Here is a 50611-nt window from a genome sequence, read left to right on the forward strand (position 1 = left end):
GGCGAGCCTGCCTGCCTTGATGGCCGGGATCGCCTGCAGCTCGGGCTTGTCCGGAACCTCCGCCGCGAGCTCTTCGGTCTGGGAGTAGTTGACGACGACGTCCGACTCGAGCTTGTCCAGCTCCTCGTAGGACAGGGTGTACGTGAACTCCTTGCCATTGGTGGTGTCGAGCTCGTCGACAGCCGGCGCGGTGGTGAAACCGAGGCGCTCCAGGAAGCCGGCGCGAGCGTCGGACGAGTTGTAGACGTACACCGCGTCGAGGTCCGGTGCGTCCCAGATCGCGGCGATCGTCTTGCCCTCGAACTCGGGGTGTTCCTCCGCGAGACCGGCGAGGTACTCGTCGATGCCTGCGAGCACGTCTTCACCCGCGGCGCTGCGGCCGAGCGCATTCGCAGTCAGCGTGATCGTGTCGTCCCACGACGTCTGCCACGGTCCCTCCGGGTAGGCGACGACCGGGGCGATCTCGCTGAGCAGGTCGTACTGCTCCTGCGTCATGCCCGAATAGGGAGCGACGATGAGGTCGGGCTCGGCGGCCGCGAACTCCTCGTAGGGCACGGACGCGCCGGCCTCGGCGTCGGTCAGCACCGTGGGCTTGTCGATGCCCGCCTCGTCGTAGGCCTCCTCGACCCACGGCAGGAGGTTGCCCTCGCCGACGGTCCAGGTCTGCTCGGCGACTGCGACCGGGTAGACGCCAGCGGCGATCGCGGCCTCGGTCGAACCCCAGCCCCACGTGGCGACACGCTCGGGTGCCGCGTCGATGGTGGTCTCGCCGAGGGCGTGCTCGATGGTCAGGGGGAACTCGTCGGTCGCGCCGGAAGCATCGGCCGACGGCGTCGCGCCGTCCGCGGCCGGGGCTTCGGACGAGCAGCCCGACAGGGCGAGGGCGGACGCGGCGACAATGCCGACGGCCGCCGCGAGGGAACGGCGAGGGCGCACGGTTACTCCTGGGGGTTCAGGCGAACGACCGGCGGATGCCGGTCGAGATGAGGTAACCCTAACCACATTAGGTAACGACGATGTTGCGAAATTGGGGAGCCCTGAGTGAGGTGCGTTACGCGCCGGAGTGGAAGCGGCCCACCGGGACGACGAGCGGCGAGCCCGCCACCGGGTCGAGCACGACCTGGGCGCGCAGCCCGAACGCCTCGCTCACGACCTCCTGGGTCAGCACGTCCGACGGCGCGCCCTCGGCGACGATCCGCCCTGCCGACATCACGACCAGGTGGTCGGCGTAGCGCGCGGCGAGGTTGAGCTCGTGCAGCACCATCGCGACGGTGGTGCCGCGGTCCCGGTTCAGCTCCGTGAGCAGGTCCAGCAGGTCGAGCTGGTGGCGCACGTCGAGGAACGTCGTCGGCTCGTCGAGCAGCACGATGTCGGTCTGCTGGGCCAGGACCATCGCGATCCACACGCGCTGACGCTGGCCGCCCGACAGCTCGGCGACGGGCCGGTCCGCGAGCTCCGCGACGCCGGTGGACTCCAGCGCGGTGGTGACCACTGCGTCGTCGTCGGACGAGTGCCTCCCGAACCAGCCCTGGTGCGGGTAGCGGCCGCGGCTGACGAGCTCGGCGACGCGGACGCCGTCGGGCGCGATGGACGACTGCGGCAGCATGCCGATCTTGCGGGCCAGCTCCTTGCGGGGCATCGCCGTGATGTCGGTGCCGTCGAGCGTGATCCGGCCGCCGTCGAGCGGGTGCAGCCGCGCGAGGCCGCGCAGCAGCGTGGACTTGCCGCAGGCGTTCGGCCCGACGACGGCGGTGATCTTGCCGTCGGGCAGTGTCAGGTCGAGGTCCTCGATGACACGCAGGCCCTCGTAGCCCAGGCTGACGCCTTCGGCGCGCAGGTTGGTCATCGGCTCCTCTTCTCGTTCGTGGCGAGCAGCCACAGCAGGTAGGGGGCGCCCACGAGCCCCGTGACGATGCCAACGGGGGCGGCCACGCCGAGCAGCGCGTGCTGCCCGACGACGTCCGCCACCAGGGTCAGTGCCGCTCCGGTGGCGGTGGACGCGACGAGCGCGGCGCCGCCGTCGTTCACCAGGCGGCGGGCAATGGCGGGGGCGACCAGGGCGACGAAGGCGATCGGGCCGGCCGCGCTGGTCGCGAGCGCGACGAGCGCCACAGCGAGCAGCAGCGTGCCGATCCGGGCGGCGTCCACGTGCACGCCGAGGGCGCGCGCGTTGTCGTCCCCGAGCGAGAGCGGCCCCTGCGTCCGGGCGACCAGCGCGACGACGACGGCGAGCACGACCGTGCCGGAGGCGACGAGCGCGAGCTGTTCGCCGCGGATGTCGGACACGGAGCCGACGGTCCAGATGAGCACACCCGCTGCCTCGTTCTCCTCCGCGCGGGCCATCGCCCAGGCGACCAGGGACGAGCACAGGTACGCGAACCCGACGCCGACCAGCACGAACCGGATCGAGTGCAGACCCTTGCGCCAGGCCAGCAGCCAGATCGCGAGGGCGACGAGGCCGGCGCCCGCGAAGGCCAGGCCGGACAGCGCCACCCCGCTCATGCCCAGCGCCAGCAGGCCGGTCACTGCCCCGAGGCTCGCCCCGCTGGAGATCCCGAGGATGTCGGGCGAGGCCAGCGGGTTGCGCAGGGTCGACTGGAACAGGGCGCCCGCCAGCCCGAAGGCGGCGCCGACCACGACTGCGGCCTCGATGCGGGGCAGGCGCAGCTTCTGGATGATGAAGACGTCGCCCTTGTCGCCAAGCCCGAGGGCCCCGGCGATCGCCTGGCCCGGGGTCAGCCCGGCGGCGCCGATCAGCAGGGCTCCGGTCCCGGCGACGAGCACCAGGAGGGCCATCCCGGAGACGACGAGGACCTGACGGCGGCGCCGGACGGCCCGCAGGCCGGCGACGACGGTGTCGACGGTGTTGCTGGTGTCGGCGGTCATCAGGCTCCCACCACGTTCCTGCTCCGGGCGACGGCGATCAGCACCGGCGCACCAAGGAGCGCGGCGACGACGCCGGCCTCGAGCTCCGACCGGGGCAGGATCAGCCGTCCGAGGACGTCGGCGGCCAGCAGCATCACGGGGCCCAGGAGCGCACCGATCCCCATGACCCAGCGGTAGTCGGTGCCGACGAGGCGGCGCGCTGCGTGCGGTACCACGAGGCCGACCAGCGCGATCGGACCGGCGAGCGACGTCGCCGTACCGGCGAGCAGCACGATGGCGATCGCGGAGAGGGTGCGCGTGGTGCCCACCCGCTGGCCGAGCGCCGTCGCGACGTCGTCGCCGAGGGCCAGCATGTTGAGCCGGTGCGAGAGCACGGCGGCGAGGATCACGCCGACCAGGATGAACGGCCACAGCCAGGCGACGGTGTCCAGGCCGCGGCCGGTCAGGGAGCCGACCGACCAGAACCGGTACAGGTTGAACGCCTGCTGGTCCTGCAGGAGGACGAGCGTGATGAGCGGCGTGATGAGCGCCGTCACGGCGGCGCCGACCAGCACGAGCCGCACGGGCTGGCCGCGCCCCACCGAGAACACGATCGCCGCAGCGGCGGCTGCGCCGAGGAACGCGAACCAGACGTAGCCGATCGGCGAGGTGATGCCGAAGATCCAGACCGCACAGACCACGGCGAGCGACGCGCCCGAGTTCAGGCCCAGCAGGCCGGGATCGGCGATCGGGTTCCGCGTGACCCCCTGGATCAGGGTGCCCGCGGTGCCGAGCGCGATCCCGGCCGCGAGGCCGACGATGGTGCGGGGTAGCCGCTGGTCCAGGACCACGTCGTGGTCCACGAACCCGGCGACCGGTGCGGTGAGGGCGCGCCAGACCTCCGCCGGGTTGATGTCGCGGACGCCGAGCGCGAGGCTCGCGAGGACGACGAGAAGCAGGGCGACGAGCGCCGTCGCCAGCGCGAGCGTCCTGCGGCGGGCACGGTGGGCTACGGCTTCCGCACCCTCACGGCGTCCCGCGGGCGCAGCCGCAGGTGAGGTAAGCATTGCCTAAGTGTTCCATAAGCCGCGGAATGGTCAGGACGCTCACCGGCGGGGGTGGTCAGGAGTAGGAGTCGCAGCCCCAGCCGTCGTTGTCGGCGTCGAGGCGGTGGTAGTCGTTGTTGCCCACCCAGACGGTCCGGCCGATCTGCGAGCAGTCGACGTCGGGGTTGGTCGGCGAGACGGGGCACTCCCAGCGACCGCCGCCGTAGGTGCAGACCTCGTCGCCCGCGGTCGCTGCCTGCAGGGAGGACGTGCGGGCCCAGGAGATGATCCAGGTCCCGGTACGCGTCGGCTTCCACGTGGTGCGGTACTCGCCGTTCGAGTTGGTGCGGACGTTCTTGACCGCGCGGCTGCCGTCGGGGCCCGCCGGGTCGAACCGGACCGTCAGCGTCTTGCCGGCCGGCGCGCGGTGCCACGTGCCCGACCGCTTGTAGCTCATGGTGCCCTCGATCGTGAGCGTGCTGCCCGCCTTGATCGGCTCGGGTGCCGCGTTGATCTTCACGATGGTCGGATCGGGGGTCGCCGCGTGAGCTGGCGCGGACGCCGTGAGGGCGAGCGCGAGAACGCTCACGAGGGCAACGATGGTTCGGCGGATCATGGGGGCCAACCTCTTCCGGTACTTGTGTGGTGCCGGGATTGCGGCACGCTACGACTACCAGAGCCTCCGGCCTGCACATTCTGATCAGGTTTGACCTGTTCTCACCCGGGTGAGAGCGCCGGCCAAGGTGCCGAATCGGCGGGCGTGAAAACCCTGGTGAGTTCACCCTCGGATTCGTAGCGGGGACGAGTGCGGGCTCCGTAGCATCCGTCGAGCAAGGGCAGCGTCGGGTCCGGAACTGGCCGGTCACAGATGATCGGAGCAGTGGCACGGGTGCGAACCGAGGTGGTCGGCGCGGTGGGAGCCATGTTGATGCTGGTCGGCTGCGCTGCGGGCGGGGTGAGTGAGCACCGGGACGACGGTCCGGGCGGCGACTCTCATCCATTGTCGATATACGGAGGGGGCGGCGGAATGTCCGTGCTGCCTCCCGAGGGTCGCCATCCCGGCGAGCCCTGGTCTGCGACATTCGGAAGCTTCATACCGTGCCTCGACGACGACCGTCCGATGACCATCAGTGGTTTCGACTGGACCAGCCCTGCGGGCCTCGAGCCGCGAAGCGTTGTGGCGTACCTGCGCACCTTCGATCGGTCTGAGACCGACCCGTACTTGTCGATGCTGGGCACTCCGGCTGACCCGCTCGACAAGTACTTCGAGGAATCTCCGGGGACAATCACCGAGGGCATTCAAGGCCATGGGGTGACTGTTCAGTGTGCGGATGCATTCAATGGGCGCGTCGAAGAGATCATGCTGGCCGTAGAGGTCGACGATGCAGGCGCCCTCTTGGAAGATGTCTCATTCGACTACGAGTCCGAGTCCGGCCGGAAGTATCGCGTCGTGACGGACTGGAAGCTCTACGTCTGTGGGGACAAGGTTCCGGAGGCAGGTGTCAGTTGTGGAGCCGGCGGTCCGCCAGAATAAATGAGTCGTCCGCGGCTGCTCCTAAGGCTGGGTCTCGTACCCGGCCCGTAGAAACGGCCACGGACGGCTCATGTCGACAGCTGCGTTACCCCTCAGGCCCCGACGAGGTGACCGGCCAGGTAACCGACTACCTTGTCCAGCGCCACGCGCTCCTGCTCCATGGAGTCACGGTGCCGGATCGTCACTGCCTGGTCGTCGAGCGTGTCGAAGTCGACAGTGATGCAGAACGGCGTACCGATCTCGTCCTGGCGGCGGTAGCGCTTGCCGATGGCCTGCGTCACGTCGTAGTCGACGTTCCAGAACTTCCGCAGCTCGGCGGCCAGGGCCTCCGACGTCGGGAGCAGGTCCGCCGTCTTGGACAGCGGCAGCACCGCTGCCTTGACGGGCGCCAGGCGCGGGTCAAGACGCAGCACGGTGCGCTTGTCGACGCCGCCCTTGGTGTTGGGCGCCTCGTCCTCCGCGTACGCCTCGACGAGGAAGGCCATGAGGGACCGGGTGAGGCCCGCGGCCGGCTCGATGACGTACGGGTAGTACTTCTCGTTCGTCACCGGGTCGCGGTACGCGAGGTCCTTGCCGGAGCTCTCCGTGTGGGTCTTCAGGTCGAAGTCCGTACGGTTCGCGATGCCCTCGAGCTCACCCCACTCGCTGCCCTGGAAGCCGAAGCGGTACTCGATGTCCACCGTGCGGGTCGAGTAGTGCGACAGCTTGTCCTTGGGGTGCTCGAAGTGGCGCAGGTTGTCGGCCGAGATGCCCAGGTCGGTGTACCAGCTGGTGCGCTGGTCGATCCAGTACTGGTGCCACTCCTCGTCCTCGCCCGGCTTGACGAAGAACTCCATCTCCATCTGCTCGAACTCGCGCGTGCGGAAGATGAAGTTGCCCGGCGTGATCTCGTTGCGGAACGACTTGCCGATCTGGCCGATGCCGAACGGCGGCTTCTTGCGCGCCGCCGCTGCGACGTTGGCGAAGTTCACGAAGATGCCCTGCGCGGTCTCGGGGCGCAGGTAGTGCAGGCCGGACTCGTCCTCGACCGGGCCGAGGTGCGTCTTCAGCATCATGTTGAAGTCGCGCGGTTCGGTCCACTGGCCGCGGGTACCGCAGTTCACGCACACCAGGTCCGTCAGCGGCACGGAGTCCGGGTCGTCGATGCCCTTCTTCTCCGCGTGCGCCTCCTGCATCTGGTCCACGCGGTAGCGCTTGTGGCACGAGAGGCACTCGGTGAGCGGGTCGGTGAACACGCCGACGTGGCCGGAGGCGACCCACACCTGGCGGGGCAGGATGACCGACGAGTCGAGGCCGACGATGTCGTCACGGCTCGTGACGGTCGAACGCCACCACTGACGCTTGATGTTCTCCTTGAGCTCCACACCGAGGGGGCCGTAGTCCCACGCAGAGCGCGTTCCACCGTAGATCTCACCCGACGGGAAGACGAAACCTCGTCGCTTCGCGAGCGAGACGACGGCGTCGAGCTTGGCGGTCTGCGCAGAGCGCACTGACTTGTCGGACACGAGGGTCTCTCCAGGGGAACAGGCGGTAAACAATGTCCGCCCAGCCTACCGTCCGGGCAGGTTGAGGCCTGCGCGAATAAGCCAGTGACCGACCTCTCGGTGTCGATCTTTGACAACGGTTCTCAACAGGCGTGAGAATCGTTCTCATGATAAAGACTCGCGCCACCAGCGCTGCTCTCGCCGGCCTCGCTCTCGTCGCCACGGCGACCCTCGCAGGCTGTTCGACGCAGAACGCGGTCGGCTCCTCCGGCGAGTCCGACGGCGTCACCGTGCTCGCCTCGTTCTACCCCCTCCAGTACGTGGCGCAGCAGATCGGCGGCGACCTGGTCACTGTCGACAACCTCACGCCCCCGGCCGCCGAGCCGCACGACCTCGAGCTCTCCCCGGCGCAGGTCCGCGAGATCGGCACCGCCGACCTGGTGGTCTACCTGTCCGGCTTCCAGAACGCCGTCGACGAGGGCGTCGAGGCGCGCGCGCCCAAGCATGTGGTCGACGCGGCCGACGCCGCAGGCCTCGTCGAGCACGCCGAGGAGACCGAGGAGGAGCACGCGGGCGAGACCGAGGAGGAGCACGCGGAGCACGACCACGGCGCCACCGACCCGCACTTCTGGCTGGACCCGAGCCGGCTCGCCGCCGTCGGGAAGGTAGTCGCCGACGAGCTGGCCGCAGTGGACCCGGAGCACGCCGACGAGTACGCCGCGGGAGCCCAGCGCCTCGGCCAGCAGCTCGACGAGCTGGACCAGGAGTTCGCGGACGGCCTCGCCGCCTGCCAGGGCGCCACGCTCGTGACGAGCCACGCCGCGTTCGGCTACCTCGCCGACCGGTACGCGCTGGAGCAGGTGGGTATCTCCGAGCTCGACCCCGAGGTGGAGCCGTCCCCGGCCCGCCTGCGCGAGATCGGCGACATCGTCGAGGAGCGCGGCATCAAGACCCTGTACTCCGAGACGCTCGTGAGCCCCAAGGTCACCGAGACCCTCGCCGCCGACCTGGGTGTGAACACCGCCGTGCTGGACCCGCTGGAGGGCCTGTCCGAGGACGCCACGGCCGCGGGCGACGACTACGTCTCGGTCATGCAGGCCAACCTCGCCGCACTGGAGGAGGGCCTGGTCTGCGAATGACGGACACTAGGCAGGTGACCGAGACGAGCGAACCCGTCATCGAGGCCCGTGGCCTGCACTTCCGTGCGGGCGCGAGCCACATCCTGCGCGGCATCGACCTGACGGTGGATCGCGGCGAGGTCGTCGCGCTGCTGGGCGCGAACGGCTCCGGCAAGTCGACCCTCGTGCGTGCGCTCGTCGGCATCAACTCGCCGTCCGATGGCACCGTCCGTCTGCTCGGCAAGCCCCTCGGGGCCGGCCGGCGCGGGGCCGCCGTCGACTGGAGCCGCATCGGCTACGTGCCACAGCGCGCGACGGCCGGCGGCGGCATCCCGTCGACCGCGCAGGAGGTCGTCGCGTCCGGCCTGCTGCACGGCCGCCGGCTGTGGCCGCCGCGCGGCTGGCGCGACCAGGTCGACACGGCCCTCGAACAGGTTGGCCTCGCCGACCGGGTGCGCGACCCCGTGCACCTCCTGTCGGGCGGCCAGCAGCAGCGCATCCTCATCGCGCGCGCCCTGGTCCGGGAACCCGACGTTCTTGTACTGGACGAGCCCGTCGCGGGTGTGGACGTCGCCAGCCAGGAGGCGTTCGCCGCCACCATGAAGCGGCTGGTCGACGGCGGCCTCACCGTGCTCGTCGTCCTGCACGAGCTCGGTGAGCTCGAGCCGCTCGTCACCCGCGCCGTCGTGCTGCGGCACGGCAAGGTGGTGCACGACGGCGCCCCGCCGCGCGCCCGGCACGACCACGACCGCGTCGGACACCGGCACCAGCACCCGCACGCCGACGACAACGACAGCCGGACGGCTCGGGACACCGAAGCCAGGGCACTCGACCTGGAGGTGCGCCCGTGATCATGCTCATGCTGACCGACCCGTTCATGCAGCGGGCCCTCATCGCCGCGCTCCTCGTCGGCATCACCGCCCCCGTCGTCGGCACCTACCTGGTGCAGCGCAAGCTGTCCCTGCTCGGCGACGGGATCGGCCACGTCGCCCTGACGGGCGTCGCCCTCGGCTGGCTCGTCGGCGCGGGCATGGGGCTGACGCCGAACGACGCCCTCGCCATCCCCGGCGCCGTGATCGCCGCGGTGATCGGCGCAGTCCTCATCGAGGTGGTCCGGCGCCGCGGCCGCACCTCCGGCGACCTCGCGCTCGCCATCATGTTCTACGGCGGCATCGCAGGCGGCGTCTTCCTCATCGGGGTCGCCGGCGGCTCCTCCGGGAACCTCATGCAGTACCTGTTCGGCTCGATCTCCACGGTGACCGACGGCGACCTCTGGCTCACCGTCGTGCTCTCCCTCGTGGTGCTGGCCGTCGGGGTGGGCCTGCGGCACGCGCTGTTCTCGGTCAGCCACGACGAGGAGTTCGCCGTCGCGTCCGGCCTGCCCGTCTGGGCGCTGAACATCATCGTCGCCGTCGTCTCCGCCCTCACGGTGACGGTCGCCATGCGCGTCGTCGGCCTGCTCCTCGTCAGCGCGCTCATGATCGTGCCCGTCGCCGTGGCGCAGCAGGTCACGCACGCCTTCGGGCGCACCATGCTCACCGCGTGCGTCGTCGGCGTCGTGGTCTGCGTGTCCGGCCTGACCATCACCTACTGGTACAACGTCTCGCCGGGCGCGACTATCGTGGTCCTTGCCATCGCGGTCTACGCGGTGGTCTCACTGGTGGCACCGTTCCTGACCCGGCGGCGTCCCGCGCACGACCCGCATCCAGACCTGCCCGACGACGTCGACCTGCCTGCTGCCGCATCGGAACGTGCGGTGGCCGCCGCGAAGGAGTGCCGCTGATGGCCGCACGTATGACCCGCCAGCGGACAGCCGTCGTCGAGGCGCTCGACGAGATCGCGGACTTCCGCTCGGCGCAGCAGCTGCACGAGACCCTGCGCGCCCGCGGCGAGTCCGTCGGCCTCGCGACCGTGTACCGGGCGCTGCAGGCGCTCGCGGAAGCGAGCGAGGTGGACGTCCTGCGCGCCGAGGACGGCGAGAGCCTCTACCGCCGGTGCGCGCGCCGCGAGCACCACCACCACCTGGTGTGCCGGATGTGCGGCCGGACCGTCGAGATCGACGGGCCCACGGTCGAGGCCTGGGCCTCGAAGGTCGCAGCGGCCCAGGGCTTCGACGACATCGAGCACACGATCGAGCTCTGGGGCACCTGCGCGGACTGCCGCGCGACCGCCGCGAGCTGACCTGTCAGACCCGCCCCGACCTGTCAGACGTACAGGTCACTCGGGTGACCTGTACGTCTGACACGTGGGCATGCGTCTGACAGGTGCGTTCCCGGGTTCGGGCTGCCACAACAGGAAGAGTTCCGGCGGGTGTCCGCATTCGCAGGAGCACATGGCAGGATGCGTGCATGACCTCAGCACGGCACCCCGCGGACCGGCGGGGCAGGCTCCCCGCGCGGGCTGAGGTGGTAGTCGTCGGCGGCGGTGCGATCGGCGCGTCGGTGGCGTTCCACCTCGCCGAGGACGGCGTCGACGTGCTGCTCCTGGAGGCCGAAGAGCTCGCCTCGGGCAGCTCGGGCAAGCCCATCGGGGGAGTGCGGGCGCAGTTCTCCGACCCCGCGAACGTCGACCTCGGCAGCCGCAGCCTCGAGCTGTACGAGGACTTCGTCAACCGTCCGGGCGCGGACATCGGGCTGCAGCAGCCGGGCTACCTGTTCCTCCTGCCGGACGGCGACGACGTCACGCTCTTCGAGGAGTCGGTGGCCATGCAGAACGAGCGCGGCGTGGCGAGCCGCATGCTCAGCCCCGACGCCGTCCGCCGGCTCAACCCGTACGTCGACGTCGACCGGTACCAGGGCGCCGCCTACGCCGCGAGGGACGGGTTCGCCCACCCCAAGGCCGTCGTCGAGGGGTATGCCGCGGGCGCCGAGCGCCACGGCGCGACCGTCCGCACGCACGTGACGGCCATCGACGTCGAGACGAGGGGCGACGACGTCGTAGCGGTCTGGACGAACCAGGGCCGGGTGCGGACCGGCGCCGTCGTGCTGTGCGCGGGCGCGTGGACGCGCGACGTGGCCACCAAGGCGGGGCTCGACCTGCCCGTCGACCCCTACCGGCGGCAGATCGGCTTCACCCCTGCGCTGGAACCGGCGCCGTCGCGGATCCCGTTCACCATCGACTACGGCACCACCTTCTACTTCCACAACGCGGCACCCGACGGCCTGCTGCTCGGGATCGCCGACCCGGCGACGCCCATCGCCTTCGAGCGCACGTACGACCCGGCCTGGCTGCCGCTGCTGCGCGGCGCGCTGGGGGCCTGCGCCCCGGAGCTGGTCGACGTGCCGGTAGCGCGCGGCTGGGCGGGTCTCTACGAGATGACGCCGGACCACAACGCCCTCATCGGCGAGGCCACCGGCGTGCCGGGGCGCGTGCTGTACGCCGCCGGCTTCTCCGGCCACGGGTTCCTGCAGGCACCCGCGGTCGGCGAGGCGGTGCGTGACCTGTACGCGGGCCGCACGCCCCCGATCGACGTGTCCGGGTTCAGCGCCGACCGGTTCGCTGCGGACCCTTCCGGCACGACCACCACCGGCCCGGGGCGACGAGGCCCCGAGGCCAACATCATCTGACGGACCCATCTGACGGACCCATCTGAAGGACAAGGAGACACCGATGTCGGCACCGACGTTCCTCGAGCCCTGGCAGCTCAGGGCCGCGTTCGCGCGCAGCCTCTCGGACATGTACGGCAAGGAAGTTCCGGCCTACACCACGCTGCTCGACGTGTCGCACGAGGTCAACGCCGACTTCGTGGCGAAGCACGGCGCGGACGCCGAGCGGCTCGGCTCCATCGCGCGCGTCACCGCGGAGCGGCACGGCGCGATCCGCGTGGGAACGCCCACCGAGATGTCGCAGGTCGCCCGGATCTTCGGCGCCATGGGCATGCAGCCGGTCGGGTTCTACGACCTGCGCGACGCGTCGTCGAGCTCCGTCCCGGTGATCTCGACGGCGTTCCGCCCGATCGAACGCGCGGAGCTGGCGCGCAACCCGTTCCGGGTCTTCACGTCGATGCTCGTCACGGCGGACCGCCGGTTCTTCACCGCCGACCTCGAGCGGCGCCTGGAGAACTTCCTCGGCGCCCGCACGCTGTTCGGCCCGGAGCTGCTGGCCCTCGCCGACCGGGCAGAGACCGAGGGCGGCCTGCCCGAGGACCAGGCGGCGGAGTTCCTGCGCCTGGCGACCGAGGCGTTCGAGCTGTCCGGTGAGCCCGTGGACCAGGCCTGGTACCGCGAGCTGGAGGCAGTCAGCGCCGTGGCCGCCGACATCGGCGGCATCGCCTCGACGCACATCAACCACCTCACGCCGCGTGTGCTCGACATCGACGACCTGTACGCGCGCATGGAGGCCCGCGGGATCACGATGATCGACGCGATCCAGGGCCCGCCGCGCTGGGAGGGTCCGGACGTCCTCCTGCGCCAGACGTCGTTCCGCGCGCTCGCGGAGCCGCGCACCTTCCGCACGGCCGACGGCGAGATCGTGAGCGACTCACTGCGCGTGCGGTTCGGCGAGGTCGAGGCGCGCGGCATCGCGCTGACCCGCGAGGGCCGTGCCGCGTACGACGCAGCGGTCATCGCGATCGACGAGGCCGCCGCCGCGGCCCGCGCCGAGGACCCCGGCTTCACGGAGGCGCAGCGGCAGGAGATCGCCCGCGCCGTCTGGCAGAAGACCTTCCCGACGACGGAGGCGGAGCTCGCTGCCCAGGGCCTCGGCTGGTTCACCTACGAGTCCTCCTCGTTGGTCGAGCCTGTCGAGACCCGCTTCCGCCGCGAACCCGTCGTCTACGAGGACTTCCTGCCGCGCTCCGCGGCCGGCATCTTCCAGTCCAACCTGACCTCCGACGGTGCCAAGGACGCGAGCCAGGAGGGCATCAACCGCGACGCGGACTGGATGTCCGGCGCGCTCGGCCGCGAGCTCAACGACCCCTTCGACCTGTACGCCGACCAGGTGGCCAGGTCGCTCGCCGCCGCCGCCGAGACCCTCGGCGTCGAACCGGCCACCCTCACCACGCCCAACCGCACAACGGGAGCATCGCGATGACCAGCACCACCACCCACACCCCGCTGACCACCGAGCTGCGGGACGCCGCCCTCGCCGCCCTGGAGCGGCTGGGTGCCACGGCTCCGGAAGCCTCGACCGACGGTGACCTCGCCGTCGTGTCGCCGCTGTCCGGCCAGCCCCTGCTGTCCGTGCGTCGTGACGGCGCCGCAGAGGCCACCGCCGCCGTCGACCGGGCCGCCGAGGCCTTCACCGCGTGGCGCTCCGTCCCCGCCCCCGTGCGCGGCCAGGTGATCAAGCGCCTGGGCGAGCTGCTGACCGAGCACAAGACCGATCTGGCCGAGCTGGTCACCATCGAGGCGGGCAAGGTCACGAGCGAGGCCCTGGGCGAGGTCCAGGAGATGATCGACATCTGCGACTTCGCCGTCGGGCTGTCGCGGCAGGTCGGCGGACGCACCATGCCGTCGGAGCGCCCGGGTCACCGCCTCATGGAGACGTGGCACCCGATGGGCGTCGTCGGCGTGATCAGCGCGTTCAACTTCCCGGTGGCCGTGTGGTCCTGGAACACGGCCGTGGCGCTCGTCTGCGGCGACACCGTGGTGTGGAAGCCGAGCGAGAAGACGCTGCTCTCGGCAGTTGGCGCCTCCGCGCTGCTCGACCGGGCGCTGGCCGAGGCCGGTTTCCCGGCGGGCGTCTCGCAGCTGCTCCTGGGTGACCGCGAGGCCGGCGAGGCCCTCGTCGCCGACCCGCGCGTGGCGCTCGTCTCGGCGACCGGTTCCGAGCGGATGGGCCAGCAGGTCGCCCCCGTCGTCGCCGCGCGTGGCGGCCGGTACCTCCTGGAGCTGGGCGGCAACAACGCGGCGATCGTCGCGCCGTCGGCGGACCTCGACCTCGCCGTACGCGGCGCGGTGTTCTCGGCGGCCGGCACGGCCGGCCAGCGCTGCACCTCGCTACGCCGCCTGATCGTGCACGAGTCGGTGGCGGACGAGGTCGTCGCGCGGCTCGCCAAGGTCTACGGCGGCCTGCCGGTCGGCGACCCGCGTGCCGAGGGCACCCTGGTCGGCCCGCTGGTCGACGCCGGTGCGCGCGACCGCATGTTCGCCGCGATCGACGAGGCGGTGGCCGCGGGCGGCAGGCTCGTGGTGGGCGGCACCGCGGTGACCGTGCCCGGCGCCGAGGACGCGGCGTACGTGCACCCCGCGATCGTGCGGATGACGGCGCAGGCCGACGTCGTCAAGCGCGAGACGTTCGCGCCGATCCTGTACGTGCTCACCTACTCGGAGCTGTCCGAGGCGATCGCCGTCCACAACGACGTGCCCCAGGGCCTGTCGTCGGCGATCTTCACCATGGACGTGCGCGAGGCCGAGACGTTCATGTCGGAGGCCGGCTCGGACTGCGGCATCGTGAACGTCAACATCGGGACCTCTGGCGCGGAGATCGGCGGCGCGTTCGGCGGCGAGAAGTCGACGGGCGGCGGGCGCGAGTCCGGTTCGGACGCGTGGAAGCAGTACATGCGCCGCGCCACGAACACGGTGAACTACTCGACCGAGCTGCCGCTGGCGCAGGGCGTCAACTTCGGCTGAGTCGCCGGCTTGTCCGCGAAGTAGAGCGCCTGTCCGGTCTCCCTGGCGTTACCAGGGAGACCGGACAGGCGCTCTACTTCGCGGACAAGCCAGCGACCGGGTCAGGAAAGACCTGCGGAGACCTTGGCCATGGAGCCGGTCTCGGTGGTCGGCACGTCGGTGCTGGGGGCGTACTTGTTCACCGCACTCACGGAGACTCCCACCCGCTCCGCGACCTCGTCGAGGCTGAGGTTCTGCTCCCACCGGAGCACACGGATCTGGCTGATCTGGTGCGGGGGGAGCGACGGCGCCGAGCTGGTGACCACGGGCGTCGTCCCGGTGACCGTGGGCATCGTCCCGGTGCTGGGGCGCGTCTCCCAGTCCGTTGCCGGCGTCACGGGCGCGTACTTGCGTTCCAGCTGCACGCGCTCGGTCTCGCCGGTCAGGGCGGGCTCGGACCGGATCCGCTCGGACGCCGCGGCCGGCTCGGGGTCGCTGTTGCCGGTCAGGGCAGGCTCGTCGTGCGCGGACCTGTCGTGCTCGCCGCCGTCGGTCACGGCCAGGCCCATCTGGACGCCGGCGGGAAGGACCAGCTCGGGCAGGTTCACGCGGACCGGTGCGCGGTCGGCCGCGGTCCGCTCGAGCTCGCTCTGATCCGGCATCCACTCGCCGGCCAGCGCCGCGGCCTCCTGGACGACGTCGCGGATCGTGCGCTCCGACTCCAGGTGCGGGCGGGTCACCTCCGCGGTGACGCCGGCGGGTACGTGGCGGTGGACCCGGGTCACCGCGGCGTTCACGTCCGCGATGCGTGCGTCACGCTCGTCCTCGGGGGCGATCTGCGCCAGCCGCACCGCGTCGAGCATGTCCAGCACTGCCGTCTCACGGTCGAGCTCGATCTGCGCCAGCCGGTCGAGGTTGCGCGCACTCGACGCCGACTGGAAGAACAGGTGCACCGCGACGGCCGCGAGGACGGGGGCGACGGCACGGGAGACGGCGAAGATGCCCTCACCGAGCAGCCAGCCGTGCCAGGCGGCGAGCGCGCCGGACAGCACGCCGACGACGATCGCGCCGCCGAGCCAGCGCCCGTGCCCGGCCGGCTCACGGCCGCTCTCGAGCGCGCGGTCGGCCCGACGTCGTCCCTCCCAGGCCAGGCCGATCACCAGCGCCTCGTAGGCGATACCAAGCGCGTAGCCGAGCTCGGGCCCCTCATAGGCGGCGATGGTGTGTGACATGCCGATGTAGGCCCAGGCCGAGAGACCGAAGGCCCCAAGGAAGAACCCTGGGTTTCTGCGTATGTCGGCGATGACCGCAGGAACGCGTCGGGGGCGTTTCTCCGATGCCATGATGGGTGTATCCCTTTCCGTCGGTACGGGTCGGTGAGGCTGTACTGCCGGGACGCGTGGTCGGAACCCGACTGAAGAAGACATGGTGCAAGGCTGATCTTGGACCATGTTGGGCCCTTTGTGCTCTTTACGCTGGAGATCCGCCCGGATCGCTTCGATCAATCACCCAGTGTGCCGGAGTGCGCGGCGGCCGCCGCCTCGTGTTTATCCACAGATGGCTTATTTTGAGGCCCGTCCATAGTGCTTGCCGTTGAATCATAGACGGCATGACGCGGACACCGATCTCGATCTCGGCTGGGCAGGCAGGCTCGGACCCCGGGGCAGGACCCCTCAACCGGCTGACGCTTCGCGAGCGCCTCGACCTCGCGACCCGGCTGGAGCATCGTCTGGTCGGGCACGTGCGTCGGCCGGGCAATGCCGAGCCCGTCCGGCGGCAGGCCGCGTACGTGCGCTCGGAGTCGCTGGTGCCGGACGACGTCGACACCGAGCTGCGCGACGCGATGACGCGTGACTGCGCGGTGGACATGCTGGTGCACGTGGGGCCACGTGGGACGGGCGGCTCGCTGGTCGACAGGCTCCTCGGCGACGCGCCCGCTGCCACGGGTCCGGGCACCGCCCCGCAGGACTCGGGCACCGCCCCGGCCGGCCTCACCGTGGACGACGCCGAGCGTGCGCTGCTCGGGCAGTGGCGCGGCGGGGGCGTGCTGGGCTACTTCATGGTGACCGACCTGGTGGACGAGCACGCGGTGCTGCACAACCTGGAGGACGACCTGGAGTACCGGGTCTACACGGGGCGCTCCGAGATCCGGGCGACCGCGCTCCTCCCGGGCCTACCCCTGTCCGTGCGCCTCCTCCCGGTCGGGGCGGCGTGGATCTTCGCGGACACCCCGCTGGTCTTCTCGCCGGGTTCTGTCGTCGGGGTCGTGCGGGGCGTCGTCGGGCTGCTGGCCTCGACGCCGTGCCCCGCCTACCGCAACCCGCGCACCGTGGCCCGCGCCCGCGAGCTCGTCGCCGACCACCACCGCGCGTTCCGCGACCTCTTCGGGGACGTGCTGGTGCAGGGCACCGCGTCGCACGTCATGGACTGCTACCTACGGTTCAAGGCCCGGATCGGCGCCCCGGCGGAGGAGTTCGCGCTGTTCCCGTCGCTCCGCGACGAGCGCTGGCTGCCCGACGACGCCGCCGACCCCGACGACGAGGCCTTCGCGCTGGTGCACCACCCAGTCAAAGGACTGCGGCTGCTCGACTGGTACGCGCAGCTCCGCGAGGTGCACACCGCGCCCTTCGCGTCGTGGAAGCCGGGGCGGCTCGCGCAGGTGCTCGCCGACCCCGACGTCCCCTCCTGGGTGCTTGCCCTGCTCGCGGAGCGGCACCCGGACCACCTGGACGTGCTGTACGGGCTTGCGCTGGACGAGCCCGGGTTCAGCTGGGCGCGCGACGGCGCAGCGCTGCTGCACGACCGCGAGCCCGCGGTGGTCCGGGACGAGCCGGGGATCATCATGGCGTCGTCGATCATGGGGCGGGTGCGGCCGCCGGAGGACGAGACAGAGGTCCTGCCGGCCTGGTGACACTCCGCGGTGGAACCGGCAGCGGCTCGCCGCCGAGGCGGGTCAGTCGATCGGGGCCGGCTCGTCCGGGAGGGTGAAGGTGGTGGCGAACTCGGCCGAACGGTAGCCCGTCCGCTCCGCCGTCACCGTCACTCGCACGCGGTGACCCTTGTAGGCCCCGCGGAGCCAGACGCGAGAACTGGGCTCGTACTCCGCCCACGTGATGGTCTCGCCGGTCTCGACGTCGACCCACGCCCACGTGTAGGTGACGTTCGGGTCCTGGTCGACCTCGCAGTAGGCGAACCAGCCGAGGTGCGCCTGGCCGTCGACCAGCTCGATCGTGCAGCCCGGCTGCGGCACCGACGGTTGCGGCACCATGCCGGTGGCGTTGGAGAGCGCCGCGGCCTCGGCGTACCCGGACCGGGCGGCGGTGAGCCTGACCTGGACGGACTTGCCCACGTCGGCGAGCGCGACGGTGTAGGTGCACGACCCGAGGTTGTCCCGCTCCTCACCGCCGATGCTCCACAGGCACGCGGTAGTGTCAGGCTGTGGTGTCCAGCCGGTCGCTTCCGCGGTGATCTTCTGGCCTACCTGGACCTTCGCCGGGATCGACACGGCGCCCGGCTGGAACTGAGCCGGGGCAGCGTCCTGCTCACCGGCGGCCTGCTCGTCGACGGGCGCGGCGACCGGAGAGCCCTTGGGCGTCGCCGACGGCGTCGCCTTCGGCTTCTTCGTGGTCGGGGTGGGGCTGGGCTTGTCGGACGGCTCGGCCGAGGGCGAGGCCCCGGCCTGGGGTGCGAGCACGCCGGGCGTGTCGTCGGGAGTCAGGAAGTGCACCACTGCCGCCGCGACACCACCGCCGCCCAGCAGCAGACCCGCCGCGACCACGCCGATCAGGACCCTGCGCCGGGTCTTGCCCGACGACGCGGGCGCCTTCGGGCGGTCCGGCTCGGCAGCGGACGCCGGTACCGCGCCCAGCTCCGTGTCCGCGCCGGGCAGACCGGTTCCGGTGTCGACCGCCTCGACGTACGGCAGATCGGCGGCCGGCAGGTGGGTGGCCGGCCGGCCGGCGGCCGACAGGTGGGTGGCCGGCCGACCGGTGAGCGATGCCTCAGCGGGCGACGGATCCGCAGGCACCGGTTCGGCGAGGAACGCGAGCACCGCCGATGTCGTCGGGCGCGCGGCGGGGTCCTTGGCCAGGCAGGCGCCGACCAGGCGGCGCAGGCCGGACGGCAGGACGGCGAGGTCGGGCTGCTCGTGCACGATCCGGTACGTGACCGTCGCGAGGCTGCCCGTCCCGAACGGCGCGGTCCCGGCCTGCGCGAGGTGGGCGACGGCGCCGAGCGACCACACGTCCGTGGCGGGGGTGACGGCCTCGCCCCGGGCCTGCTCGGGCGACATGAACTGGGGAGTCCCGGGCTGCACGCCCGTGGTGGTCAACGACGTGGCGTCCGTCTCGGAGACGATGCCCATGTCGATCAGCACCGGCCCGTCGGGGCCGAGCAGCACGTTGGCGGGCTTCAGGTCGCGGTGGACGAGCCCTTCGCGATGGATGGCGTCGAGGGCCTCGGCGAGACCGGTGACGAGCTCGCGGACCGCCGGCTCGGGCAGGCTCCCCAGCTCGGCGATGGCCTGCGCCAGGGTGGGTCCGGGAACGTACTCGCTGGCCAGCCAGGGTGTGGCCGCATCCACGTCGAAGTCGACGACGGCCGCCATACGGCGGCTGCGCACCTTCGTCGCCGCCGCTACTTCACGGCGGAAGCGGGCCCGGAACTCGCGCTCGTCGGTGCGTTCCGGGTGGATGACCTTGATCGCGAGCAGGCGACCGCTCCGGGTCGCTCCGAGATACACCATGCCCATGCCGCCCCGGCCCAGCCGGCCGCGGATCTCGTAGCCGCCGAGCTCTGGCGGGTCGTCGGCGGTGGGTGGTGCGATCTCAGGTGCGCGGACACGTCGCGCCACATCGGACAGCACAGAGAACTCCCTCGGTTCGGATGCGCTCGCTCGGGCCGACCGGTCAGCGCGCTCGCGGGGACGAGGGTACCGGAACGGGCCGCGGCGCTCAGCCGCCGCTGACGCTCAGCTCGGCCTCGCGCAGCTTCGCCTCGAACTCCTCGGACAGGTCGCGGGAGTCGAGCCAGCCGTACGGCAGGTGCGGCGTCTTGGGGGAGCCTGCGCGTCCGCGGGGGCCTTCGGCGTCGTCCCCCGGGTACGGGGCGTCCAGGTCGAGGTCGTCGAGCCGCTCGCGCAGCTCGGCGAGCGTGTCGATGAGCGCGAGCGTGTGCCGCTTCTCGCCGCCGACCGCGTAGCCCTTGAGGTACCAGGCCATGTGCTTGCGCAGGTCGCGCATGGCCTTGCCCTCGTCGCCGTCGAAGTACTCGATCATGAGCTCGCCGTGCCGGTAGACCGTCTCGGCGACCTCGCGCAGGCCCGGCCGGACCCGCAGGTCGGAGCCGTTGAAGGCCGCGGAAAGGTCGGCGAACAACCAAGGGCGGCCCTGGCAGCCCCTGCCGACCACGACGCCGTCGGCCCCCGTCTCCTCGACCATGCGCAGGGCGTCCTCGGCGGACCAGATGTCGCCGTTGCCGAGCACCGGGACCGTCCGTACCGCCTCCTTGAGGCGCGCGATGGCCTCCCACTCGGCCTGGCCGGAGTAGTGCTGCGCGGCGGTACGGGCGTGCAGCGCGACAGCGGCGACGCCGAGCGACTCCGCGATCTGACCCGCCTCCAGGTAGGTCAGGTGGTTGTCGTCGATGCCCTTGCGCATCTTGATGGTGACGGGCACGCCGTACGGCTTGGCGGCGTCGACGGCCGCTTTCACGATGTCGGTGAAGAGCTGCCGCTTCCAGGGCAGCGCGGCTCCGCCGCCCTTGCGGGTCACCTTGGGCACCGGGCAGCCGAAGTTCAGGTCGACGTGGTCGGCGCGGTCCTCGCCCGCGATGATCTTCACCGCTGCGCCGACCGTCGCCGGGTCCACGCCGTACACCTGGGCGGAGCGGGGCCGCTCGTCCTCGCCGAACGTCACGATCCGCAGCGCCTCGACGTTGCGCTCCACCAGCGCGCGGCTCGTCACCATCTCCGCGACGTACAGGCCCGGGTCGAACCCCGTCGACTGCCCCGCCTCGCGGCACAGCGTGCGGAAGGCGCGGTTCGTCACCCCCGCCATGGGCGCGAGCACCACCGGCGTGGCGACGGTGATGGGCCCGATCTGCAGGGGCTTGAGCAGGGCGGTGGGCGTGTCGAGGGCGGAGGTCACGGTGCCATTGTTCCACCGGTCGTCGTGGGCATCGCCGGTTGTGGCGGCTCTCACGGTCTTTCCTGGCCAGTGACCGGGTGCGCATGATTCAATGAGTCAACACATTGATTCATTGAATCTGAGGAGCGACATGTTCGGACTCTCCGGGATGATCTTGCCCGCTGCCGTCGTCGTGCTGGTGCTCGTCCCCGGCGCGGTGGCGCTGCTGGTCGCCGTCCTGCTGGCCGGCCGGCCCGAAGGTCACGACGCGACCGTCGCCGCCGCCCGTCGGCACGAGGCGCGGATCTCGGCCGCCGCGGCGGCGCTGAGCATCGGGTTGGCGGTAGGACTCAGCAGCCGGGCGGTCGACCCGTGGGGACCACCCGGCGTGCTGCTCGGTCTGGCTCCGTTCGCCGCGGTGCTGATGATCTGCCTGGCGCGGATCGTCGGGGAGTCGCGCTGGCCCCGCCCGGCCGGCGAGGTGCGCACGGCGCCGCTCGTGCGGCGCAGCGTGCCGGACCAGGGCGGCTGGCGGCTGGTGACGTTCCTCGGCACCACCGGCGCGCTCGGCGTGGCCTTCGTGGTGTTCGGCCTCACCGCTGCCGCCGACGGGCGCAGCGTCGAGGGTGTCGAGCGGCAGGTCACGTACCCCGGTGACCCGGGTACCGAGGTGGTCAGTGCCGCTGGCCCGTACCCCGGGTGGGAGTTCGGCGGGCCGGCACTCGTGCTGCTCGTGCTCGTCGTCGTCGCCGTCCTGGTGGCGTTGCGCGTGGTGACGCGGCGTCCGCCGATCGGGCTGCTCTCCCCGGCGCAGGACGATGCGATCCGGCGCACGTCCGCGTCCCGGGTGCTCGCGGGGGCGCAGCTGTGGGTCGGTCTGGGTGCGGCGGGCCATCTCGCCTTCGCCGGGGGTGCACTGAACAGCACCGGCGGGATGACGGGCGGTCTCGTGTCCCTCGTGCTCGCGCTGGTGCTCGTCATCGGGTCCGTGGTGATCGCCGCGCCGGCGCTCCTGTACCGGCGGGTCGAGGCCGCAGGGACGGCACCGCGGGCGGCGTCGACGGGCTCGCCGGCATGACCGAGCTGCGGGTAGACCTGTCCTCGCCGGTCCCGGTCTACGAGCAGATCCGCAGCCAGGTCGCCGCGCTGGTCGCGGTGGGTGCCCTGGCTCCGGGGGACCGGCTCCCCGCCTCGCGGGACCTGGCCCGGGACCTGGGGATCGCCGTCGGCACCGCGCAGCGGGCGTATCGCGAGCTGGAGACGAGCGGCGTGGTCACCAGCCGGCGACGGGTCGGAACGGTGGTCGCGGAGCCGCCCGCCGGTGGCCTGCGCGGTGGGGCGGAGCCCGTCGGCGAGCCGCAGCGCCCGGCCGACGGGCCGACGTCGGACACCGGCGGGCTGGTGGACGAAGCGCGAGCTTTCGTGGCCCGGGCGCGCGAGCAGGGACTGAGCGACGAGGCAGTACTTGCCTTCGTCCGGGGCGCACTGCTCCCGGAGCGGCGCGGAGGCTGACGCCGTCGTCGCCACGACGTTCGCCGACGTCGACACGGTCACCGTCTACCCGCGCATAGTGGGTTCCATCCACCCGTTCGTGCTGCGACCGGGGGTGGGCGGCGACGTCCACGAGTCCGAGCGGCAGCAGTGGGACAGCGGCAACAACGCGGTGGTGGTCGAGCCGGGCGTGGTGGCGGGCACTGCATGACCTGCCCGATCATCCGCGATCCCGTCGCCTGACGGTGCCGGCCGGCTTCGTGTCCGGCGCGCTGCGTTCGCCCATTTGCTCGATGTCGGGGCAAGATACGGCCTGACCTGGTCTTTGGCCATGGGGACTTCAATCGTGGACGGACTTCACCCACGGGGATACGGTTCGGCTGCGGTGTGTTGCACATTGTTCTGACGGGTTTTGACTAAAGGAGTGCGCATGGCTGGGGCAAAGACACTTCGGGTCGAGGCCGACGCATGGACACGCCTCCAGGAGAGTGCGCGCGGTGGGAGCGATGACGGGTTGGCCGGGATACTCGCGGAGCATCTGATCGCGCCGGTCAAGGCCCTGCTCGTGACAACGCAGGGCGACCGGGGTGTGCGAACGCGGCTGACGATGGTCCGCGGGGAACTCGTGCTGGTGACCCAGCGGATGGCGCTGGTGGACGGCGAGACCCGGATCGAGCCGGGCGCACAGATCACCTTCTCCGACCCCGAGGCGCTGTGGCCCGCGCTGGCGCGGACGCTGCCTGACATGTCGGTGCTGCGCGCACCGGCAGATGCTGTCGCCAACGAGCCTGACCGGCGTCTGACCGACCTCACACCTGAAGGCGTGGCAGAGCTGTTGGGGCGGGAAGAGGCAAATCTCCAGGTGAGCGTGGAGGCGTATCGCGAAGGAGGCGTCCCCGCGGTGCAGTGGGGGCGGCTGTGGTCGGTGGTGGATGGCCGACTGATCGACGTGCGCACCCGGGACGGCGAAGTCCGGCTGGTGGAGCGACCGGCGGGATCTGTGGCGAAGGAGCTGCGGTGGGCGCTGGTGGGTGCGGTGGACGCGACGACGCGGGTGGATGAGCGCGGTGGCGGTCGGCCCCGCGGATCAGGCGACGGAGTCGACGGCTCGGAGGCGGGCGCATGACGCAGGAGATGTGGGGCCAGGACATCGAGCAGGTCCGGGCCTTGGCCGACCTCTTCGAGAAGTCGGCCGAGGAGCTGGAGTCGTCCCGGCAGCTGGTGGACTCCGCGGTGATGGGGTTCGATGGGTGGGGCGCGAACGTAGACCAGATGCGGGATGAGTGGTCCGCCTCGCTGGCGCCCTCGCTGAGCCAGATTGCCGACTCCCTGCGGTCCGCGGGCGAAAAGGCCGGCCAGAACGCCGACGCCCAGGAGGCGACCTCCAACGAGGGCGGCTCGACCGGCGATAGCCCCTTCGCCGGGGTCAGCACCACCGCGCACGGCGAGTCCGACGGGGGCGGCTTCTTCGACTGGGTCAGCGACGGTGTGGACAACGTCGGCGACGCGATCTCCGACGGTGTGGACAACGTCACCGACGCGGTCTCCGACGGCGTCGACGCGGTGGGCGACGGCGTGGACTGGCTGGGCGACCGGCTGTCCGATGGCGCGGACTGGGCAGGCGACCGGGTGTCGGACGGCGTCGACGCGGTCGGCGACGGCGTCGACTGGCTCGGGGACCGCGCCTCGGACCTCGGCGGCTGGCTGTCCGACCGCGGCTCCGCGATCGGGGACAGCTGGGGCAATGTCTCCGATGCCGCCGGGCAGTACTGGGATGCCACCGGCGGTGCCATCCTGGACGGTGAGTGGCCGCGCACCACAGAGATGATCGCCTCGGGCCTGCTCCTGAACGGGGCGGTTCTGGGGGCGTATATGACGACGATCACCGGCGGTACGGTCGAGCCCAGGCTGTTCGACGACGGAGAGCCGTTCGCCGGTGATCCCACGCCCGTGAACCCCGACAACGTGACCGTTCCCAACGGCATCGAGGACCTGGTCGTCGGTGTGGACGACGCATACACCATCGAGGACGGGGGCGTCCGCGTCACCACCGTGGACTCCCCGGAGGGCCCGCGCGTGATTGTCAGCGTCCCGGGCACCGAGGAATGGAACCCGCTGGCCGGGGGAAACGCGATGGACCTCACCGGCAACCTCGTGACCGCCGGCGGCGGCGAGTCGACCATGACGCAAGCGGTCAAGCTCGCGATGGAGAACGCCAACATCCCGCCCGGCGCCGAGGTGATGATGGTGGGGCACTCCCAGGGCGGCATGACGGTCGCGGACCTCGTGTCGGACCCCGGCTTCGTGTCCGAGTACAACGTGACCAACGCGATGACGTACGGGTCGCCGATCGACAGCGTGAACATCGACTCCCGGGTGAACGTGCTGGAGGTGCAGCACCAGGGCGACCTGGTGCCGAAGCTCGACCTGGGGGACGCGCGGGACCCGCTCGTGCCCGGTCTTCCGCTCCTGCCCGGTAGCCCCTACTCGGGTCCGAACCACACCGATGTCACCCTCGACAACTCGTCGCCGTGGTACGACCCGCTGGGCAACCACGCCGGCTACGACACATCGCTGGCGAACAGCACCGATCCCGCGGTCACGGCCTATGAGCAGCAGCTGATCGACAGCGGCTTCCTGGGCGGGAATGCGTCGAACACGAGCGCAGTGGACGTCAACGTCGGACGGAGGAACTGAGGGTGACGCAGTATCGGAAGACGCGCTGGGGCGTGCACCTAGGCTCGTTCTCAGCGTTGGTGGTGCTCGTCTCCGGCCTGACCGGGTGCGGCGGGTCGGAAGCCCAGCGGTGTGAAGAGCTGTTCTCCAGCTCCATCGGGGCGGTCGCCGGCGTCGAGTCGGTCGAGGTGGACTGCAGGGTGCAGCTCGGCGGGGGGTGGGAACGGGTGTCGGTGCATCTGGCGACGTCCGACGCGGACGAGGCTCGCGAGATCGGCCGGTCCGTGCTCCGGGCGGTCGCGGAGGAGCCGGAGATGGACCCCCAGTGGTCGACTCCACAGGGCTACTACCTGCAGGACGGCACAGAGGCCTCCATCGATCGGCGGGAGCTCGGGTTCAACGGCGTGCCGACCGTCGGCGAGGTCCGCGAAGTCTTCGATATCCAGGTCGACTGACGAGCTGTTTGCCATGGGTATGAAAGAGGCGTGAGTCCCGCCCGGGATCACGCCTCTTTCATACCCACAGATGCGCTCAGGCGCGCAGCCACACGGTCGTGTCCGACGGCACCGCCCGTACGCCGTCCGACGTCGTGAGGTCACCCGACGCCACCAGCACCTCCACCTCGGCAGGCAGCGTCAGCGCGGCCTCGCCCAGGTTGCTGACCACCACGATGCCGGACACCTGGAAGGCGACGACGTCCGGGGACCCGGCCAGCGCGTCGACCCACGCGAGCCCTGCCGTGCCGATCTTCTCGGCCCGGCGCAGCTCGAGCGCCGTCCGGTACATCTCGTAGGTCGAGCCCGCGACGCCATACTGCCGGTCGGCGGCGAGGTCGGCGTAGACGTCGGGCTGCGGCAGCCAGGTCTTGCCCGTGGGGCCGAACCCGTTGCCCGGTGCGCCGCCGACCCACGGCAGCGGCACGCGGCAGCCGTCACGGCCGGGCTCGGCGCCGTCGGTCCGGAAGAAGGACGGGTCCTGGCGTACCTCGGCGGGCAGCGCGGTGTGGTCCGGCAGGCCCAGCTCCTCGCCCTGGTACAGGTACGCGGAGCCCGGCAGACCGAGCATCAGCAGCGTCGCGGCGCGGGCCCGGCGCAGGCCGAGCTCGGCGTCGGGCTGCGGGTCGGTCGCGGCGATGCCGTTCAGCTGGCGACCGCCGATCTCGGCCAGGCCGAAGCGTGAGGCGTGCCGCACGACGTCGTGGTTGGACAGCACCCACGTGGTCGGGGCGCCGACGGCGTCCATGGTGTCGAGCGACACGTCGACGACAGTACGCATCTTCGCCGCGTCCCACGGGGCGGTGAGGAACGAGAAGTTGAACGCCTGGTGCATCTCGTCGGGCCGCACGTAACGGGCCAGGCGGCTCAGCGGCTCCACCCAGGCCTCGGCCACGAGGCAGCGCTCACCCGGGTACTCGGCGAGGACGCGGTGCCAGGAGCGGTAGATCTCGTGCACGCCGTCCTGGTCGAACATCGGGCCCTGGTTGCCGGCCCCGGTGGAGCCGTCGTCCGACCCTGCGGCATTCGCCGCGGGACCGTCGACCGTGCCCTCGACCATGGCGGCCCGGCCGTCCCAGTCCGGCAGGCCGGGCGCCTTGATCATGCCGTGCGCGACGTCGACGCGGAACCCGTCAACGCCCCGGTCGAGCCAGAACCGCAGCACGTCCTCGAGCTCCGTACGGACCTCGGGGTTCTCCCAGTTCAGGTCCGGCTGCGAGGTGTCGAACAGGTGCAGGTACCACTGCGGGCCCAGGGGACCGTCCTCCGCGCGCGGGGTCAGGCGGGTCCAGGCCGGGCCGCCGAAGATCGACTGCCAGTTGTTCGGCGGCTCGTCCCCGGCCGGGCCGCGGCCGTCGCGGAACATGTAGCGCTCGCGCGCCGCCGAGCCGGGCGCCGCGGCCAGCGCCTCCTGGAACCAGACGTGCTGGTCGGAGGAGTGGTTGGGCACCAGGTCCACGATGATCCGCAAGTCCCGCTCGTGGGCTCCGGTGAGCATCTCGTCGAAGTCCGCGAGCGTGCCGAAGAGCGGGTCGATGTCGCGGTAGTCGGCGACGTCGTAACCCGCGTCCTTCTGGGGGGAGCGGTAGAACGGGCTCAGCCAGACGGCGTCGACCCCGAGCTGCTTGAGGTGGTCCAGCTTGGCGGTGACGCCCGGCAGGTCGCCGATCCCGTCGCCGTTGCCGTCCGCGAACGAGCGCGGGTACACCTGGTAGATCACCGCGTCGCGCCACCACTCGCCGCTTGCGGCAGGCGTGTGGACGAGGGTCCCGGCGGTGAGGTCGTCGATGGTCAGCAGGGGGGTGCGGGTCACGTGTCGCGTCCTCGAATTCGGGGGTATGTCGGATGTAACGCTTGCAGAAAGCGTACGGGAGAATCAACCCCCTCCGACCACGCCCACAGCGAACTTCAGGGGCGCGGGGCCGCGCCCGTCGAGCCTCGGACCACCAGCTCCGGCGTGAAAAGGAGCTCCGAGCGGGGGGCGCGTTCCCCGTGGATCTCGGTGAGCAGGGCGCTGACCGCGGCGTGCGCCATGTCGGCGACCGGCTGGCGCACCGTCGTCAGCGGCGGGTTGGTGAACGCGACCAGCGGCGAGTCGTCGTACCCCACGACGCTCACGTCGTCGGGCACGGACAGGCCGCGCGAGTGGGCGGCGCGGATGGCGCCGAGCGCCATCAGGTCGGATCCGCAGACGACGGCGGTGTGCCCGCCGTCGAACAGGTCGCCGGCCGCCGCCTGGCCGCCCTCCAGCGTGTAGAGGGTCAGTGCCACGTGCTCGCGCGCCTCCTGCTCGGTGGCCGCGAGGCCGTGCCGTACGAGCTGTGCGGCGAACGCCTCGATCTTGCGCTTGGCCGGCACGAACCGGTCGGGGCCGATCGCCATGCCGATGCGGCGGTGGCCGAGCGCCACCAGGTGGCGGACCGAGAGCTCGATGCTGGCGGCGTCGTCGGGCGACACGAACGGGGCGTCGATGCCCGCGGCGTACCCGTTGATCAGCACGATCGGCAGGCCGCGTCCGCGCAGCCGCTGGTAGCGCTCGGTGGAGGCCCGCGTGTCGGCGTGCTTGCCGGACACGAAGACGATGCCGTCCACCGCGTGGTCGATCAGCGTCTCGACGTACTCGTCCTCGGTGGTGCCGCCCGGCGACTGCGTGCAGAGCAGCGGCGTGTAGCCGCGCGAGGCGAGCTGCGACTCGATCGCCTGCGCGAACGCGGGGAACACCGGGTTGGACAGCTCGGGGACCACCAGGCCGATGAGGCCGGCGGGCCGGGCGCGCAGCGCGGACGGGCGCTCGTAGCCGAGCACGTCGAGGGCGGCGAGCACCGCCTGACGCGTCTCGCCGGCCACGCCGGGCTTGCCGTTGAGCACGCGCGACACAGTCGCGGTGGAGACCCCTGCTTGCTCGGCGAGGTCGGTCAGTCGGGTGCGCACGCCTGGCAGCCTAGGTGACACAAGACCTCCTCGTCCCCGGGCGTACGCGGGTGTCGGCGCCGCGTTTCCGCTTCATCACCTGTCAGATCGCCTGCCAGCCGTTGCAAGCGTTGCTGAAACTTTATCGCAACACCTTGCAAGATCGTCCGGTCCGGCCTTACGGTTCGTGGCATCCAAACCAGGCCCGACGTCGGGCCGCGAACTACCGGGAGTGACGATGCGACGGAGCATCCTGACCGCCGCTGCGCTGACCGCGACGCTGGCGCTGGCCGCCTGCTCGGGCGGCGCGGAGGAACCAGCGGGCGAGGAGACCTCGGCCGCGCCCGACGGGACGGGTGCCACCCTGACCGTGTGGGTCGACGAGACCCGCCAGGCCGCCGTCGAGGACGCGGCCGCCGGCTTCGAGGAGTCGACGGGCGCCGAGGTGGAGGTGGTCCTGAAGAACTTCGAGGACATCCGCCCCGACTTCCTGGCCCAGGTGCCCACGGGCAAGGGGCCGGACATCACCGTCGGTGCGCACGACTGGCTGGGTGAGCTCACGACCAACGGCGTGGTGGCTCCGATCGAGCTCGGCGACACGGCCGACGCGTTCGAGCCGGTCTCCGTCTCGGCCTTCACGCAGGACGGGCAGGTCTACGGCTTGCCCTACGCCGTGGAGAACATCGCGCTCATCCGCAACACGGAGCTCGCCCCCGAGGCGCCCGCCACCTGGGACGACGCGATCGCGGCCGGCAAGGAAGCCGGTACCAAGTACCCGCTGCTGATCCAGACGTCGCCCGAGGGCGACCCCTACACCTACTACCCGCTGCAGACGTCGTTCGGCGCCCCGGTGTTCGAGCAGAACGAGGACGGCTCCTACCAGCCCGAGCTCGCGCTCGGCGGCGAGGGCGGCACGAAGTTCGCGGAGTGGCTGGCCGAGCAGGGTGAGGCCGGCGTGCTGAGCACCGACGTCACCTACGACATCGCGCTGGCGGCCTTCGCCAAGGGCGAGTCGCCGTACATCGTGGGCGGCCCGTGGATGCTCGAGCAGCTCGGGGACCTCGACCTGGCGATCGACCCCATCCCGAGCGCCGGCGGCGAGCCCGCCCAGCCGTTCGTGGGTGTGGCCGGCTTCTACGTGAGCGCGCAGAGCGAGAACGCGCTGCTCGCCAACGACTTCCTGGTCAACCACATGGCCACGCCCGAGGCGCAGCTCGCGCTCTACGAGGCGGGCGACCGTCCGCCGGCCCTGATCGAGGCCGCCGACACCGCGTCGGAGGACCCGATCACCGCCGGCTTCCGTGAGGTGGGCGCCGACGCCGTCCCGATGCCGTCGCTCCCCGAGATGGGCGCCGTGTGGGCCTACTGGGGCGTCACCGAGGCCGCGATCATCTCCGGCAAGTCCGACCCGGCCGAGGGCTGGGACAAGATGGTCACCGACATCCAGGGTGAGATCGGCTGATGTCTTCCCCTGCGATCCGGGGCTCCGGCCGGACCGGCTGGAGCCCCGGGTTTCTCGTCAAGCTCGCCCTGATCGCGCTGGTCGACGCCCTGGGCGTCTACGCCGTGCTGGCCGCGTGGGCCGCCGAGTCGTGGGGCCTGCTCGCCGCGATGGTGGCGCTGCTGCTCGTGGCGAACTGGGCCTACTTCTCCAAGCGGGCGCTGCCCCTGAAGTACATCCTGCCGGGCCTCGCCTTCCTGCTCGTCTACCAGGTGTACGTCGTGGCCTACACGGGCTACGTCGCGTTCACCAACTACGGCGACGGGCACAACTCCACCAAGGAGCAGGCGATCGAGGCCCTCCTGGTGCAGAACGAGCGCCGGGTGGAGGGTTCGCCGTCGATGCCGGTCACGGTGGTGACCGACGGCGACGAGCTCGGCTTCGCGCTCGGGTCGCCCGATGGCGCGATGTCGGTGGGCACCGCCGACCAGCCGCTGGAGGCGGCACCGGACGCGACAGTCGAGGCCGGGCGGGTCACCGCTCTGCCCGGGTACGAGGCGCTGACGTACGCCGAGATCCTGGAGCGGCAGCAGGAGGTCACCGACCTGCGGGTGCCCGTCTCCGACGACCCGAGCGACGGCTCGGTCCGCACGCAGGACGCCCGCACCGGGTACATCTTCACGTCCACGCTGACCTACGACGCAGCGTCGGACACCATGACGGACACCACGACCGGCGTGACGTACACGCCCAACGACGACGGCCAGTTCGAGGCCGCCGACGGGACCACCCTGCCGGTGGGCTGGCGCGTGCTCGTGGGGCTGGACAACTTCGTCACCGCGTTCGGCGACGACCGGTATGCGGGACCGTTCGGCAAGATCCTGCTCTGGACGTTCGCCTTCGCGGTGATCTCCGTGGCGTCCACGTTCCTGCTCGGCCTGTTCCTGGCGATCGCGTTCAACGACGCGCGTCTGCGCGGACGACGGATCTACCGCACCCTCGTGATCCTCCCGTACGCGATCCCCGGGTTCCTCGCGGCTCTGCTGTGGTCGGGCCTGCTGAACCGGTCGTACGGGTTCGTCAACGAGGTGCTGCTCGGCGGGGCGTCGATCCCGTGGCTCACCGATCCGGTGCTCGCGAAGCTTGCGGTGCTCGGCGTGAACCTGTGGCTCGGCTTCCCCTACATGTTCCTCATCTGCACGGGCGCGCTGCAGTCCCTGCCGGGCGACGTGCTGGAGGCCGCGAAGATCGACGGCGCGGGCCGGTGGCGCACCTGGCGGTCCATCACCCTGCCGCTGCTGCTGGTCGCGACGGCGCCGCTGCTCATCTCCAGCTTCGCCTTCAACTTCAACAACTTCACGCTGATCTACATGCTCACCGGGGGCGGGCCGCGGTTCGACGACGCCTCGGTGCCGCTCGGGCACACCGACATCCTGATCTCGATGGTCTACTCGGTCTCCGGGCTCGACGGCACGGCCGCCAAGGACTACGGCCTGGCCAGCGCCCTGTCGATAGTGATCTTCGTGGTGGTCGCCACCATCTCCGCCCTCGCGTTCCGGCGCACCCGCTCGCTCGAGGAGATCGCCTGATGAGCACGACGATTCCCCAGGCCCGTCCGGCGGCCCCGCCCCGGCAGCCCCTGAGCCGCCGGACCACCCCGGGCCGCTGGTTCGCCGACCTCGGCTGGCGCCACCTGGTCGGCGTCCTCGCCGTCGTCTACGCGGGCTTCCCGCTGGTCTACGTCGTCTCGGCCTCCCTGGCCGAGGGCGGCACCCTCACCGGCTCGAACGACCTGTTCGCGTCGGTGTCGGGCGCCAACTACGCAGCCCTCGGCGGCACGAAGTTCTGGACCTGGATGGGCAACACCCTCGTGGTGGCGGTCGCCACCGGCGTCGGTACGGTGCTCATGGGCGCCGCGGCGGCCTACGCCTTCTCGCGGTTCCGGTTCAGCGGACGCCGGGTGGGGCTCACCGCCCTGCTCGTCATCCAGATGTTCCCGCAGATGCTCGCGTTCGTGGCGATCTTCCTGCTGCTCATCTCGCTGGGCAACGTCGTGCCGGTGCTCGGCCTGGACTCCAAGCTGTCGCTGATCTGCGTGTACCTGGGCGGCGCGCTGGGCGTGAACACGTTCCTCATGTACGGGTTCTTCAACACCGTGCCGCGCGAGATCGACGAGGCCGCGAAGATCGACGGCGCCTCGCACGCCCAGATCTACTGGACCATCGTGCTGCGCCTCACGGCGCCGATCCTCGCCGTGGTGGGGCTGCTGAGCTTCATCAGCACGTTCGGCGAGTTCATCGTCGCGCGCGTGCTGCTGCAGTCCGAGGACAGCTGGACGCTCGCCGTCGGCCTCTACGGCTGGGTCTCGTCGCTGCAGGACGCCAACTGGGGCCTGTTCACGGCGGGCGCCGTCGTCTCGGCGGTGCCGGTGCTCGCGCTGTTCCTGTTCCTGCAGAAGTACATAGTGGGCGGCCTGACGGCGGGGTCGGTCAAGGGCTGAGGGGTGGGCGGAGGCTGCCGTCGGCACGGGTGAAACAGTTAAGTTTCACCCGGGCCTTGACCTGGTGCCGCGCCACCAAGCAGGATCCGGCTCGCAGGTCAACGACGCCCGCCGATCGCCAGGAGCCAGCATGAGAGCGTTGCCAGCAGGGGGAACCAGGACTGCTACTACCGCCGACTGGCGTGGCGGGGGACGTCTCGTGCAGAGCCGGCGGGCCCTCGCGGCGGGCCTGTTGGCCGTCGCTGTCGCCATGACCGCGGTCCCGGCCACCGGCGCGGCCCAGCCCGCTACGGCCAGCCCGGCCACCTCGACGTCGGACAGCGCGGCCACCCAGGCGCACACCGCCGGCCGCGTCAAGGTCAGCGGCGAGAGCCTCCTGTACAGCTGGCCGGGCGTCTACTTCGAGGGCCGGTTCCGGGGGACCGGGGTAGGGATCGTGCTCAACGACTCGGCCGCCGACTACGACGTCCAGGTCGACGGCGCCACGGTCGCCACCCTCGTGAAGCCGGGTCGGACCACCCGGTGGGTCAACGGCCTGCGCGACGCCGAGCACACCGTGCGTCTCGTGAAGCGCAACGAGAGCCAGTGGGTGGGCAGCGAGTTCGGCGGGTTCGTCGCTGCCTCGGGCGGCGCGATCCTCAGCAAGCCGGCGGCCCGCGGCCGCCAGATCGAGTTCATCGGCGACTCGCTGACGGTCGGCTACGGGAACACGTCGGGCAGCAGGGACTGCTCCGGGGACCAGGTGAACCGCACCACGAACACCGACCGCGGCTACGGCGCGCTGACGGCGCGGGGGCTGGGCGCCGACTATCAGGTCAACGCGTTCTCCGGCAAGGGGATGGTGCGCAACTACAACGGCGGCGACCCGGGCAACCACTACCGCGCGTACTACGACCGGGCGCTGCTGCACGTGCCCGGCGACGTGTGGAACCCCGGCACCTGGCGGCCACGGCTCGTCGTGGTCTACCTCGGTACCAACGACTTCTCGACGGCGCTCAACCCCGGCGAGCCGTGGTCCTCGAGAGACAGCCTCGCCGCCGCCTACCGCACCGCGTACGGCGAGTTCGTGCAGAGGCTGCGGAACCGTTACGGCGGCGACACGACCATCGTGGCGGTCGGCTCCGGGACGTTCGCGAACGACGTGCAGCGGGTGGTGCAGGAGCGGAACGGAGCGGGCGACAGCCGGGTCCGGTACTGGTTCCTCGACAGCAACGGACTGGACTTCCAAGGCTGCCACTATCACTTCTCCGCCAACGACCACCAGGTCGTCGCGGGACGGTTCAGGACGTTCGTCGACGGCCTCGGAGTGCGCTGGTAAGCCGAGCAGGCACAAGTTCTCTCGGGCTGTCGGTCCGGGCCTTTCGGCGCTTTCGAATCGTTTAACGCTGGCAGTGCTGCCTTTGACCGAAAAGACCGAAAACCATTGCGGTGTCCTGGTTCCGGATGCTTCACTGTTTCGGCCATGTGACCGATAGCTCTGACCGATATCGAGGAGGTTCGACGTGGAAGCTCTGAGAGAGGCACCAGCCCGGCACGGACGAGACAGACGGAGAAGAACGAGGATGACGGCGGCCCTCTGCGCCGTCGTGGTCGCCTGGACGGCGGCAACGGTGACCGTCCCGGCGGTCGCCGCCGACGGCGCGGAGGTGTCCCGGGAGCAGGCCAAGGCCACGCGCACGCCCCGGTTCATGACCGAGGCGGGTGCCAGCACCAGGAACTTCGTGGAGTCGGAGAACTTCACCGTCCGGTGGGGCGACGCGGTCGACGCGGTCGCCTGGGGCAGGCAGCGCGGGTACGACAACTACCCCCAGTGGGTCGCGAACCACATGGAGACGATCTGGGACTTCTACGTGGACGAGGTGGGCTGGGTCGACGTGGCACGGCACGGCCCCGGCTCGGCGTACCGGATCAACATCTACCTCTGCGGCACCTGGTCCGGAGGCTTCCTGCCGCCGGCCAACTGGGCGGGGCCGGACGACGCCGGCGTCGGGCACATGTGCCTGCCCTACGACAAGATCTGGGACGAGTGGGTCGAGTCGCACGAGTTCAACCACATCCTGCAGTCCTACGCGTCCGACCTCAACGCGCAGGACGGCAACGGCGGGGGCTGGGGCCACGGGAACCCGGTCTCGGGGCCGGTCTGGGAGGCGCACGCCAACTACATGGCGCGCATGAAGCGGCCCGACGTCGCCGCAGGGTCCGGCTACTTTCCCGACCGCCAGCACCGTCGGTGGCTCTCGCAGGAGACGTACTACGGCGACTGGTTGCTGTTCAACACGATCCGGGACGTCCACGGTGGAGCCGCCGTCGACCGGCTGTGGCGCGAGGCGAGGCAGGGTGAGCACCCGATCGACACGATCAAGCGGGTCCTGGGACTGAACCACCAGGCGTTCGCCGGGCTGCTCGCCCAGTACGGGTCCCGCCAGGTCACCTACGACTTCTCGGACGGCGCGGCGATCCGCGGCGACCTGTGGCGCGGCGGGAGCTACCGGCCGCTGCACACTGATGCCCTGGTGAACCTGGGCGGAGGCCGATACCGGATCGCCGACGGTGACGCGCCGCACCAGTACGGGCACAACATCATGCGACTGAACCCGCAGGGCGGGCAGGCGTCGGTGCGGCTGGACGGGCGGTCGAACCTCTCCGGTGCCGACTGGCGGTTCCGGCTCGCCGCCGTGTCACCGAACTTCTCGGTCCGCTACAGCGGGGTGTTCGGCCCGGGCCAGACGGCGACCCTCGGCCTCCAAGGTGCGGAGACGCACCTGATGCTGGTCGTCGTGGCGACGCCGTCCGTGCACCGCAACTATCCGATGTGGCAGGTAGGGGTCGGCGACCCGTTCCCGTACGAGCTCACGATCACCGGGGCCACCCCGGGGTGACAGGGCGCCGTCGGCGTGCCCGTCCGGATCAGGAACCGGACGAGATCAGCCGGCGGTGCAGCGCCAGCGCCGACAGGTCCGTGAGGCACGAGACCTGGTCGACCACCACGCGCAGGCGGGCGGCGTCGTCGGACGCCGCCCGCCAGTCCGCGGCGAACGGCGGCTCCAGCTCGTCGGGGGCGCGGTCGGCGAGCACGCCGACCAGGTCGGCCAGGATCTCCCGTTCCCGCAGGTAGCGGGGCTCCTGGCCGCGCGGCGCCATGACGTAGGTGACCGCGATGCCCTTGAGCGCGAGGATCTCGTGCTCGGTCTCGGCGGGCACCACGAGCCGGGCGGCGTACCGCGTGAGCGGTCCTTCGCCGTACACGGCGCGCGTCGCGGTGATCGCCGAGCCGATGAACCGGCCGATGAGCTGGCTGGTCATGTCCTTGAGCGACGCCAGCGAGCGGCGCGACCCGTCGTAGGCGCGCACCAGGTGACCCTCGCCGCGCAGGTAGTCCTGCAGCCGCCCGATCGCTGCGTCGATGGCGTCCGCGGTGTACCACTCGCCGTACCAGGCGCGCACGTACTCGGCGACGCGCTGCCGCTCCTCGGCGTCCGCCATGAGGTCCAGGTCGATGCGGCCGGCGACCACGCCGTCCTCGACGTCGTGCACCGAGTAGCTGATGTCGTCGGCGAGGTCCATGACCTGGGCCTCGAGGCACTTCACGCCGTGCGGCGCGTCCTTGCGGAGCCATTCGAAGACCGGCAGGTCGTCGGTGTAGACGCCGAACTTCCGGCTTGCCGTGCCGTCGGGACGGGCCGGGCCGGCGCCGTACGCCCACGGGTACTTGACGCTCGCGTCGAGGCTCGCGCGAGTCAGGTTGAGGCCGGCGGGGGAGCCGTCGTCGGCCAGGACCTTGGGCTCGAGCCGGGTCAGGAGACGCAGGGTCTGTGCGTTGCCCTCGAAGCCGCCGACCGGCTGCGCGATCTCGGCGAGCGCCGTCTCGCCGTTGTGCCCGAACGGCGGGTGCCCGAGGTCGTGGGTGAGGCAGGCGGTGTCGACGACGTCGGGGTCGCAGCCCAGGGAGCGGCCCATGCCGCGGCCCACCTGCGCGACCTCGAGGGAGTGGGTCAGCCGGGTGCGCACGAAGTCGTCGTGCCCCGCGCCGAGCACCTGGGTCTTCGCGCCGAGGCGGCGCAGCGCGGAGGAGTGGACCACGCGCCCGCGGTCACGTTCGAACGGGGTCCGGGCCTGTGACTTGGGCGGTTCGGTCACCCAGCGCTCGACGTCCTGCGCGCTGTACGACGGCGGGATGCTCTTCCCGAGGGCTTGCTCCACGCTTGCACTCTAGTCACGCCGGCTGGCATCCCCGGAATCCGGGCCCGCCGGCTGCTGTGCAGGCGCCTGTGCCTGCCGCTGTGCCGCCGCTGTGCCGGCTGCCGCGGAGGCGGGCGCTCGGCCCTGCCTCCGCCGCGGCTGTGCTACCTGCCGGCTACTTGTTGTTGCTGTACCAGCTCAGGCCACCGGGGAGGTTCAAGGAGTGCTTCTTCGTCTTCGAGTTCCAGGTCCACGGACCGATCTTGAAGCTCATGGACGACAAGCCCCTCTGGGTGATGTTGAACTTGAGCGGGCCGAGCGCCAGCCGCTTGCGATACCGGATTCCCATGATCCTGACTTACCTCCTCGGGTCGGGGCAAAGCGTACCGAACCTCGCTACCCCGGCAAACCGAACACGCCCCGAGATTTGACCATGCGGTTACTGCCAGCCGAGGGCCTCGTCTGGCAGTAACCGCATGGTCAACGTGGCCGTTCGGCCGGGCGGTCAGTCGCCGGCCGCTACCCAGGCGTCGCTCGCCTTCTGGACGTCTTGCGGGGTCACCGAGTCGGCGACCGTGACGAAGTACCAGCGGTGGCCGAACGGGCAGCGGACCGCCGCCTGCCGGAACCCCTCGAACCAGTCGGCCGGCTCCGTCAGGCTGCTCGCGCCCGCCGCGATCGCCCGCGCGTAGGCGGCGTCGGTGTCCTCCACCGGGATGGTGAAGCTGGCGTGCGTGGGTGCGCCGGGCTCGGGGGCCACGGAGTCCGGCGGGAACGCGGCGGCGACGGTGAACGTCGACTCGCCCGCGGCGGACCGCAGGACCAGGTCGGAGTGGATCACGGCGTCGCCCGCCGTGATCACGTCGAGCGTCTCGGCGCCGAGCGCTGCCTCGTAGAAGGCGATGGCCGCGCGGGCGTCGCTCACGGCGATGTTGGGGTGCAGGGCTGAGTTCTTCATGTCTTCGATGCTGTCGCGGTCGGGGTGTGCCAGTCTTGGAAGAATGCGACAGCTGTTCGACGGCGGCCCCGCCGTCACGCAGGCGCTCGACGCCGGGCCCACGCTCGGCATCGTGAACCCCGCGCGCGCCCGCGACCGGTTCACGCTCGACCGCGTCGATCCAGCGCCGGACCTTGCAGACCTCGTCGACTGGCACTGGGTGATCACCTGGGACCTGCCACCCGGCGCGACCTTCACGCAGGCCGTGGTGCCCCACCCGGTGGGCCAGGTCGTCGCGGAGGACACCGGATTGCTCGCCTATGCCATGCCCGCCGTTGCCGTCGACCGGCGCACCCTGTCCGGCTCGGGCGGCGTGGTCGGCACCAAGCTGCGCCCGGGCGGCTACCGGGCGCTGCTCGGGCTCGCGCACCCGGGCGAGCGGGGCGCCGTCGGGCCCGCGGGCTTTCTAGGCCCGACGGCGGCACACGCCGGCGCCGCCGCCATCGACCAGGCCAGGGACGGCCGTCCCGATGCCGCCGTCCGGACCGTCACCCCGCTGCTCCTGGCCGCCGCCGAGCGCACCCGGACACCACGGTCCACCGCCGCGCTGGCCGCGCTCGGCGAGGCGTTCGCGATGATCGCCGACGCGGTACCCGGGACGACCGTCGCCACGCTCGCGGCAGGGCTCGGCACCACCCCGCGTTCGCTGCAGCGCCTGTTCGCCGACTGGGTCGGGGTGAGCCCCAAGTGGGTGCTGCAGAGGCACCGGGTGCATCTCGCCGCCGAGATGCTGGGCCGCGATCCGGCGCTGGACCTGGCGGGGCTAGCGGCCGCCGTCGGCTACTACGACCAGGCGCACTTCACGGGGGACTTCGTGCGGGCGGTGGGCGTGGCCCCGGGCGAGTACGCCCGCAGCTGCGCGGCGGCCCTGACTGGCTGAGCTCCCGACCTGTCAGACGCACAGGTCACCCGACTGACCTGTGGGTCTGACGACTCATGGGTGTGGACGGCGGCCTCCGGTGTCGGTGGGCGCGCATAGACTGCGGAGTGTGGCCGGGCTGATCAGACGCGAGGACGTGGACCAGGTCCGCGAGCGCGCGCGGATCGACGAGATCGTCTCGGCGCACGTGACCCTCAAGCCCGCCGGGGTGGGCGCGCTGGTGGGTCTGTGCCCCTTCCACGACGAGCGCAGCCCCAGCTTCAACGTGCGGCCCAGCGTCGGGCGGTACCACTGCTTCGGCTGTGGTGAGGGCGGCGACGTCATCGAGTTCGTCATGAAGATGGACGGGCTGAGCTTCACCGAGGCCGTCGAGTACCTCGCGGGCAAGACCGGCGTGCAGCTGCGCTACGAGGAGGGCGGCTCCGCCCGTCCGCGCGAGGAGCCGGGCAAGCGGCAGCGTCTGCTGGAGGCCAACAAGGTTGCCGCCGAGTTCTTCGCCGAGCAGCTCATGGGGCCGGACGCCGCCGCGGCGCGCGCTTTCCTGGCCGAGCGCAGCTTCGACCGGTCGGACGCCGAGCTGTTCGGCGTCGGGTTCGCGCCCAAGGGCTGGGACGCGCTGCAGCGCCACCTCCAGGGCAGGGGTTTCACGCAGCCGGAGCTGGTCGCGAGCGGGCTGATGTCGCAGGGCCAGCGCGGTATCTACGACCGCTTCCGCGGCCGGGTCATGTGGCCCATCCGTGACGTGACGGGCGCGGTGATCGGCTTCGGCGCGCGCCGCCTGTTCGAGGACGACCAGGGGCCCAAGTACCTGAACACCCCCGAGACCAGCCTCTACAAGAAGTCGCACGTGCTGTACGGGATCGACCTCGCCAAGCGGGAGATCGCCAAGGGCAAGCGTGTGGTGGTGGTCGAGGGGTACACGGACGTCATGGCCGCGCACCTGTCGGGCGTGACGACGGCGGTGGCCACGTGCGGCACGGCCTTCGGCGCCGACCACGCCAAGGTGGTGCGCCGCCTGCTCGGTGACACGACGGCGGGCGGCGGCATGCAGCTCGCGTCCGGCGGGACCGTGGGCGGCGAGATCATCTTCACGTTCGACGGCGACGCGGCAGGCCAGAAGGCCGCCGAGCGTGCATACGGCGAGGACCAGCGGTTCTTCGCGCAGACGTACGTCGCCGTCGCTGACGGCGGCATGGACCCGTGCGACCTGCGCATGGCCAACGGCCCCGAGGCGGTGCGCGCGCTGGTGGACGGCCGCAAGCCCCTGTTCGCGTTCGTGATCCAGGCCAAGATCAAGCAGTTCGACCTGAACACCGTCGAGGGCCGCGTCTCCGCGGTGCGAGCGGCGGCGCCGGAGATCGCGGGGATCCGCGACCGTAGCCAGCAGGACGGCTACACGCGCGAGGTAGCAGGATGGATCGGCACCGAGATCGACGAGATGCGGCGTGAGGTCGCCCGCGTCGCGTCTACCCCGTCGCTGCGCCGCGCACCCGGCGGGCAGGACGGCGATCGCAGGTCTTCCGGCGCGCCGGGCGCCGACAGGGCGCGGGCCGGTGGGACCCAGCCTGGCGGGCCGGCCGGCCCGGAGGAGCGTCCGGCGACGGGCGGCGTGCAGCAGCTGCCCGTCCCCGACCCGCGCGACCCCGTGGCCCGCGACGAGCGCCTCACCCTGGTCGCCGTCCTGCAGTACCCGCAGCACGTGCCGGCGTCCTTCGATGCGCTCGGCGAGGACGCCTTCTCCGTACCCGCCTGGCGGGCCGTGCACACGGCGATCCGCGCGGCCGGGGGAGCCGCGGCTGGGCGGGACGTGTCCGCGGCGCAGTGGGTGGGCGCCGTGCTGGAGCAGGCCTCGGAGACGGTGGCGGGGATCGTCACGCAGCTCTCGGTGGCGTCCCTCCCGGAGGACCGGGAGGGGGCAGTCCCCGCGTTCGTCGAGGGCGTGGTGAACCGCGTGCTCGACATGGGACTGATGCGGCGCGTCGCCGACGCACGGAGCCGCCTGCAGCGCCTGGACCCCTCGGACGCGGAGACCTACCAGGCGGCGTTCGCCGAGCTCCTGGCGATCGAGGCGAAACGCCGCACCCTCCGCGAGGCCACGAACGCCTGACCCGCCAACCCGTTGAGTGCTGGATATTCGCCCCTGGAGCGGCCCGGAAAGGGCAGATATGCAGCACTCAACGAGTGGTCAGGCGGGGTGGTCGCGGGTGAGGAGCTCGCCGTCCAGCGACGCGGCCGCCACCAGGCCCGACGCCGCTGCCGTGAGTACCGACGCCATCGGCATCGGCAGGGCCGCGCTGTGCGCCATGTCGCCGGCGGCGAACACGCCGGGCACGCTCGTGCGGCCCATCGCGTCGATCTCGACGGCGCCCGACGGCAGCAGGTCCAGCCCGAGCTGCTCCGCGAACGGGGCGCGCTGGGCGAACTCGGCGGCCACGAAGATGCCGCCCGCCTCCTCCTCGGGACCCTCGGCGAACGACACGGTGGGGCACCGGCGGCGCTGCGGCTCAGCTCCTTCACGGGCTCGGTCCGGACCGCGACGCCGGCGCCGTCGAGCCGCGCGCGGATGCCCGGCTCGAGGTCGGCGCCGTCGGTCAGGACGGTCAGGCGGCTCGCGATGCGCTCCAGCAGGAACACGACGCGGGCCACGTGCGGCCCGCTGCCGAGCACCGCGACGGGCTTGCCGCTCAGCTCGTGCCCGTGGCAGTACGGGCAGACGGCGGCCACGGTGCCGAACAGCGGCTCCAGGCCCTGGATCGCCGGAAGCGTGTCGCACATCCCGGTCGTGAGCACGACGGCGCGGGTCGCGAACAGGGCCGCGCCGTCGACGTCGGCGGTGAGCTCGACCCGGAAGCCTGCGCCGTCCGGCACGACGGCGGACGCCGCCGTCTCCCGGACCGTCACTGTCGCGTAGGCGGCGAGCTCGGCGCGGGCTGCGGCCCGGAACTCGGCGGGCGGCGTGCCGTCGTGCGTCACGAAGTTGTGCATGTGCTCTGACTTCATGTCGACATGAAGTCAAGCGTCGCGTCTCACGCCGTCGGCCGCGCGTCCCTCGGGTTGTCGCGGGGGAGCAGCAGCACCGTCCCGATCATCAGCGCGGCGGTGCCCACCACGCACCAGAACACCAGGTGCACGGCGGTGGCCAGGCCCGGTCCGTCGGGCGTCCCGTCCGGCCCGACGGTGGTCACGGCGTTCACCACCGCGCCGAGCGCGGCGACACCCACCGCCTGCCCGATCGACCGGGAGAACATGTTGGTCGCCGTCACCGCGCCGCGCTCGCTCCAGCCCACGCTGTGCTGCGCGGCCAGCAGCGTCGGCACGGCGACCAGGCCCATGCCCAGCCCGATCACGAAGACGGCCACCGAGATGTGCCACACCCGGGACCCGGGGCCGAGGGGCAGCGTGAGCAGGGCGCCGAGCAGGACGATCACGGCGCCGATGACGGCGGTCCAGCGGAACCCGATGGCCAGGTAGATCCGCCCCGACAGGGTGGCCGCCAGCGGCCAGCCCACCAGGAGTGCGGCCAGCGCGAACCCCGCCACAAGCGGCCCGACGCTGAGCACGCCCTGCGCATAGATCGGCACGTACGTGGACAGCCCGAGCGTGATGACGCCGACGCCCAGCCCGGCCGCCGTCGACGCGCCGACCACCCGGCGCCGCAGCAGCCCGAGGTCGAAGATCGGGTGCGCGCTCCGGCGGGCGGACACCGCGAACCCCGCGAGCAGCACCACCGAGGCGCCGAAGATCCCGACCGACTCCAGCGATACCCAGCCCCAGGCGTGCCCACCCTCGAGCAGGCCCAGCACCAGGGCCGTGCTGCCGCCGGTCAGGAGGGCGGCGCCGAGGTAGTCGATCGGCTCGCGCTCACCCTCCCGCGCCTTCTCCTGGAACCGGCGCCACAGGACGACGGCCGCCACGACCGCGATCGGCACGTTGACCCAGAAGATCCAGCGCCAGCTCACGAACTGGCTGAACACGCCGCCCAGCGTCGGGCCGAGCACCGACGACGCGGCCCACACGCTCGCGAGGTAGCCCTGGATCTTGGCGCGCTCGGCGAGGCTGTAGATGTCGCTGGCGATCGTCATGGACATCGGCATGATCGCGCCGGCGCCCAGACCTTGCAGCACGCGGAACCAGATGAGCGCGGGCATGCTCCAGGCGACGGCGCACAGCACCGATCCGAGCAGGAACAGACCGATGCCGACCATCATGACGCGCTTGCGTCCGAACACGTCGGCCAGCCGCCCGTACAGGGGAACGGTCACCGCCTGCGCCAGCGTGTACGCCGAGAACAGCCACGGGACCTGCTCGAACGCGCCGAGCTCGCGCGCGACGGTTGTCGAGGCGGTGGCGAGGATCGTGACGTCCAGCGCGACGAGCGCCGTCGAGAGCATCAGCGCGCCCAGGATGGGGCCGCGGTCGCCGCGCAGCCCGAGTCGCGTGTCGGCGGTGCCGGTGGACGGCGAGGTCATGGCTGGGGCTCCCGGGTGTGCTGCACGACACGTATAAAGTTGCCTGAGGCAGCACCTATTCCCGGTGCTCGGCCCCCGGCGCCTACTTCCGGCGGTTGCCCGGCAAGCCCTCGGGGACCGGTCCGTTCCCGCGGTCGGGCACCGACTCTGCGACGCGGCCGATCGTGTCCAGGAACGCGCTGACGTCGGCCTCGTCCGTGCCGATCGCGCGCCGCAGGGCGGCCCTGAGACGTATCGCTTAAACGATACGGAGCATTGTCCGGCCTTCGACGGGCTCCGAGGATCGAACGACCTGATCACTCGGAGCACCGACGAAGGAGCTGGACGTGACCCTCTACAACACACTCGGCCGGGTCCGGGCGACGGCACTGGCCGCCGTGCTGGTCCTGCTCGCGGCGGCGGCGATCGTCGTCGTGCAGCCCAACCCGCCCGCCGCCTACGCGCACGGCGGGCTCACCTACCCGGCCACCCGCACCTACGCGTGCTACGTGGACGCGCTCAGTGGCAACCCGGGCGGCGACCTGGACCCGCAGAACACCATGTGCCAGAACGCGCTGGCCGTGAACGGGAACTACCCGTTCTACAACTGGTTCGGCAACCTGCTCAGCAACGCGGACGGGAACCACCAGGAGGTGATCCCGGACGGCAACCTGTGCGGTCCCCAGGAGTCGTTCTCCGCCTTCCGCGAGCCGGGCACCCAGTGGCCGACGACGACGCTCGTCGCCGGCCAGACCATCACGTTCCAGTACAACGCCTGGGCCAAGCACCCCGGAACGTGGGCGCAGTACGTCACCAAGAACGGCTGGGACCCGGACCAGCCCCTGGCCTGGGACGACCTCGAGGCGGTGCCGTTCAACGAGGTGACGAACCCGCCGCTGCGCCCGGGCGGCCCGCAGGGCGACGAGTACTACTGGGACGTCACGCTGCCGAACAAGTCCGGTCGCCACATCATCTACTCGATCTGGACGCGGTCGGACAGCCCGGAGGCGTTCTACAGCTGCGCCGACGTGAACTTCACCCCGGCGACCCCCACCACGCCAACACCCATCACGCCGCGATAGAACCGCGGCGAGATGGAGCCGGTGGAAAGACCACGACTGCGGGGTGTGTTGCCCTGAGTAGACGGTGTCTACCCCGCGCAACACACCCCGCAGCCCTGTACTCACCTCGGCGCCGGTCCCGCCGGCGGCGGCTCCCGCGTTACGGAACGATGTGGCCCGCCGTGCGGAACAGCTCGTACCACTCGGGGCGCGTCAGCGGCACGTCGGACCCGAGGGCTGCGCCCGCGACGCGCTCGGGGCTGGTCGTCCCGAGCACGACCTGCATCTGCGCGGGGTGGCGCGTGATCCAGGCGGTCGCGATGGCGATGGCCGGCACGTCGTACTTGGCGGCGAGCCGGTCGATCACTTCGTTCAGCTCCGGGTACTCGGGCGAGCCGAGGAACACGCCGGTGAAGAACCCGGCCTGGAACGGCGACCATGCCTGCACCGTGATGTCGTTCAGGCGGCAGTAGTCGAGGGTGCCGGAGTCGCGGCTGATCGCCTGGTCCTGTGCCAGCATGTTCGCGGCAACGCCCTGCGCCACGAGCGGCGCGTGCGTCACCGAGAGCTGGAGCTGGTTCGCGACGATCGGCTGCGAGACGGACCTGCGCAGCAGCTCCATCTGGCCCGGCGTGTGGTTGGAGACGCCGAACGAGCGCACCTTGCCCGATGCCGACAGGTCGTCGAACGCGCGCGCCACCTCGTCGGGCTCCATGAGGGCGTCCGGGCGGTGCAGCAGCAGGATGTCGATGTAGTCCGTCCCGAGCGCGGCCAGCGAGGCGTCGACCGACTCGGTGAGGTGCTCGTACGAGAAGTCGAAGTGCGTCCCCGTCTTGGTGTACACGATGCCGGCCTTGGTCTGGAGCACTATCTGCTCGCGTTCGGACGACGTCAGCTGCATCGCCTCCGCGAACCGCTTCTCGCAGCCGTGCAGGGGCGAGCCGTAGATGTCGGCGTGGTCGAAGAACGAGATGCCGGCGTCGCGGGCAGTCTTGACCAGCTCGCGCACCTCCTCGTCCGTCTTCTCCTGGATGCGCATGAGGCCGAGGACGACGTTCGGGACCGTGAGGTCGGTCCCGGGCAGGGTGAAGGTCTTCACTGAAATTTTCTCCTGTGGTGGGTGGGAAGCAGGGGGGGCTCAGGCGGCGGAGAGTCGCGCTACCTCGTCGGCGGTGAGCTCGAGCTCTGCCGCCGCGGCGGAGTCGGTGATGCTGGCGGGCCGCGAGGCCCCGGGGATCGGCACGACGACGGGCGCGAGCGCGAGCTCCCAGGCCAGGACCACCTGGTACGGGCTGACGCCGTGGTCGGCGGCGACCTCGGCGAAGGCTGCGTGGCGGGTGGCGAGCTCCCCGGCGTTGGAGATGCCGCCGAGCGGGCTCCACGGCAGGAACGCGATGCCCAGCTCGGCGCACAGCTCGAGCTCGGGCTCCGACGAGCGGAACCGCGGTGAGAACTGGTTCTGGACCGAGACGAGGCGGCCGCCGAGGATGTCCTGCGCCTGCCGGATCTGGTCCGGGTTCGCGTTGGAGATGCCGGCCATCTCGATGACGCCGTCGTCGAGCAGGTCGCGGATCGCGCCCACCGAGTCGCCGTAGGGCACGTTCGGGTCGGGCCGGTGGAACTGGTACAGGCCGATGGCCTCGACCCCGAGCCGCTTCGCGGACGCCTTCACGGCCTCCTTGAGGTACTCGGGCCGGCCGTCCTTGGTCCAGGACCCGTCGCCGGGGCGCAGGTGCCCGCCCTTGGTCGCGACGAGGACGGCGGAGGTGTCGCCGCCGTAGGCGCGCAGGCCCTCGGCGATGAGCTCCTCGTTGTGCCCGACCTCGTCGGCGTGCAGGTGGTAGGCGTCGGCGGTGTCGATAAGGGTCACGCCGGCGTCGAGGGCGGCGTGGATCGTGGCGATCGAGCGGTCACGGTCGGGGCGTCCCTCGATGGACATCGGCATGCCGCCGAGGCCGATCGCGGAGACGGCGCGGCCGCCGATATTGCGCTGCTGCATGGTTACTCCTCGTGTCGCAACGGGTTCGAACTGAGAGTAGGAAGCGATAACCTAGAAGTCCAACAACTCCTCATCATCATTCGTAGAACTGGTACTGCTTAATGGAACTGCGTCAGATGGAATACCTCGTCGCCCTCGCGGACGAACGGCAGTTCACCCGCGCCGCCGAGGTCACCGGCGTCTCCCAGTCCGGGCTGTCCGCCGCGATCCGTAACCTCGAGGTCGAGCTGGGCACCAGGCTGTTCACGCGGACCACGCGCAAGGTCGAGCCGACCGAGGCCGGCCTGGCGCTGCTGCCCTTCGCCCGTTCCATGCTCTCCTCGGCGACCGAAGCTCGCGACGCGGTGGTGCAGGTCTCCCGCGAGCTCGCGGGAACGCTGCGGGTCGGGGCGGAGCAGTGCCTCGGCTTCGTCGACGTCGGCTCCCTGCTCGAACGGTTCCACCGCCGCTACCCGCGGGTGGAGATCGCGTTCACCCAGGCGGGCTCGCACGAGCTGCTGGCAGGGGTGCGCGACGGCGACCTCGACGCCGCGTTCGTCGCGACGTCGGACCATGTGGGCGTGCTGCCGCGCGCCGTCCTGGGCCGGGAGCCGGTGGTGCTCCTGTGCCCGCCGGAGCACCGGTACGCGTCCCGTCCGGCGGTGGACCGGGCCGAGCTCGGCGGCGAGAGCTTCATCGACTTCCACCCCTCCTGGGCGATCCGCCGGATGAACGACGAGGCGCTCGGCGCGCGCGGCGTGCACCGCCTGGTGCGGTTCACCGTCAACGACGTGCACACGCTGATCGACCTGATCAACCGCGGGCTCGGCGTAGCGCTCGTGCCGCGGCACGTCGCGGCCAAGCCGGAGGCCGGGGGGCTGGCAGTGGTCCCGCTGCTGCCGGACGGCGGGGCGGACTGGGTGGTCTCGGTCGTCACCAACTCGGGGGAGCGCCAGGACTCGCCCGCCCCGCACCTGCTGGAGCTGCTCGACGACGCCTCGGTGCCCGCTGCCTGAGCCTCGGGCGGATCAGGCGCGGTCGTGGAGGCCGCGCCGGAAGTCGGTCGGGCTGCAGGAATGGACGCTGCGGAACTGGCGCGAGAAGTAGAACGGGTCGGGGTAGCCGACCGACCGCGCGATGTCGGCGACGGGCAGCTCGGTCGTGATCAGCAGCTCGCACGCCCGCGCCATCCGCAGCCGTTTGGCGTACTCGACCACGCCACCGCCCGTCGCCGCCCGGAACCGGGCCGAGAAGTGCGACGTGCTCAGGCCGAACCGGCGGGCGAGCGCGGCCACGTCGACCACGGTGTCCAGGTGCGTGCGCAGGTACTCCTGCGCGGCGCGGACCGGCTCGCCCCGCACCGGGCTGCCCGCCGCGGCGTCGGCCCCGATCTGGGCGAGCACCGACCAGCCGGCCCCCGCGCAGCGCAGCAGGCTGGGGTAGGTCTCGTCGGTCTCCAGCGCCTGGACCACGCGTTCGAGGTCGGCGACGACGCGGACCAGATCGTGCACCTCGACCACCGCTACGTCGTCCGGCCCGGCGCGTGTGGCGAGGTCACGCTCGAACTCGCCGGCGTCGGGCCCACGGGCGTGCATCCACCAGATCGTCCATGGGTCGTCGTCATCCGCCCAGTACTCGTGGGCCACCCCGGCAGGGATGACCAGGGCCTCCGCTGCCGAGATCCGGTGCAGGCCGCCGGGTGTGCGGCACCAGCCGCGCCCGGCGGAGGAGACGATGACGATGGTCCCGATCGCGCCGTGCTTGCGGACCCGGCCGTGGTTGGCCGCATGCGGAAAATAGCCCGCGTCCGTGACCAGCAGCCGCGACGTGGGGCCGGCCTCCACGGCCGCGCGGACCACGGTGGTCGGCAGCACCCGTAGGCGCTGTCCGGGGAAGCCGTCGCGGATTCGCACCCCTGGAGCGTAGCCTCACCGGCCCGGCGACGTCAGCAGGGGGAGCATCGGCAAGGATCGTCGGATCATCCAGGCAAGTGAGTCGATACGTCGCTTCCGGCGTCGGCCCCTGGTTCGTACCGTCGATCACATGCTCGATGTGGAGTCAGCGCTTGAACTGCCCGACCTTCCCGACCGGCCCGACGACCTGGCCGGCCGGGCCGCGGCCGCCTGGGAGGCGCCGCTCACCCTGACCACCTACGAACCCCTGCCCCCAGACCGGTTCCCCGCGTACCTGGACCGGCGGGTCTATCAGGGCTCGTCGGGGCGGGTGTATCCGCTCCCGTTTCACCACCAGATCGCCGACGAGCCCCACCAGCGGGCCTGGCGCGCGGTGCACCTGGAGAACGAGTGGCTGCGGATCGTGGTGCTGCCGGAGCTCGGCGGTCGCATCCACGCGGCCCGGGAACGCCGCACCGGCCAGGACTTCTTCTGGACCAACCCCGTGATCAAGCCCGCACTGGTCGGCCTGGCGGGCCCGTGGGTGGCGGGCGGCGTCGAGTTCAACTGGCCCCAGCACCACCGCCCGGCGACCTACCTGCCGGTGGACGCCGAGATCGAGGAGGAGCCGGACGGCGCCGTCGTCGTCTGGTGCTCCGACCACGACCCGTTCACGCGGATGAAGGGCATGCACGGCGTACGGCTGCGCCCCGACAGCGCCGTGCTGGAGCTGACGGTGCGGCTCTACAACCGCACGGAGCTGCCGCAGTCGTTCCTGTGGTGGGCCAACGTCGCGGCCAAGGTGGACGACGACTACCAGTCCTTCTTCCCGCATGACGTCACGTACGTGGCCGACCATGCGCGGCGCGCGATCACCGCGTTCCCGCACGCCGACCGGCCCTACTACGGCGTCGACTACCCGGCGCTCGCGGACGAGGTGCGTACGGCGGCCGACGGCGCCGGGCTCGCCGGCGACCAGCTCGACTGGTACCGCAACATCCCGGTGCCGACGTCGTACATGTGCCTGGCGAGCGGCGAGGAGTTCTTCGGCGGGTACGACCACGCGGCCCGCCTCGGCTTCGTGCACGTGGCGGACCGCGCGCTCTCGCCCGGGAAGAAGCAGTGGACCTGGGGCAACGCCCCGTTCGGGCACGCCTGGGACGAGAACCTGGCCGACGACGGCTCGCACTACGTCGAGCTGATGGCCGGCGTCTTCACGGACAACCAGCCCGACTTCGCGCACCTCGCGCCGGGCGAGACCAAGGTGTTCTCCCAGTTCTGGTACCCGTTCCGCGAGGTCGGCCCGGTGGACCGGGCCACGCTCGATGCCGCCGTCCGCCTGGAGCGGCTGGCGACACGTACTGGCACGACGGCGCGGACCGGCGTCGTCGTGCCGCGTCCCTTGGCGGGGATCGAGGTGACGTTGTCGGACGGCGACCGCGTCCTGGCGACCGACGTCGTGGACGCCGACCCGGCGCACCCGGTGCAGCTCGCGCACGACCTGCTCGCGGGGACGGGGCCGCTCACGGTGACGGTCGCCCACGAGGGGCGGGTGCTGGTCACCTGGGCCGAGCCTGCCACGCCGGCGGACGGGTCCCTCGAGATCCCCGAGCCCGCTCCCGCCCAGGAGCCGCCCGCGCCAGAGGAGGTCGGCAGCGTCGAGGAGCTGGCGCTGATCGCCGCGCACCTCGAGCTGTACCGGCACGCCACCCGCGCCCCCGAGCCCTACTGGCACGAGGCCCTGCGCCGGGACCCCGGGCAGACGGACAGCCTGATCGGACTCGCGCGGCGCGCCTACGCCGCGGGCGGCTTCGCGGAGGCCGCCGAGCACCTCGAACGCGCCGTCGGGCGCCTGACCAGGCTGCACCGCAGCCCCCGCGACACCACCGCCATCTACCTGCTGGGCCTGGTGCGCGAGGAGCTCGGCGACGACGTCGGCGCCTACGAGGCCTACGCACAGGCCGCCTGGGCGCGAGCCTGGCGGGCCCCCGCCGGCTACCGGATGGCCCGCCTCGACGCGCGCGCCGGCCGACATGAACAAGCCCTGGCGCGGCTCGCCGACGTGCGCCGCACCGAGCCGGAGCACCTGCAGGCGCTCGCGCTCGCCGTGGTGTGCCACCGCCGGGCGGGGCAGGACGAGGCTGCCGCCTCCGTGCTGGCCGCGGCCCGTGCGCTCGACCCGCTCGACGCCTGGCTGCGGCACCTGGACGGGCTGCCCGCGAGCGGCGACGCCCAGACGCTCCTGGACGTCGCGATCGAGCTCGCCGGGGCGGGGGAGCACGACGCCGCGCTGGATTGCCTGGCCGACGCAGAACGTCGAGAGGACCACCGGCCGGCGGGCCAGACCGCCGTCCGGCCGCTGCTGGCCTACCACCGCGCGCACGTGCTGCGGCTCGCGGGTCGCGCCGCCGACGCCGCAGCGGAGCGGGTCCGGGCCCGCACCCTCGACACGACCTGGTGCTTTCCCGGCCGGCTCGCCGACGCGGCGGTGCTCCAGGAGGCGGCCGACGCCGAACCCGGCGACGCCGTCGCCCGGTCGCTGCTGGGGCACTGGACGTACGCCGCCGGACGCCGCGCGGACGCCCTGGCGCTCTGGCGCGAGGCCGTGGCGCTGGACCCGGCCGACGCCGTCGCCTGGCGGAACATCGGCCTGGGCGCCGTCAACCACGAGCGCGACCTGACCGCGGCCCGCGACGCCTATGTCCGGGCGTGCGCCGCCGCGCCGGGCGATGCCCGCTTGCTGTACGAGAGTGACCAGCTCGCCGCGCTGCTGGGCGCGAGCCCCGCGGACCGCCTGGCCGCGCTGATGGCGTCGGATGACCATGCAGCTGCTGCCAGCCAGGGGTGGCGGATTCATACGGTCAGTGCAATAGCGCTGATCGAGGGAGAGTCTGCTGATGGTGTCGTCGGGTGTGCGGTGGCCGGTCGAGGTCCGACGTCG

The 50611-nt window shown here is 71.6% G+C and carries 44 protein-coding genes and 1 pseudogene (1 of these 45 cut by a window edge); 26 read left to right on the top strand and 19 right to left on the bottom strand.

Annotation, left to right across the window (positions count from 1 at the left end; genetic code table 11):
- The 5 genes from AB0F70_RS08095 to AB0F70_RS08115 all read right to left on the bottom strand — a co-directional run.
- Positions 1-936 carry the 5' portion of an iron-siderophore ABC transporter substrate-binding protein gene (locus AB0F70_RS08095; RefSeq protein WP_357445875.1) on the bottom strand. It extends 114 nt beyond the left edge of the window, so only the first 936 of its 1050 coding nucleotides appear in the window; the start codon lies at positions 934-936; its stop codon lies off the left edge, out of view.
- A 115-nt stretch (positions 937-1051) separates the two neighbouring features.
- Entirely contained in the window at positions 1052-1846 is a 795-nt protein-coding gene (locus tag AB0F70_RS08100; protein ID WP_357445878.1) for an ABC transporter ATP-binding protein, read from the bottom strand.
- On the bottom strand, positions 1843-2886 hold the full coding sequence (locus AB0F70_RS08105) for an iron chelate uptake ABC transporter family permease subunit (protein WP_357445881.1): 1044 nt from the start codon (positions 2884-2886) through the stop codon (positions 1843-1845). Before AB0F70_RS08105 ends, AB0F70_RS08100 begins: the two co-directional genes overlap by 4 nt.
- A complete protein-coding gene (locus tag AB0F70_RS08110; protein ID WP_357445884.1) occupies positions 2886-3932 on the bottom strand; it encodes an iron ABC transporter permease in 1047 nt (348 codons plus the stop codon). The genes AB0F70_RS08105 and AB0F70_RS08110 overlap by 1 nt, the downstream gene beginning before the upstream one ends.
- A 55-nt stretch (positions 3933-3987) precedes the next feature.
- Positions 3988-4527, bottom strand: a complete 540-nt coding sequence (locus AB0F70_RS08115; protein WP_357445886.1) for a hypothetical protein — start codon at positions 4525-4527, stop codon at positions 3988-3990.
- A gap of 306 nt (positions 4528-4833) precedes the next feature.
- Between AB0F70_RS08115 and AB0F70_RS08120 the strand changes: the two genes are divergently transcribed.
- Positions 4834-5445, top strand: coding sequence for a hypothetical protein (locus AB0F70_RS08120; protein ID WP_357445889.1), 612 nt, complete (start codon positions 4834-4836; stop codon positions 5443-5445).
- A 92-nt stretch (positions 5446-5537) separates the two neighbouring features.
- On the opposite strand, the gene AB0F70_RS08125 is transcribed toward AB0F70_RS08120, so the two are convergent.
- A complete protein-coding gene (locus AB0F70_RS08125) occupies positions 5538-6950 on the bottom strand; it encodes a glycine--tRNA ligase (protein ID WP_357445892.1) in 1413 nt (470 codons plus the stop codon).
- A 146-nt stretch (positions 6951-7096) separates the two neighbouring features.
- Between AB0F70_RS08125 and AB0F70_RS08130 the strand changes: the two genes are divergently transcribed.
- The 7 genes from AB0F70_RS08130 (at position 7097) to AB0F70_RS08160 (ending at position 14619) form a co-directional block, all read left to right on the top strand.
- Positions 7097-8068, top strand: coding sequence for a zinc ABC transporter substrate-binding protein (locus AB0F70_RS08130; protein WP_357445895.1), 972 nt, complete (start codon positions 7097-7099; stop codon positions 8066-8068).
- A gap of 14 nt (positions 8069-8082) precedes the next feature.
- Positions 8083-8898 (top strand): metal ABC transporter ATP-binding protein, encoded by an 816-nt coding sequence (locus AB0F70_RS08135; RefSeq protein WP_357445898.1) that lies wholly within the window; start codon positions 8083-8085, stop codon positions 8896-8898.
- Positions 8899-8900: 2 nt separating this feature from the next.
- Positions 8901-9830, top strand: coding sequence for a metal ABC transporter permease (locus tag AB0F70_RS08140; RefSeq protein WP_357446010.1), 930 nt, complete (start codon positions 8901-8903; stop codon positions 9828-9830).
- A complete protein-coding gene (locus AB0F70_RS08145; RefSeq protein ID WP_357445901.1) occupies positions 9830-10228 on the top strand; it encodes a Fur family transcriptional regulator in 399 nt (132 codons plus the stop codon). The genes AB0F70_RS08140 and AB0F70_RS08145 overlap by 1 nt, the downstream gene beginning before the upstream one ends.
- Before the next feature lie 167 nt (positions 10229-10395).
- Positions 10396-11613 carry an FAD-binding oxidoreductase gene (locus AB0F70_RS08150; protein ID WP_357445904.1) on the top strand — a complete coding sequence of 406 codons (1218 nt, stop codon included), beginning with the start codon at positions 10396-10398 and terminating at the stop codon, positions 11611-11613.
- Between the two features lie 43 nt (positions 11614-11656).
- The gene (locus AB0F70_RS08155) at positions 11657-13078 is read left to right on the top strand and encodes a DUF1338 family protein (RefSeq protein ID WP_357445907.1); all 1422 of its coding nucleotides are present in this window, start codon (positions 11657-11659) and stop codon (positions 13076-13078) included.
- Positions 13075-14619, top strand: coding sequence for an aldehyde dehydrogenase family protein (locus AB0F70_RS08160; protein ID WP_357445910.1), 1545 nt, complete (start codon positions 13075-13077; stop codon positions 14617-14619). Before AB0F70_RS08155 ends, AB0F70_RS08160 begins: the two co-directional genes overlap by 4 nt.
- A gap of 101 nt (positions 14620-14720) precedes the next feature.
- On the opposite strand, the gene AB0F70_RS08165 is transcribed toward AB0F70_RS08160, so the two are convergent.
- On the bottom strand, positions 14721-15830 hold the full coding sequence (locus tag AB0F70_RS08165; protein ID WP_357445913.1) for a helix-turn-helix transcriptional regulator: 1110 nt from the start codon (positions 15828-15830) through the stop codon (positions 14721-14723).
- Between the two features lie 377 nt (positions 15831-16207).
- On the opposite strand from AB0F70_RS08165, the gene AB0F70_RS08170 reads away from it, so the two are divergent.
- The gene (locus AB0F70_RS08170; protein ID WP_357445916.1) at positions 16208-17509 is read left to right on the top strand and encodes a hypothetical protein; all 1302 of its coding nucleotides are present in this window, start codon (positions 16208-16210) and stop codon (positions 17507-17509) included.
- Between the two features lie 42 nt (positions 17510-17551).
- On the opposite strand, the gene AB0F70_RS08175 is transcribed toward AB0F70_RS08170, so the two are convergent.
- Both AB0F70_RS08175 and dusB read right to left on the bottom strand, forming a co-directional pair.
- On the bottom strand, positions 17552-19462 hold the full coding sequence (locus tag AB0F70_RS08175; RefSeq protein WP_357445919.1) for a protein kinase: 1911 nt from the start codon (positions 19460-19462) through the stop codon (positions 17552-17554).
- Positions 19463-19550: 88 nt separating this feature from the next.
- Complete coding sequence (gene dusB / locus AB0F70_RS08180) at positions 19551-20744, bottom strand: tRNA dihydrouridine synthase DusB (protein ID WP_357445922.1); 1194 nt, start codon at positions 20742-20744, stop codon at positions 19551-19553.
- A 130-nt stretch (positions 20745-20874) separates the two neighbouring features.
- On the opposite strand from dusB, the gene AB0F70_RS08185 reads away from it, so the two are divergent.
- From AB0F70_RS08185 to AB0F70_RS08210, 6 genes and pseudogenes are all read left to right on the top strand, one after another.
- Positions 20875-21801 carry a hypothetical protein gene (locus AB0F70_RS08185; protein ID WP_357445924.1) on the top strand — a complete coding sequence of 309 codons (927 nt, stop codon included), beginning with the start codon at positions 20875-20877 and terminating at the stop codon, positions 21799-21801.
- Positions 21798-22235 (top strand): GntR family transcriptional regulator, encoded by a 438-nt coding sequence (locus tag AB0F70_RS08190; protein WP_357445927.1) that lies wholly within the window; start codon positions 21798-21800, stop codon positions 22233-22235. Before AB0F70_RS08185 ends, AB0F70_RS08190 begins: the two co-directional genes overlap by 4 nt.
- A gap of 16 nt (positions 22236-22251) precedes the next feature.
- Positions 22252-22457: pseudogene (locus AB0F70_RS08195) on the top strand (arginine deiminase); the annotation flags it as partial.
- 187 nt (positions 22458-22644) lie between these two features.
- Positions 22645-23340 (top strand): hypothetical protein, encoded by a 696-nt coding sequence (locus tag AB0F70_RS08200; protein WP_357445930.1) that lies wholly within the window; start codon positions 22645-22647, stop codon positions 23338-23340.
- Positions 23337-24911 (top strand): hypothetical protein, encoded by a 1575-nt coding sequence (locus tag AB0F70_RS08205; RefSeq protein WP_357445934.1) that lies wholly within the window; start codon positions 23337-23339, stop codon positions 24909-24911. Before AB0F70_RS08200 ends, AB0F70_RS08205 begins: the two co-directional genes overlap by 4 nt.
- Before the next feature lie 2 nt (positions 24912-24913).
- The gene (locus AB0F70_RS08210) at positions 24914-25345 is read left to right on the top strand and encodes a hypothetical protein (protein WP_357445937.1); all 432 of its coding nucleotides are present in this window, start codon (positions 24914-24916) and stop codon (positions 25343-25345) included.
- Between the two features lie 76 nt (positions 25346-25421).
- Here the strand turns inward: AB0F70_RS08210 and AB0F70_RS08215 are convergent, their stop codons facing one another.
- A complete protein-coding gene (locus AB0F70_RS08215) occupies positions 25422-27197 on the bottom strand; it encodes a glycoside hydrolase family 13 protein (RefSeq protein ID WP_357445940.1) in 1776 nt (591 codons plus the stop codon).
- Between the two features lie 95 nt (positions 27198-27292).
- On the bottom strand, positions 27293-28315 hold the full coding sequence (locus AB0F70_RS08220; protein ID WP_357445943.1) for a LacI family DNA-binding transcriptional regulator: 1023 nt from the start codon (positions 28313-28315) through the stop codon (positions 27293-27295).
- Between the two features lie 217 nt (positions 28316-28532).
- Here AB0F70_RS08220 and AB0F70_RS08225 point away from each other — a divergent pair, with 217 nt between their 5' ends.
- The 5 genes from AB0F70_RS08225 to AB0F70_RS08245 all read left to right on the top strand — a co-directional run bounded on the left by AB0F70_RS08225 (position 28533) and on the right by AB0F70_RS08245 (position 35114).
- The gene (locus AB0F70_RS08225; protein ID WP_357445946.1) at positions 28533-29756 is read left to right on the top strand and encodes a maltose ABC transporter substrate-binding protein; all 1224 of its coding nucleotides are present in this window, start codon (positions 28533-28535) and stop codon (positions 29754-29756) included.
- Complete coding sequence (locus AB0F70_RS08230) at positions 29756-31324, top strand: ABC transporter permease subunit (RefSeq protein WP_357445950.1); 1569 nt, start codon at positions 29756-29758, stop codon at positions 31322-31324. The genes AB0F70_RS08225 and AB0F70_RS08230 overlap by 1 nt, the downstream gene beginning before the upstream one ends.
- A complete protein-coding gene (locus AB0F70_RS08235) occupies positions 31324-32235 on the top strand; it encodes a sugar ABC transporter permease (RefSeq protein WP_357445953.1) in 912 nt (303 codons plus the stop codon). Before AB0F70_RS08230 ends, AB0F70_RS08235 begins: the two co-directional genes overlap by 1 nt.
- A gap of 130 nt (positions 32236-32365) precedes the next feature.
- On the top strand, positions 32366-33553 hold the full coding sequence (locus tag AB0F70_RS08240; RefSeq protein WP_357445956.1) for an SGNH/GDSL hydrolase family protein: 1188 nt from the start codon (positions 32366-32368) through the stop codon (positions 33551-33553).
- Positions 33554-33797: 244 nt separating this feature from the next.
- On the top strand, positions 33798-35114 hold the full coding sequence (locus AB0F70_RS08245; RefSeq protein ID WP_357445959.1) for a DUF6055 domain-containing protein: 1317 nt from the start codon (positions 33798-33800) through the stop codon (positions 35112-35114).
- Positions 35115-35142: 28 nt separating this feature from the next.
- On the opposite strand, the gene AB0F70_RS08250 is transcribed toward AB0F70_RS08245, so the two are convergent.
- From AB0F70_RS08250 to AB0F70_RS08260, 3 genes are all read right to left on the bottom strand, one after another.
- The gene (locus AB0F70_RS08250; RefSeq protein ID WP_357445962.1) at positions 35143-36435 is read right to left on the bottom strand and encodes a deoxyguanosinetriphosphate triphosphohydrolase; all 1293 of its coding nucleotides are present in this window, start codon (positions 36433-36435) and stop codon (positions 35143-35145) included.
- A 154-nt stretch (positions 36436-36589) separates the two neighbouring features.
- Complete coding sequence (locus AB0F70_RS08255; protein WP_116676262.1) at positions 36590-36763, bottom strand: DUF4236 domain-containing protein; 174 nt, start codon at positions 36761-36763, stop codon at positions 36590-36592.
- 156 nt (positions 36764-36919) lie between these two features.
- Entirely contained in the window at positions 36920-37372 is a 453-nt protein-coding gene (locus AB0F70_RS08260) for a VOC family protein (RefSeq protein WP_357445965.1), read from the bottom strand.
- A gap of 43 nt (positions 37373-37415) precedes the next feature.
- Between AB0F70_RS08260 and AB0F70_RS08265 the strand changes: the two genes are divergently transcribed.
- Both AB0F70_RS08265 and dnaG read left to right on the top strand, forming a co-directional pair.
- Entirely contained in the window at positions 37416-38291 is an 876-nt protein-coding gene (locus tag AB0F70_RS08265; RefSeq protein ID WP_357445968.1) for a helix-turn-helix domain-containing protein, read from the top strand.
- Between the two features lie 109 nt (positions 38292-38400).
- Positions 38401-40398 carry a DNA primase gene (dnaG, locus tag AB0F70_RS08270; protein ID WP_357445971.1) on the top strand — a complete coding sequence of 666 codons (1998 nt, stop codon included), beginning with the start codon at positions 38401-38403 and terminating at the stop codon, positions 40396-40398.
- 78 nt (positions 40399-40476) lie between these two features.
- On the opposite strand, the gene AB0F70_RS08275 is transcribed toward dnaG, so the two are convergent.
- The gene (locus AB0F70_RS08275; RefSeq protein ID WP_357445974.1) at positions 40477-40770 is read right to left on the bottom strand and encodes an FAD-dependent oxidoreductase; all 294 of its coding nucleotides are present in this window, start codon (positions 40768-40770) and stop codon (positions 40477-40479) included.
- A 135-nt stretch (positions 40771-40905) separates the two neighbouring features.
- On the opposite strand from AB0F70_RS08275, the gene AB0F70_RS08280 reads away from it, so the two are divergent.
- Complete coding sequence (locus AB0F70_RS08280) at positions 40906-41202, top strand: hypothetical protein (RefSeq protein WP_357445977.1); 297 nt, start codon at positions 40906-40908, stop codon at positions 41200-41202.
- 115 nt (positions 41203-41317) lie between these two features.
- Here AB0F70_RS08280 and AB0F70_RS08285 read toward each other — a convergent pair whose 3' ends face one another.
- Complete coding sequence (locus AB0F70_RS08285) at positions 41318-42760, bottom strand: MFS transporter (protein ID WP_357445980.1); 1443 nt, start codon at positions 42758-42760, stop codon at positions 41318-41320.
- A gap of 326 nt (positions 42761-43086) precedes the next feature.
- Between AB0F70_RS08285 and AB0F70_RS08290 the strand changes: the two genes are divergently transcribed.
- Positions 43087-43821 (top strand): lytic polysaccharide monooxygenase, encoded by a 735-nt coding sequence (locus tag AB0F70_RS08290; RefSeq protein WP_357445983.1) that lies wholly within the window; start codon positions 43087-43089, stop codon positions 43819-43821.
- A gap of 139 nt (positions 43822-43960) precedes the next feature.
- On the opposite strand, the gene AB0F70_RS08295 is transcribed toward AB0F70_RS08290, so the two are convergent.
- Together AB0F70_RS08295 and AB0F70_RS08300 are read right to left on the bottom strand one after the other, a co-directional pair.
- On the bottom strand, positions 43961-44899 hold the full coding sequence (locus AB0F70_RS08295; protein WP_357445986.1) for an aldo/keto reductase: 939 nt from the start codon (positions 44897-44899) through the stop codon (positions 43961-43963).
- 39 nt (positions 44900-44938) lie between these two features.
- Positions 44939-45799 carry an aldo/keto reductase gene (locus AB0F70_RS08300; RefSeq protein WP_357445989.1) on the bottom strand — a complete coding sequence of 287 codons (861 nt, stop codon included), beginning with the start codon at positions 45797-45799 and terminating at the stop codon, positions 44939-44941.
- A gap of 116 nt (positions 45800-45915) precedes the next feature.
- Between AB0F70_RS08300 and AB0F70_RS08305 the strand changes: the two genes are divergently transcribed.
- Positions 45916-46794: a LysR family transcriptional regulator gene (locus AB0F70_RS08305; RefSeq protein ID WP_357445992.1), complete on the top strand. Its 879-nt coding sequence runs from the start codon at positions 45916-45918 to the stop codon at positions 46792-46794.
- A 12-nt stretch (positions 46795-46806) separates the two neighbouring features.
- Here the strand turns inward: AB0F70_RS08305 and AB0F70_RS08310 are convergent, their stop codons facing one another.
- The gene (locus AB0F70_RS08310) at positions 46807-47691 is read right to left on the bottom strand and encodes an AraC family transcriptional regulator (RefSeq protein ID WP_357445995.1); all 885 of its coding nucleotides are present in this window, start codon (positions 47689-47691) and stop codon (positions 46807-46809) included.
- Positions 47692-47821: 130 nt separating this feature from the next.
- Here AB0F70_RS08310 and AB0F70_RS08315 point away from each other — a divergent pair.
- Positions 47822-50611: DUF5107 domain-containing protein (locus tag AB0F70_RS08315; protein WP_357445998.1), on the top strand; the 2790-nt coding region annotated here is incomplete at its 3' end.

Origin of the sequence: Promicromonospora sp. NPDC023805 (assembly GCF_040639635.1) — a bacterium.
Lineage (GTDB): Bacteria > Actinomycetota > Actinomycetes > Actinomycetales > Cellulomonadaceae > Promicromonospora.

Bases quoted from the DNA above. Each gene is read 5' to 3' on its own strand.
- AB0F70_RS08100 (WP_357445878.1), bottom strand. From the start codon at position 1,846: ATGACCAACCTGCGCGCCGAAGGCGTCAGCCTGGGCTACGAGGGCCTG.
- AB0F70_RS08105 (WP_357445881.1), bottom strand. From the start codon at position 2,886: ATGACCGCCGACACCAGCAACACCGTCGACACCGTCGTCGCCGGCCTG.
- AB0F70_RS08110 (WP_357445884.1), bottom strand. From the start codon at position 3,932: ATGCTTACCTCACCTGCGGCTGCGCCCGCGGGACGCCGTGAGGGTGCG.
- AB0F70_RS08115 (WP_357445886.1), bottom strand. From the start codon at position 4,527: ATGATCCGCCGAACCATCGTTGCCCTCGTGAGCGTTCTCGCGCTCGCC.
- AB0F70_RS08120 (WP_357445889.1), top strand. From the start codon at position 4,834: ATGTTGATGCTGGTCGGCTGCGCTGCGGGCGGGGTGAGTGAGCACCGG.
- AB0F70_RS08130 (WP_357445895.1), top strand. From the start codon at position 7,097: ATGATAAAGACTCGCGCCACCAGCGCTGCTCTCGCCGGCCTCGCTCTC.
- AB0F70_RS08140 (WP_357446010.1), top strand. From the start codon at position 8,901: ATGCTCATGCTGACCGACCCGTTCATGCAGCGGGCCCTCATCGCCGCG.
- AB0F70_RS08145 (WP_357445901.1), top strand. From the start codon at position 9,830: ATGGCCGCACGTATGACCCGCCAGCGGACAGCCGTCGTCGAGGCGCTC.
- AB0F70_RS08150 (WP_357445904.1), top strand. From the start codon at position 10,396: ATGACCTCAGCACGGCACCCCGCGGACCGGCGGGGCAGGCTCCCCGCG.
- AB0F70_RS08155 (WP_357445907.1), top strand. From the start codon at position 11,657: ATGTCGGCACCGACGTTCCTCGAGCCCTGGCAGCTCAGGGCCGCGTTC.
- AB0F70_RS08160 (WP_357445910.1), top strand. From the start codon at position 13,075: ATGACCAGCACCACCACCCACACCCCGCTGACCACCGAGCTGCGGGAC.
- AB0F70_RS08165 (WP_357445913.1), bottom strand. From the start codon at position 15,830: ATGTCACACACCATCGCCGCCTATGAGGGGCCCGAGCTCGGCTACGCG.
- AB0F70_RS08170 (WP_357445916.1), top strand. From the start codon at position 16,208: ATGACGCGGACACCGATCTCGATCTCGGCTGGGCAGGCAGGCTCGGAC.
- AB0F70_RS08185 (WP_357445924.1), top strand. From the start codon at position 20,875: ATGTTCGGACTCTCCGGGATGATCTTGCCCGCTGCCGTCGTCGTGCTG.
- AB0F70_RS08190 (WP_357445927.1), top strand. From the start codon at position 21,798: ATGACCGAGCTGCGGGTAGACCTGTCCTCGCCGGTCCCGGTCTACGAG.
- AB0F70_RS08200 (WP_357445930.1), top strand. From the start codon at position 22,645: ATGGCTGGGGCAAAGACACTTCGGGTCGAGGCCGACGCATGGACACGC.
- AB0F70_RS08205 (WP_357445934.1), top strand. From the start codon at position 23,337: ATGACGCAGGAGATGTGGGGCCAGGACATCGAGCAGGTCCGGGCCTTG.
- AB0F70_RS08225 (WP_357445946.1), top strand. From the start codon at position 28,533: ATGCGACGGAGCATCCTGACCGCCGCTGCGCTGACCGCGACGCTGGCG.
- AB0F70_RS08230 (WP_357445950.1), top strand. From the start codon at position 29,756: ATGTCTTCCCCTGCGATCCGGGGCTCCGGCCGGACCGGCTGGAGCCCC.
- AB0F70_RS08235 (WP_357445953.1), top strand. From the start codon at position 31,324: ATGAGCACGACGATTCCCCAGGCCCGTCCGGCGGCCCCGCCCCGGCAG.
- AB0F70_RS08240 (WP_357445956.1), top strand. From the start codon at position 32,366: ATGAGAGCGTTGCCAGCAGGGGGAACCAGGACTGCTACTACCGCCGAC.
- AB0F70_RS08245 (WP_357445959.1), top strand. From the start codon at position 33,798: ATGACGGCGGCCCTCTGCGCCGTCGTGGTCGCCTGGACGGCGGCAACG.
- AB0F70_RS08255 (WP_116676262.1), bottom strand. From the start codon at position 36,763: ATGGGAATCCGGTATCGCAAGCGGCTGGCGCTCGGCCCGCTCAAGTTC.
- AB0F70_RS08260 (WP_357445965.1), bottom strand. From the start codon at position 37,372: ATGAAGAACTCAGCCCTGCACCCCAACATCGCCGTGAGCGACGCCCGC.
- AB0F70_RS08265 (WP_357445968.1), top strand. From the start codon at position 37,416: ATGCGACAGCTGTTCGACGGCGGCCCCGCCGTCACGCAGGCGCTCGAC.
- AB0F70_RS08280 (WP_357445977.1), top strand. From the start codon at position 40,906: ATGCGCTCCAGCAGGAACACGACGCGGGCCACGTGCGGCCCGCTGCCG.
- AB0F70_RS08285 (WP_357445980.1), bottom strand. From the start codon at position 42,760: ATGACCTCGCCGTCCACCGGCACCGCCGACACGCGACTCGGGCTGCGC.
- AB0F70_RS08300 (WP_357445989.1), bottom strand. From the start codon at position 45,799: ATGCAGCAGCGCAATATCGGCGGCCGCGCCGTCTCCGCGATCGGCCTC.
- AB0F70_RS08305 (WP_357445992.1), top strand. From the start codon at position 45,916: ATGGAATACCTCGTCGCCCTCGCGGACGAACGGCAGTTCACCCGCGCC.